Raw genomic sequence first — 55,607 nt, forward strand, 5'->3', positions numbered from 1 at the left:
TCGAATTTTATTTGTACCTTTTCAGCGCCTTGTTACGATTTTCGCTTGTTTTCTAATTGCAACACTAAGATAAGTGAAAAATCTGACACGGCAAAATCCTGAGCAACTTTTTGTTGCTCAGGAACTTATAAATAAAGTTAAATCAAAGTGTTGCGGAATTAAGGGAGATAATAAAATGGAAAAATACAACAATTGGAAACTTAAGTTTTATACAATATGGGCAGGGCAGGCAGTATCATTAATCACTAGTGCCATCCTGCAAATGGCGATTATTTTTTACCTTACAGAAAAAACAGGATCTGCGATGGTCTTGTCTATGGCTTCACTTGTAGGTTTTTTACCCTATGCGGTCTTTGGACCAGCCATTGGTGTATTAGTGGATCGTCATGATAGGAAGAAGATAATGATTGGTGCTGATTTAATTATCGCAGCAGCTGGGGCCGTGCTAGCTATTGTTGCATTGTATATGGAGTTACCTATCTGGATGGTTATGGTAGTATTGTTCATCCGTAGCATTGGAACAGCTTTTCATACCCCGGCTCTCAATGCGGTTACTCCACTTTTAGTACCAGAAGAACAGCTTACGAAATGTGCAGGCTATAGTCAGTCTTTGCAGTCTATAAGCTATATTGTTAGTCCGGCGGTTGCAGCACTCTTATACTCCGTTTGGGGACTAAATGCTATTATTGCCATCGATGTATTGGGTGCTGTGATTGCATCTATTACGGTAGCAATTGTACGTATTCCTAAGCTGGGTGATCAAGTGCAAAGTTTGAAACCAAATTTCATACGAGAAATGAAAGAAGGAATGGCTGTACTACGGCAAAATAAAGGATTATTTGCTTTATTACTCGTTGGAACATTATATATGTTTGTTTATATGCCCATAAATGCTTTATATCCTTTAATCACTATGGAATATTTTAATGGTACACCGATGCATATTTCTATTACGGAGATTGCTTATGCCTCTGGTATGTTGATAGGGGGTCTATTATTAGGGTTATTTGGGAATTACCAAAAGCGAATCTTATTAATAACGGCATCCATTTTTATGATGGGGATAAGCTTAACCATTTCAGGATTACTTCCCCAAAGTGGATTTTTCATATTTGTAGTCTGCTGTGCAATAATGGGGCTTTCGGTTCCGTTTTACAGCGGTGTGCAAACAGCTCTTTTTCAGGAGAAAATTAAGCCTGAATATTTAGGACGTGTATTTTCTTTAACTGGAAGTATCATGTCTCTTGCTATGCCAATTGGGATAATTCTTTCTGGATTCTTTGCTGATAGAATCGGTGTAAATCATTGGTTTTTACTATCAGGTATTTTAATTATTTGCATTGCAATAGTTTGCCCAATGATAACTGAGATTAGAAAATTAGATGCAAAATAAAGGAGTGTGTTCGTATGATATATAATATTATTCAATCAGTGACAGAAAAATTATCCTCTTTGCCTTTTATAGAAGGCATCGTATTAGGGGGATCCCGTGCAAGAGGTACCCATACAGAGGATTCTGATATAGATATCGGAATTTATTACAATCAAGAATCATTTGACCTGACAGCGATTAACCAAATTGCTACAGAGTTGGATGATGAGAATAGAAACAACCTTGTTGTACCTCCCGGAGCGTGGGGTGATTGGGTCAATGGAGGCGGATGGTTAGTTATTAACGGGTATCATGTTGATCTGATTTTACGTGATATAAAACGGGTGGAACAAATAATCAAGGATACGGAGCAAGGAATTGTTACTGCAAATTATCAGACCGGGCATCCCCATGGTTATATAAGTGCTATGTATCGTGGAGAATTGGCTATCAGCAAGATACAATATGCTAAAAATGAAAGCTTTTGCGAATTAAAAAATCAGGCGGAAATTTACCCTGGTGCTCTAAAGAAGAGCTTGATAAACTTTTTCTTATTTGAAGCAGAATTCTCTTTAATGTTTGTAAAAGCAAATGCGGGAGCAGAGGATAAATATTATATTGCAGGCCATGTTTTTCGTATTATTTCATGCTTAAATCAAGTACTATTTGCATGCAATAATGCTTATTGCATTAACGAAAAGAAAGCTATAAAACTGCTTGAAACTTTTGAATATAAACCTAAAAAATATGCCGAAAGGGTAAATCATATTTTTGAAGTACTTGGTCTTTCACTTTTTGAATGCTACGATATGACCGAGAAGCTATATAAAGAAGTGAAAAAAATTGCAACGGAGATAAATAACTTTTTAAACGAGGGGGAATTCAGATGAAAGAAAACAAATATGATGATAATATATTTTTTCAAAAATACAGTCAAATGAGTCGCTCACAGCAGGGACTAGCCGGTGCAGGAGAATGGGAAACATTGAGAAAGCTGCTGCCGGATTTTAAAGATAAGCGTGTGCTTGATTTAGGATGTGGCTATGGATGGCACTGTATTTATGCGATGGAACACGGAGCGTCTTCTGTTGTAGGTGTTGATATTTCTCATAAAATGCTCGAGGTAGCCAAAGAAAAAACACATTTTCCACAGGTTGAATATAAATGCTGTGCTATAGAAGATGTGGAATTCCCAGAGGAGAGTTTTGATGTAATATTAAGCTCACTTGCGTTTCACTATGTAGCAGATTATGAGATTTTAGTAAAAAAGATATATAGAATACTGAAGTCTGGTGGTAAGCTAGTTTTTACGGTTGAACATCCTGTTTTTACTGCCTATGGAACACAAGACTGGCATTATAACGAAAAAGGAGAAATACTGCATTTTCCAGTGGATAATTATTATTATGAGGGCAAACGGACAGCTGTGTTTTTGGGAGAAAAGGTTACAAAATATCATAGAACACTGACCACATATCTAAATACACTGCTTTCAAATGGTTTTATAATAAATCATATTGTGGAGCCGCAGCCGCCGGAAAACATGATGGATATTCCGGGGATGCAGGATGAAATGCGCCGTCCCATGATGCTGATTGTATCGGCGAACAAAAAAGTGGATAGATAGAACTAAAACACCTATAAGGTATAAATGGAGGTAATTTATGTTTAAAGAAAAAATTATTATAGAGATGAAAGAAGTATTCAAAGAAATTCCTTTTGGCATAGAGCATACTCTTAAAGTTTTGAAAAATGCAGAAGATATAATGAACGGAGAAAATATCGGAGAGGAAGAAAAAGAATTCATCAGTATTATTGCTATACTACATGATATTGGTGCGGTTGAAGCACAAAAAAAATACGGTTCTATTGATGGTGTCTATCAAGAAAAGGAAGGACCAGCAGTAGCGAAAGAAATATTAAAAAAGGTAGGCTATAACAAAAATATTGATAGAATATGCTTTATAATAGGCAACCATCATACTCCATCTAAAATTGATGGACTTGATTTTCAAATACAATGGGAAGCTGATTTGCTTGAAAATTTAACGGTTATGGATAAAGAAAAAGAACAGGAAAAGATAAAAAAGTGTATAGGTGAAAACTTTAAAACAAACACAGGAAAAAGGATAGCTTATAATCGCTTTATTTTAGATTAGTAGTAGATTATTACAGTTATGTATTTTACTCAAGTTTCGGATTTAGGTTTTATGCAGTCTGAGCGATCAGTTGCATGGCCTTGAACCTGCGGTTATCCCGTATAATTTGCTCCATCAATTCGTTCTCGTCAATGGTAAAAATCTCAGCCACGATTGCTATTACATCAATAATGATTGACCAGATCTTTTCCACGACGGTGAGCTCGTGTACGCCTTCATATATATCGGCGAACAATCCTCCAATGGTCTCTTCACCATGCTCTTCAGGCGCTCAAGCTTGGATACGAAATACTCTTCCTTGCGTTTTTCGGTCTGGCAGTCTCTGTCACGCTTGCGGTTGTAGCGCCTCTCGCGCTGCCGGGCCGTAAGACCTTGTTCCTTGCCATCGACCTTCCCTCTCTCGCCGTGAATCGAGAAGTCCACGACAAATTGAGAGCGGCCGTCGCTCCAGCACAGGGCCAGCAGCTTGTAGCCGAGAATGCACCGCTGAAACACGTGCGAGAATATCTTGCCAATACACTCCATCCTCAATCCGGTCTTCGGCAGGTCGGAATCATCCACAATAAGCACTGCCGGAAGATGGCTCTTTTGATAGTCTTTCCTTATGGTCACGGCCTTGATGAGATGACAGGCGATGTGCCAGATGATGTTGCTAGTCTATATTGTCCTTGGCCATAAACGAATAGAGTAGGTCCTTCTTACCCCCGAACAGTTTCGAGATTGACGATCCGGCATAATGAGAAAAACCCGGGACGGCCATAAACGGCAGAATCAATATGATCTGGAAAAGTTGAAGGTTGGTAAGCTGACAGTTCTCACGTTTTTTCCCTCCGAGATCTTTGTCTGAAATCCTCATCCCCTCAAGGAGGGTCATAAACTTGGAAAATGCGGGATTGATTCGTTTTCCCGTGAAAAAGTTGCGGATCTCCGATGGAATTTTTGTAATTTTGCTCATGGCTTTGAGTGATTGTAATTAGTTGTTTGGGCACCTCTAAATTACTAAATTTCCGTGACATACGGAAATCCTCAAAGCCTTTTTTATGCCCAAATCTATCCTCTCAACCTAAATCCGAAACTTGAGTAAATTATAATTATGAGATGCTACGTGCTTTTGTTCAATATACCCTAAACGTCGATTTAAATGCGCCTGTGATAAAGGATTTAGTTGAAAAGTATAAGGATATAGAACAATTTAATAGGAGCATAACAGATAAATACGTTGCAATATGTAAACGCTTTTAATATTTGAATTTAGCCGTTTATGTAGAATGAAGGTGTGCAAACAAACAGACCCTGAAAAGGGTCTCACCCCCGTTAACCGCAATGTCAAAGACTTGCGGATGGCCAGATGACTCCTATACATCCGACCCCAACGGGGTCGAACCATATAATCTGTAGAAAGGTTCGACCTCCGTTGGGGTCGTGGATTGGGAAGGCACTTCGACCCGCACATTGTATCATGTGCGGTTACTTGAAGTTCGACTCCCGTTGGGGTCGATGGCTCGTCGTTATTCTGAATCTTAGCAAATCCTCTCTTTTTTAATGAACTGTGTGCTTGATCACTGAAAATAATCCTTATTTTTGCCACGAGAGTTTTACGAAAGATAAATAGATAAAGTATTGGAAAAGAAACATAACTGTCAGCAGTGCCCACTGAGGCGGCGATACGACCGTTCACCCAAGTCATTGTTGGGTCGTTTTTGGCGATGGCACATCAATTTCTGTCCGGGATGGAAAGCCTATTTCCTGTCGCTGAGCGAAGAGGAACGGCATGTATTGAGAAAGCAATACGCTTTTCATAAGCCTCAAATCCGCAACTAAGTCCTTCATCGTCCTATTTACGTGTACACGTTCTCTCATTACTGAATTATTAGATAAATTGAGGCTGAAATACCCACTTCTGCCTACAATACCCCCTTACCCCACAATGCGACTTGAGACAATACGCAGTATCATACCCATAAGTTGTAGTCGTCATCCAAAATCAGTCTGGAATACATCTGCGTAAGCATTATTACAGGTATAGATATTCAGCACATACCACCTTGATGTTCTGATCCATTTGGCTGGTACAGAGACAAATCTGAAGACAAACGCTTTTATGCGACTTGTTTTATTGGGTCCGAACCTCTTTACGTCAAGTCTTTGGATAATGACCTTGTAGAAGTTACGGATAAGTGCTGTAAGAAGAAGGAACACTGTGTTCTCTGCCATGAAGGATTTGGGCAATCTGGACCATCCGAAACCATTGTTCATGTCATCGAAGATGCGCTCCTTTCCTCCGCGGAGGTTATAGAACTCGACAATCTCTCTTACGGAAGGCTCGTAGTCGTTGGTCAGGATGCAGCGGTATGTGTATTCTCCTTCCCAGAGGTCAAGCTCACCGTCCATCCGTTTCCGCCTTTGAATCACAAGCCGGTATGTCTTGCCTTTCCACTTCTCTACAAGAATGGAATTCAGCTCAAACTCAATGCCGTTGATTTCTCCCCTCTTCCAGCCTCTGAGAGCGAAGAGGTCATTGTAGAGCGAACTACAGCGGTTGGCACGGATATAGAAGGTCTTGCAGTGGGTGGCAACCTCTTCCACGATCTCTTCAGAGCACGAGCCGCAATCAGCTCTGAAACGATTGATAACAAGATTGTTCTGTTCAAACCTTTCGAAGAATCTCTTCAGCGTGTCCTTCTGATGGAAACGGACGTTTGTGTTGCCGTCGCTGTTCTCAATGCCGACAATCAAATCTCCAATAACCGCCACACCTGGTCGATAACCAAGGAACTTCTTGTATGTATGCTTTGCATCATATTTCTCTGTTTCTATGAACTGGTGGTCGAAATCAACATCATACATCTCACCCTCTTTCAGCTGACCAGCTGCACACATACAATTGAGCAGTAAGGTATTGAGGGTGTCAGCCGTATTGAAATCGTAGTTCTTACCCGTATCTGACGTGTATGAAATGTTCTCCTGCGTCAGTTCCTTTATCGCTCTGAGGATAGTGTCAGAGCTGCAGGTACGAAGTGTCGGATGAAGCGAGAGATGGGGCATCAAATGAGTTGTGACATCCTCAATACATGAGCCGCCACAGAAGTAGATGCTCATGAGAGAACGGATGATTTCGCTGTATTGATAACCATACAGCCTGCATCTTAGACCGAGGGTTGTGTCAATTACATATGACAATGTGGAGTCAAATTGCTCCATCATTGCAAATATTCCTCCAAAAGGAGTGAGTTTCTCAGATTTTATTGCTTTCTTTGCCATGTCTGTCGGGTTTGATACATATTTTGATTTGCAACACTAAGATAGGTGAAAAATCTGACATGACAAAATCCTGAGCAACTTTTTGTTGCTCAGGTACTTAAAAAGTTATATTTATAATAGTGTTGCGGAATTAAGGTATATAAAAGATGTGTTGGGACTTGCTGACAAAATCAAGAACTTGTCGAAGATATACACCTATGCCCGCAACTTCCTTTATCTCGGTCGTGGGTACAACTACCCCACCGCCCTTGAAGGTGCGTTGAAGCTGAAAGAAATATCCTATATCCATGCGGAGGGTTATCCTGCTGCGGAAATGAAGCATGGACCGATTGCACTTGTAGATAGCGAGATGCCCACGGTGGTCATTGCTCCAACGGACTCGCTGTATGACAAGATAATCAGTAATGTAAGGCAGGTGAAGGCGCGTGGCGGTACGGTTGTCGCCATCATTACCAAGGGCAATGACGCAATGAAGGACATCGCCGACCATTGCCTTGAAGTGCCCGACGTACCCGAATGCCTTACACCTCTCGTTGTTTCCGTCCCATTGCAGTTGCTGGCCTATTACATCGCCATCAACAAGGATAGGAATGTTGACCAGCCAAGAAACCTTGCTAAATCAGTTACCGTAGAATGAATAGAATATTATCACTTATTGTTACCATCCTCTTTGCGTTGTGCATTGAGGCTGGCATCTTTATGCTTATTGCCCACTGGTGGGGCATGACTGCGGCCATTACCGTGATAGCCATTGAATGTGTGTTAGCCTTATGGACAGTTTACGAAATGAGACATGCGAGTGATGAACCAGTTGATGAATAACATTGCAGGCTGTGGTTAGAACGAAAAAGGCTAAAAACAAAAGGACGGGTCGATGATTCGTCCTATTTTTGTGTCTTTTTGGTGGCGAAATGTAGCGATTTAGCAAAATAAACATAAATTCCAGTGATATTCAGCATGAAAATTCGCCCATTTAAGTGAAAATGTGTAATTTTGCAACGCAAAATTGTGCCTAAGCATTTGCATCAAAACAACAATAGTTCAATCGAGGCTGATATGAAAGTAGAGATTAACAAGAAACGTTTAGAATACCTGCTGGCATTATACAAGATGTCGGTGGATGACTTGTTGTCTCTTCTGAACAAAGGCAGGAAACGGATAACAGGAGCCGCAGACATCAGTGGAGATTCTATTGATTTGGGGGTGTTGAAGCGTATAGGTGAGATATTCGACAAAGAAGTCAGTTTCTTTCAAGACTATTCTAAGTTGTCAACCAATGCAAGCAGCAGTATCTTCTTCCGCAAGACCTCATTCGGAACAGAGCTGAACTTGGAGTCGATCCGTACTGTAAACCGATTCGAGAGTCTGAAAAACGCTTTGGATGCATACAACAAACTGTCGCAACTGGATGTGAAGTTTGACATAGAACACTACACCCTACAAGATGACCCTAAGACAGTAGCCGTACGTGCAAGAGATTTTTTTTATCCCGGGGAAACTGTCAATCATAGGCAGTTTCTTGTGAAGATGATAGAAAAAATCGCCGATCATGGCATTTTTGTCTTTGAATACATAGAGACATGGAACAAGAAAGAGAAAACCAACATTGACGGTTTTTACCTTAAGCCCAATGTGATAGTGCTTAAGCATCATAAGCATTACAAGCGAGAAATATTCACTCTGGCGCATGAATTGGGGCATTGTCTATTGGGGATTGAAGAAGTGGAGTCGGTGGACATGATGGACATCTCGGCACAGACTTCATACAGTGATGTCGAAAGATGGTGCAATGATTTTGCATATCAGTTCATTATGGGACAAGAAGCAGAAACACTTGCTAACATAGCATGTGTAGATTCCCGTAACGACTACTGCATTGACCTCTTCAAGGCTATCAGTGCACGGACGCACATTAGCCGTCTTGCCTTATATACAAGGATGTATATCGACAGGAAAATCAGCTATTCGAGCTACAGCAATGTCAAGAGTGAATTGGCAGAGGAATACAGAAGAAGAGAGGAACAGGAAAAGTTGAAAAACTCTGAGAAGAGAGGCGGGCGAACACCAAAGCCCATCATTTCTCCGCTATTCTTGAAAACCATGCAATATGCCTATTTCAATGGAGTGGTCAACGAGACCACTTTCTGTTCGAGACTCAATGTCAAACCAGCAAATTTTGAGAGGGAGTTATGGCGATAGTTGTTGATACATGCTCATTGGTGATGATTGCCAAGAATTATCTTCCCTTGGATAAGGACGGACAGTTGTACTCATTCCTGGAAGAGGCGTTCTCCCGCAAGGATTTGATGCTACTTGATGTGATTCTGGATGAATCAAAACGCACCTCCAAAGGAATTGCAGTTGAAAAGATGCCTTTCCTCAAAGACAAGAAATTGGTCATTCCGACAAAGGATCTATTTCCATGTGCCCCAGAGAGATCAGCAACATGATAGACAACAATTTCTGTGTAAGACTGAAGAAGCAGGAACTGACTGAAGAAGAATACATAGAGCAAAAGGAAGAATACCTTAAAACAGGTGATGCTAAGATTATCATTTATGCACTGAATGTACGACACTCGGACGCTATCCATCTGGAAGAGATGCAAGTAATGACGGAGGAAACAAGGCAGCAGAATGACGGTAAGTTGTTCAAGAAACTTCCTTTGTTGTGTGAGCAGATAGGGATTGGAACACTAACCGTTTCAGAATATCTGCATAGAAACGGGTTCTTTATTGACAAATAGCATAGATATTAGTATCATCTTATGACATCTTTCACGAAATCATATTATATTCGTGAATAAAACACTTGTTTTTCAAGAATAGAAATTGTTGAGGATTAGATATTTAAGACATTATTGCAATGCGGAAGGGGTGATGTGAACGACAAAAGACAAGGCGTTCTATTAGAGTGGATGCTTGATAAGATTGAGAAGAATGGACGGGTCGATGGCTCGTCCTTTTTTTGTGTCTTTGAGTGTGAGGTGCAGGTGGGGACCAGTACTGCGACCACTGTTGCCTGTCAGCGCGATGATGATGCCGGGACGGACGTGGGTGCCTTTGGTGACGAGAGTTTGGGAGAGGTGGCAATAGCTGACGGTGAAGTCGCCGTGACGGAGGGTGACATAGAGGCCTGAACGTTTGTCCTTGCCTACCTTGATGACCTCGCCGTGCATCATGGCGTATGTGGGTTCGTAATTTGCCTTCAAATCAAGCCCGTTGTGTAGGGCTTTTCTTTTTGTAAATGGGTCTCTGCGGTAGCCGAAAGGGCTGGTGACAGAGATATGACGGAGTGGACTGACAAGTGCCGTGTGGCGGTCGGTCTGCTCCGTTTGGGTTTGTAATGGGGCAAAGGCAAGAGAGTCTCGCCGCTGATGCGGCGAGCACGGAGGCAGTTGTTCGGATGTTGCGGACTGCGTCGTTTTTGGCACAGCCTTGCGGTGTACCTTAGTCTGTGTGACGGTATTGAACTGAGCGCATACTGTTGCTGATGAACAGAATATTGCTGCTATTGTGATGAGTAGAAATCGTTTCATGGTGCAAAAGTAACAAGCAATTCTTTGACTGGCATAAAGAACAAAGGGAAGACAAGAAGATTGTAACATAATATAGCAATCGAGTTTGATTTTTGAGCAGAAATCAAACTCAAATAATAATAATCGTCAAAAATAACACGCATTATCTTATGCAATTCTGCTTGTCTCTGAATAGGTATATAACTTTGCATGAGTTTAATTTCAAATTCAAAGTTAAAGTATGAAGCAAGTACGATTTGAAGAGAGCGAGGTGCCTTATCAGACACTGGCTCGTTTTGGTCTCACACAAGAGAAGATTGAAGACCTGCCCATGTGGGCGTTGGAAGATATTGGTCAGGGACGACGTTCACCGTTGCTGCCCATTCAGGTGAATAATGATGAGGGCGAGACATTGAAGAGCCGCACCCGATTTGCGTTGGTCCGTATGGAGGACGGCAAGGTGGATGTGGTCTTCTATCCGCAGTTGGAGAAATCACCATTGGAGGCTTTTACTCAGGAACAGCAGGAGGACTTGCTGGCTGGAAAGGCTATCCTTGCCGATGTTAAGGATGCTGATGGCAGGAGCAGCAAGGCTTTCGTGCAGATTGACACGGAGACCAATCAGGTGATGTCGGTACCTACGCCTGTCATCGGGCGCAACTTGGAGGTGCTGAAGGATGAACTGAAACTGAGTTCGGCAGAACTGACCGTGATGCAGAAGGGTGAGCCGCTCACGCTCATCATGGAGGACGAACAGGTGACGGTGGGTATTGACCTGAACGATAAGACCGGCATAAGGATTAATCAAGGCGACAGTCAGAAGTGGAAGGAGAACACCAAGCGAGAGTGGGACAAATACACCTTCGGGTGCTATGGCTGTTGGGTAATGGGCGATGACGGTAATCTTGACTATGTGCCTGAAGAGGAATACACGGAAGAACTTTGGAATGAGCAGAAGAAGAATGGAGAGCGCAACCGCGCCTCTTTTTCCATGCACAAATAATCTACACATAATATAATAAGTATATGGCATCAAATAAATATTATCCAGAGGATGTGCTCGTCGAGAAGATACAGAGCGGCGAGTACGGTTGGTTGGAGTATGTCAACCATCATTCTGCTGAATGGCAGGAAGAATATGAGAGCTATTGTCTGAACAACGGACTCTGCATTTGTGAAGAGAGTGCGGAGCAGTTTGTCCATCACAAAGATGAGGAACTGGAGAAGGCAATAGAGAACGGTGAAGCATGATAAATGAAGAGTGAAGAATGAAGAGTGAAGAATAAGTATGGCGATAAGAAAGAATACGAATCCCCAACAGATGGACCTGCAACCAGAGATGCGTGACTTGCTCATGCGCAATGGTATGCAGGCTCATGTGGTGAGTAATGGCAGCGGCTATCAGCTTGTGGTGCAAGGGCATGACAGTCCGCTGCTTACCTATAACATCACCGAGAAGCAGATGTTGGCTCTGACCGACTGGGGTACGAATCATGCCAACAAGTTAGCCTACAATACCTTTACGGGCATTGTGGGCAACGACTTCTATATGCCCAAGAACTTCGTTCATGCACGCAATGCCAACGGTCGTGTAGCTATGGGGCTGCACGGCTATCGTGTTGGTATCGGCGAGTATGGACGGATGGGGCGCATCGATATGCCACCACCCTTTTTAGGTTGGACACCACGCAGTCAGGAGGGATTCCATCTTCGCAGAGTTGGAGGACGATTGTTCTTCCCCGAAGCCCCGATTGTGCCTGAACGTTGGGACGGCAGAATGAAGCCTGGCGAATTGCAGAGCGGCGGTTATGGGTTCTATTATAAGGGACAGCAACAGAGTTATAGCCCTCAGCAACAGGATGTGCTGAAAGATTTGGAGGGAATCATAATGCCTTCCATCAGCCGCACGAGAAGCACGGAGCCAGCCAAGCCTTATAAGGAACTGATTACCTCGCCTGTCTATTTCACCAATGAGAAGTGGCAGGAGTGTCTGGCATCGCATGGCATCATCATTGATGAGAATGCGAAGACGCTGACCATTCAGTCGAACAGCGTCAATGCCGACATGGTGTATGACCTGACAGATGAGGAACTGAAGAAACTCACCTCCAACTCCATCAAGGAAGTGCCCGTCGTTCAACGCTTGGAACTGCTGAATGGCATCATCAAGGACGACTTTGCTGACAAAATCCTGATGGACACACTGAATAGCAAGGAGCGCATCGACCTGCATCTGCATCCCGAACTTGAACAGGAGTTGCAGCAGCGTCAGCAACAAGACGAGGAACGGTTGCTTCCGTTGGAAGAGGACGAGACTGTCAGACGTGACGTGTTGCAAGGCGATGCCATGGTGAGAGGTGAAGACCTTGCCTTGATTAATGAGAACAAGGGTTGGTATCGTGAGGGAGCGCATGGGCGTGAAGTGAAAGTCGGTGACATCATGGTGGAGAAAGTGCCTCCGATGGAGGGAGATAAGAAAGGCGAAGATAAGTATCGCATGACCGCCATTATCAATGGAGAAGCCATCACGCACGAAATCAAGCAGAAGGACTACGACAAGTTCTTGGCGGTGGATGACTACCATCGCATGAAACTCTTCTCCAAGGTTTTCAGTGAAGTGGATATGAAGACACGCCCCGAAACCAACGCCGGACTGGGCACGAAGATATTGGCGGCTCTGACGGCAGGAGCAGTCGTTACAGCAGAGGTGGCGCATGACATAAGCCACCATCATCACCATCCAGCCCCGGAGTTCTATGCAGAGCATCATGGCGGTCCACGTCCTTACTTCAAACCGGGAGTGGATTCGCCACAGGAGATTGCGGCAAGGTACTTTGAGGCAGAAGCAAATCATGTTGCCACGGAGATAAGGAGAGGATATTAACAATGTATAATTTACAATTTATAATTTATAATGAGTAGTGAACTGACATACGATGACTTTCTGGACAGGTTGAGCATACAGGAAGTACTGGTGGACGCAGGGTATCATCTGAACAAGAGAGATGGCTTGCGTTATCCGTCGTATGTGCGTACTGACAGTGAGGGCAGACGGGTGCGTGGTGATAAGTTCATTGTCACGCAGAATGGGAAATGTTGCTTCCAACCACCGCAGCAGAAGGTGTATAATGTCATTTCGTTCATCAAGGAGCATCCAGAAATGTTTTCAGAGAACAAGGTGGGAATGTCTCCTGACCGACTCGTCAACCTCGTCTGCAACCGACTGCTCAACCAACCCATAGAGGACAGACCATCGAAGATTACAGAACCAAGAAAGGACGGAAAGCCATTCAACCTGAATGACTACGACATCCACAAGTTCAATCCGCAGGACAGGGAAACGCAGAAAAGGTTTTATCCCTATTTTAAGTTCCGAGGCATCGACCTCTATACGCAGTATGCTTTTCATCGGCATTTCTGTCTGGCTACTAAGCATCGGACGGATGGACTTACCTTTGCCAACCTTGCCTTTCCGCTTGTACTGCCCAAGACACCCGACAAGACTGTGGGCTTTGAGGAACGAGGACGACCGAAGATGGACGGTAGCGGCGGTTACAAGGGCAAGGCAGAAGGAAGCAACAGCAGTGAAGGACTGTGGATTGCCAACCTCACGGGCGAGCCGTTGGATAAAGCAAGCGAAATTGTATGGTTTGAGAGTGCCTACGATGCCATGGCAGAGTATCAGATAAATCCTGTAAAGATGGTGTATGTATCTACGGGCGGCACACCCACCGAGGGACAGATGCGAGGACTTCTGTCCGTTACTCCCAACGCACGGCACTATTTGGGTTTTGACAAGGACGATGCAGGGCGGCAGTTTGTTGCAAACTTCAGGAAGGTGGCAGCAGAGATGGGCTTCCGTCACGAGCATGTGCAAGCCTATCATCCATTGGGTTGCTACAAGGACTGGAACGATGCGCTGCTCAACAAGAAATCAGCAGAACTGATTGCCAAGGGCGAACCAGATACCTTCGACTATGCCGAGTTTATCGCAGCCGGCAAGGCAGAGAAACAAAGGGAAAAAGAAGAAAAGAACACATATCATAGAAGCGTATGAGACAAGAAGATAATAGCATCATCACCTTGTGCCCCAGCATCGGACAGTTTTTCATCAACGAACTGCCTCTGTTGCTGTTGTGCGTGGCAATGCTCCTAATCGGAGGATTGCCCGGTTGTGCATATAGTACCCTGTTGCTTGTCTTCAGCCTCCTGTTCTCCCTCTGTTTACTCTACCGATTCATCTATCTGAGGAGTATCCGCTACCATATCGGGAGCGAGCAACTCATCTGTGAGCACGGAGTGTTTCAGCGGAGCGTGAACTACATGGAGTTGTACCGAGTGGTGGACTTTGCCGAGCATCAGACATTGATACAACAGTTATGCGGACTGAAAAGCGTGACCGTGTTGTCGATGGATAGAACGACACCGAAACTGGAAATGACCGGCATCAGCAACAGCTATGACGTGGTGAGTGTGATACGAACAAGAGTAGAAACGAACAAACGAAGAAAGGGCGTATATGAGATTACGAATAGATAAGATTTGGTTCATTGTCGTGGCATTGGTACTGAGCGTGCCGTCAGCCCATGCACAGATTGTGACTGCCAACCCTTTGGAATGGATGGCATTAGCAGAGGGCAACGAAGCCATCAACGGTGAGATAGAGAAGGAAATCAAAGGTCAGACCAAGACTGCCCTGTTGCAGAATACCATCGCCGCAGAGTTCACCAAGATACACGAATGGGAGAAGAAGTACAACAGTTATCTGAAAACCGCCAGTGGTTATGCCTCTTCCCTCAAAGCCTGTACCTATCTGTACGACGATGGAGTGAAGATATTCATCACCTTGTGTAAGATGCGCAAGGCCATCAACAATAATCCGCAAGGCATCGTTGCCACCCTCTCGATGAACAACCTGTATATGGAGACCGCCACGGAATTGGTGTCCGTCTTCACACTGCTGAAAGATGCAGTCGCCAAAGGAGGCAAAGAGAACATGCTGACTGGTGCGGAAAGGAGCAAGACGCTGTGGGCACTGAACGACAAGCTGAGTGCCTTCAGCAAGAAGCTGCATCGTCTTTATCTGTCTATACGATATTACACCATGACCGATGTGTGGAACGGCGTGACGGCAGGGATGATAGACCGAAGCAATGGAGAGATAGCCACCCAAGCCCTTAGCAGATGGCGCAGAGCAGGACGTATGACCATCAGTGATTAACGATAAAGGAATCAGTCATGAAGTATTTCATATCAATTGCCATTTTTATGTTTATATCATCTTTTGCAGGAGTGCGGGCGCAGAACGACCCGACTCTTGCGGGGATGATTCTGATGTACACCAACAAGGCGGAGAAAGAACTGAAGAATCAGGAGAAAGTGATGCTGCTACAATCCACCGGCCATATCTGGACCAAGGAGGAAGTGGAAGCCACTACCGACCTGCAGCGGGAGTTCAACAACTATCTGGACTCCTTCCGTTCCATCGTCAGCTATGCCGCACAGATATATGGTTTCTATCACGAGATAGGTCAGTTGGTGGACAATATGGGTGGATTGGTGGCGCAGTTGGATGCCCATCCTGCCAACGGACTTGCCGTAGCCCTGTCAGCCAAGCGCAACAAGATATACCGCGAGCTGATTATGAACAGCATCGAGATAGTTAATGACATACGCACGGTATGCCTGTCGGGCAACAAGATGACCGAGAAGGAGCGTGTGGAGATAGTCTTCGGCATCCGACCCAAACTGAAGAAGATGAACAAGCAGTTGAAGCGACTGACGAGGGCGGTGAAATACACCACCATGGGCGATGTTTGGATGGAGATAGACGAAGGGGCAAGACCCACCAAAGCGAACAAAGCCGAGATAGCAGCGGCTGCCAAGAGGCGGTGGAAGCAGGTGGGCAAGAACGTAAACTGATGGAGCAGCGAGAGCAGAGCCGAACTTGTTCGAGCTATGCCGAGTCGTGACAGAAGAAGACGAAGTCAAACCGTGATTAAAAAACGATAAGATATGGGATTTTGGAGTTCATTATTGAAATATGGTGGCAAGGCGGCACGAGGTACTGGCCATGTCATCGGAGTAACTGGAAAGACCTTAGGCAGTGCGGCACTCCACCCGCAACGCACCCTTATGGGAGCCGGCAAGGCTATGCAGACGGCCGCAGTGGGTAGTGCCGCAGGCTATGTGACATGGGAGAAGCTGACCACAGACAAGAGCGTGGCACGCATCGTAGGTGATGCTGTCATCGGCGAGAATGCCACGGAAGCGGTGGCACAAACCGCCAACGATGTGCAACGTCTGACGGGCAAGGCTGGTGAAGCCGTTGATGCGGTGAACACTGTAGCCGGAAAGATGGACACCCAGTTCAGCGGCATCAGTGATTTCTTTAGGAATATGTTCGGAGGCGTAGGATGCGACATGATAGGCAATCTCTTTGGCAATATCGGCAAGGGCAACGTGTCGGGTATGAGCATCGTCGGACTGGTGGCTGCCGCCTTCATGGTATTCGGACGCTTTGGTTGGATGAGCAAGATTGCGGGTGCCCTGCTTGGAGCGATGATCATCGGGAACAATTCTAAGGTGGCGCAAACTCTGCCTAACAGAGGCGGTACGTCTTCACATGGGCAGAACATGAAAGAAGCAGAGACCCAAAGCAGAGGGATGAAACGATAACCAATATACAGTGATATGAGATATACAGAAGAAATGATACTGCGCTCATCGAGCGGCTACTGTATGCCGTTTGAGGAGCCTATAAAGCAGGACGTGCAGATGTCCTTGGGTTACGGAGAGCAGAAAAATCCCGTGACGGGAGAAACATTCTTCCATCACGGCATAGACTTCTCAGTGAACCATTACCTGCTGTCGGCGGTGGCAACGGGAACCGTCTCTGCCATTGGGTCGGACGCGGAGCATGGCATCTACCAGACCATCCGCTACGGCAAATACGAAGTGACTTACAGGCATCTCTCCAATGTCTTCGCCAACTTCTCCCAAAGCGTCAAGGCCGGTCAGACCATCGCCATCAGTGGCGACCTGCTGCACATGGAGGTGAGGTTTGACGGAGAGGAAATCAATCCGTTGGAGTTCCTCACCATGCTCTACGGCAATATCAAGGCATTGGAGCACAATTCCCAAATGGGCATCAATGAACTGGACATGAACATCCCTTCACCCTACGACACCGACCGTCAGGAGATAGAGGCATTGATGCTCCGCTTCCTTCCCTCCTACTTCGAGGACCTTCAACAAGGAGCATACTCTCTGCCCGAACATACGGAGCAGTCGTTGAGAAACATCTTCTCGTTGGGAGCGAGCAAGCATTATTTCTACGAGACCATGCCGAGCATGGCTAATCCCTTGGGCATCGGCAACCGCTGTATGCCTTTGGCGACTAAGGTGCAGAACCTGCTCATTGCCGACTTTCTCAACTATCTTGCCATGCGACATCAGGTATATCTCTCCACGATGGACGAGGTGTTAAAAAAAAACTCCAAGAGCAAGCCCTGACGCATGACGGCATCATCGACCCTCTTGCCGACTTGGACGTGGATATCCAGAGCTTCGACATTCCGAGGATAGTGAGCGTCTATCCCGACCGGGCTGGCGTGAGATGGTGGACAAAGGCATGGTTCAATGGTAAGGAAGAGGGGGAACCCTCCGTGGAGATTGAGGAACGTATGGCCGTGCAGTTCATCCACTGCCAAGTGGACAAGGACGCATGGTTGGAGGAACACTATCCTAAGCAGATGGAGATATATCACAATGCCATCGAGCAGACAAAGGAACAGATATTACAGCAGTATAATATATAAACAAGGTATATGGCAGTTAAGAACAGTCAGCGATTCGCAGAGATAGAGCGTCTGATGGGCGACTACTTCGGGTGTCACCTTGCCCCCGTGATGGGCAGGGTGCAACGGGACTTGTCCAACAGACAGGCAGACGAGATGCGAGCCTACTCCAACAGTACGGCTGGCATCCTACGCTCATTGGCCACTGCCAATATGCCTGGTGATGACCCATACGCCACGCTGAAGATTACAGGCAAGTGGAACAGCAAGACCACCGAAGACTATCTGGCGATGTGCAAGGAGGCTATTGTCGGCAACAAGGATATGCAGCGTGACCTTGCCGTGATGGCTGAGGAATGGCGCAAGGCGGTGGTGACGGAGATAGGACGAGAGCGGTACGATGCACTCTCTAAACAACTCGGTTGTGATTTGGCATACGCCTATATCGATCACCGCATGGAGCAGCTGATGATAGAAAAAATGGTGAAAGACCGTATGCCAACATCTTCTGCCGACTATATCATCCGCAAGGCGGCACAAAGCAGTCTGTTCGGTCTGCCCTACGAACTGAACAAGTCACCCCTTGCCGCAGAGATAGAAGCCAAAGGAGAGGCAGCCTATAAGCCCTCTCGAACAGAGAAGGCAGCGGGATGGGCAGCCGGAGCGGGTGCCGATGTCGTGGCCATGGGAGGGATTGGCTCATGGGCAACCTTCGCCAAGTTTGTCGGTATCGATATGGTGATGAATGTCGGCATGGAGCACCTAAGCAAGAAAGGTAGCAGCCAAGAGGTCTGTGTCGAGGAGTGTATCAGCAAGGGAGTTTTCGGTACGGGCACCAACGTCTTCGCCTCATTCCGCAAACAGGCAAAAGTCATCAAGAACCACGAGAACAGCTATATCAAGGCTACCAACAGCCATTTCAAGAACAAGATTCCCACGAGCAATATCACTTTTATGGATTGGACGAAACAAACCGAGCAGACCTCTTTTCCTTGGAACAAAGGTACGTTCCTTGACCCTCAGAGAAACGAAGCAACCAAACGTACAGGCAAGTACAAGGATGTGCCCTTGATAGTTGCGCCTGGACAGGAAGACGAGTATCTGGAGGTTAAGGCGAGACTGGATGCAGAGGCTGAGAAGGAGAAGAAGGCAGAACCGAAAGAAACTCCTGATTCATCGACTGAAGAGGCAACACCATCTGTAGTCCAGCAGGAGGAAACAGCCTTACAAACAAACGAAAATGGATGGGACGGGCTGTTGCAGAGTTTTGGACTGAACGGCTTTTCAGACATCGGCAAGAACCTTGGTTATGTGTTGGCGATGCTGCCCGATGTACTGGTGGGACTGTTCACTGGCAAGACAAAATCGCTGAATATGGACAATAGCCTCCTTCCTTTGGCCTCTATCGTGGCTGGAATGTTCGTGAAGAATCCTATACTGAAGATGCTGTTGATGGGTATGGGAGGTGCCAATCTGCTCAACAAAGCGGGACATGAGGTGCTGGGCAGGAAACAGCAGGAAGGCATTGCACCTACAGTTAGTCCTGCTGCATCTCGCATTCAGTACCGCCAATATCCTGATGAACCACTCAATCCTCGTATCAGCAACCCGATGCTGCAAGGGCGGTGTCTCGTTGCCAACATTGACCATGTGCCTTGTACCATTCAACTGCCTGACAGTGTGATTGGGGCGCATCAGTCGGGGGCATTGCCGCTGAATACATTGGCTAACGCCATACTTGCCAAGAACGACCAGATGCGACAGATGGCAGCAATGCAGTACGAAGAGCAGGCACGGGAGAGCGTGGTGCGACCGAGGGGAATACAGTGAAGCCCGACAACAAAATTGTCGGGAACGGTGGCTTGGTAAGCCAATTATAGAATGTGATTGAGATAAACAAAAAGATAAAAGCATGAAAGAGAAATCAGAATTTGAGAAGCGGACGGCGGAGAAGCAGGTGTCGCTGCTCACTGAGGCACTGACGAGTGCGGTGGATGCCAAGGGACATTGGTTGAATGCAAGCGGCAAACTCTATCCGAAGCTCTATCCCAAGGGCTTTTCGGTCAGTCCGTTCAATGCCCTTGTCCTTGCCCTTGACTCCGATGCCAAGGGTTGCAAGAGCAATCTGTTTACGCAGTTCTCCGAAGCGAAGGCACGGGGTGAGAGCGTGAGGGAGCATGAGAAAGGTGTGCCGTTCCTGTATTACAATTGGAATAAGTACGTCAACCGCAACAATCCCGACGATGTCATCACCAAGGAGGCATACGCAGAACTGTCGGAACAGGACAAACAGCAGTACAAGGGAGTGAAAAACCGTGAGATCCGTGTGCTGTTCAATATCGACCAGACGCTACTGCCTATGGCTAACGAAACAGCCTACACTACGGCATTGAAGAAGGATGGCACGGTGGAGGATAGAGGTTATGGCGACAAGGAGGACAAGCAGCTGCATGGGTGCGTCAACGGATTCCTTCAGAAGATGAAGGACAACCTCGTGAATGTACGTCAGGACGGCACGGGTGTGGCGCACTACGACACCGAGAAGGATGTCATCTACCTGCCACGGCAGCGTGACTTCGAGCACTACAATGACTATGTACAGGAGATGATGCGTCAGTTGGTGTCTGCCACCGGTCATCAGCAGCGGTTGGCACGTGAGGGCATGGTCATGAAGAACGGCAAAGCCCCGTCGGAGGATGCCGTGAAGAAGGAACGACTCATCACTGAGATAGCTTCGGGCGTGAAGATGCTCGAACTGGGACTGCCTGCCCGTCTGTCAAAGGACAGCCTTAGCATGGTGGACTATTGGACGAGGGAACTGAAGGAAGACCCTTGTCTGATTGATGCCATCGAGAGTGAGGTGAACGGTGCGCTGAAGGTGTTGAAGAAAGCCGAACTGGGTGAAAAGGTGGAGTATGCCACCGACCAGCATCAGCGAGAGACGGCGCAGATACAGGTGCAGTTGCCCAACCACTACTTCGTAGCAGACGAAATCAAGCAGCATCCCAACGAGGAGCAGCGTACTGTGGTCATCGTGCGTGATGATGCCAGCAAGACCGCCGATGTGGTGCTGCCACAGGGTGCATCGTTGGAGGTGAACAACGAGATCAAGGGCATGAACAAGCAACGCTTCACCAATGCCTTGCAGAAAGAGGGTTATGACAACGTGCGTTTCTACAATCCCGACGGAGCCTTGGGCTTCCGTCCCGACGACAGTTATTTCGCCGACAAGAAAATCACGGTATCAAGACTGCGCAACTGGTCTATCGAAGACCTATCCTCGTTGGATGCTTCTGAGGCCGTAACCCACAGCCGTGACATCGGTTTCGACAATGTGCAGTTGGTAAAGGATGACAAGGAGCGGTGGGCATTGTACATCAAGCCCGAAGGTAAGGAGGGCTTTGCCGTCTATCCCGACAAAGGAGACCTCAATCATTTCTTCACCACCTTGAAGCAGTCGATGGACAACATCGAGCGTGTGCGTGAGGAACTGGCACAGAAGTATTATGCTATGGCAGAGGCGAAACCCGACCTGAAGGTGGACATCTTCGGAGGTAATGAGCAGGAGGTTGATTTGAACCGCATCCAGCGTGTGGCAGTATTCCGTGCCAAATCGGGCGAATGCCTGTGTGCAGCCACTATTGACGGCAAGAAGTTGCAGCCGAGAAGTGTCAGTCCGTCACAATGGCAACGATTGTGGGTGGCTCCTGACAGGGATTCCTACAAGCAGAACCTTGCCGCCTCGCTGTTTGCTGATGTATTGCAGAAAGACAACAATGTCGAGCAAAGTACACAAGAGAAGCAGGAAGAAGCGACGGAGGTGAAGCAAGCGGAGACGGCAATTGTCGATAAGCATGATGAACAGAAGGAAGTGGTACTTAAGGAAGATAAAAGCTCTGAACAAAGGGAAGAGAAGAAACAAGAGGAAAAGAAAGAAGAAAAGAAGGATGAAAAGGCTGTCAAGGCTGCTGTCTCTCCCCTTGTCCAACAATATCTTGACTTGAAGAAGAAGCATCCTGATGCCATTCTTTTGTTTCGCTGCGGTGACTTCTATGAGACCTACAAGGATGATGCGGTGAAGGCATCCAAAATATTGGGTATTACGCTGACAAAGAGCAATGGGCGCAAGGATGATGAAGGCAAGCCGTTGGCAATGGCAGGATTCCCATATCATGCCCTCGACACCTATCTGCCGAAGCTCATTCGTGCTGGTGAACGGGTGGCCATCTGTGACCAGTTGGAAATGCCGAAGCAGACAACATCATCGAAGCGTGGAATTACGGAGATGGTGTCACCTGGAAAAGAGACAGGAAAGCAGATGGCACAGGAAAGTCAAGAAACAGAACAACACACCAGTCTAAGGAGATAGGCTTATGGGAAAGAACGCAGCGTATGCCGCACAATATGCGGAGGAAGCCAAAGAACAGATGCGGATGTATGGGATTCCTGCCTCCGTCATCTTGGCGCAAGCCATACTGGAGAGCAGCAACGGACAGAGCCAACTGTCGCGCGAATGCAACAACCACTTTGGCATCAAGGCTACGGCATCGTGGTTGAAGAATGGCGGAGAGTATGGAGTCTATACGGATGATAGGCCCAACGAGAAATTCTGTAAGTACAAAAGCGTGGGTGACAGTTATGAGCATCACTCGCAGTTCCTGAAGCAGAACAAGCGTTATGCGCAGTGCTTCACGCTGTCGCCTGACGACTACAAGGGATGGACGAAGGGCATTGAGCGTGCCGGCTATGCCACGGGCGGCGGTTATGCTGCAAGTCTGCAGCGCATCATTGAAGCCAACGGACTGGACAAGTATGACAGTGAGGTGATGGCTGAGATGCGGGCAGAAGGTCGGTCGTTCGGGGTGGAGAATAATCCTCGTAGAGAAATGCCTGCTGCCCATGTACCGCAGTCTGCCGGGTATTCCTTTCCTGTGGAGCGAGAGGAGTTTCTCTTCATCACCTCGCCTTTCGGCAATCGCCAGGATCCGATGGATGCCACCAAGCAGCAGATGCACAAGGGCATTGACATCAAGACGAACCATGAGGCGGTGTTGGCCACGGAGAACGGCGGCAAGGTGGTGGCGGTGAACCATAATGCGAACACGGCAGGAGGGAAATCCGTCACCGTGGAATACAGCCGTGAGGATGGCAGCAAGGTGCAATGCTCCTACCTGCATCTGTCTGACATAGCAGTAAAGGTAGGTGACGTGGTTAATGCCAGTCAGAAGTTGGGGGTGTCGGGAAATACCGGCACCAGAACCACTGGCGAGCATCTGCATTTCGGAGTGAAGAGTGTATCGGCTGACGGCTCAAAAAGGGATATGGATCCAGCCGCTTATCTGGCAGAAATCGGACAGAAAGGCAACATCAAGCTACAGGCCCTGCATAACGGCAATGACCTGTTGGCAAAATACAAGAGCAATGCGCCACAGGAGCAGAAGGTTTCGTCGGAGGACTGGATGAAGAAAATCCTTTCCTCGGAGGACAGCGGCGTGGGCATTTCGGGAACGAATGACCCTATACTCGACATGGCGATGACCACCTTCATGTCGCTGATGATGTTGGCAGCGCAGATTGACAGCAATGATGAGGAACGACAAAAAGGACTTATCTCTGCCATGGCAGCCAACCGGCTCGTAGATTTGACCTCGCTTGTTCCAGGCATGAGGCAATGCACCATTACTGTGGGTGAGAACGGCAAGACTGTGCTTCATGCAGAGAGCGGTACGGTGAAGATTGACCGTGAACTGACCTCCTCGGAGATGAACCGCCTGTCGCTCATTTTGGGCAATGCCAATCTGTCGGAAGAAAGCAAACGGACGAAGATTGCGGGAATGGTGACAGGCATCGTGGCGACACAGCAGGCTTCGCAGAACTTCGAGCAAGGGATGGAGGCTGAGAGTCAACAACAAAATCTGCAAAGGAAATGAAAAGGATAGCAAGTCATCTGTGTACATTGCTGGTGGGTATGGTAGCTGTGGCAGGACACTTCATGCTTACCCAATGGCTTTTCGGTCAGACCGTGGCCATCATCTATCTCGGCTTCCAACTTATCATAGCAGCGTGGATAGTCTATGAACTGATACGTGCGCTAGTATATGATGATTGAAAAGAGATTATTGTCATTGCTAAGACATTTCACTTGGACGATGGATATGTATAATTCAAATAGTATCGAGCAATGATCAAATGTAATGTAACAGTGTGCGGAACGGTCAGCAAGGCTGCGACCTGCCGCACGAACAAGGAGGGCAAGGCATTCGTGAGCTTTGCCATGAACGTAGTCATTCCAGCGAAGAGCGGGATTAACAAGACCATCGAGGTGTCGGTCATCAAAGATGGGACACTGACGGAGGTGGGCAGCTGCAACATCGGCGAACGCATTGAGGTAGCCGGTGTATTGGTACCAAGAAAATGGGGCGATGTCCTTTATTTCAACCTGTCGGCAAGCAGCATCAGCCACCAGCCTGACGAGGCAGAGGACTGCATCAAGGGCGTGATGGAGTTCCGCGGCAAGGTGGGCAAGAGCATTGAGGACAAGACGGACAAGAATGGTGTGCCGTACTGCCAGTTCTCCGCTTTCAGCGCAGAGAAAGTACAGGACGGATTTGAATACATCTGGGTAAGTTTCTTCCTATTCGATGGCAAATGCGAGGCATGGCTGCAACCAGGCGTGAAAGCGAACATCAAAGGGGCATTGTCTGTCAGTGTCTTCAATGACAAACTGGACTTCTCCTGCCGAGTGTCTGAAATGAGCGAATATGTTCCGCAGCCCTATAATGGTTAATTGACTATGGGAAAGCCTTATGCTAAGGAAGGTCCGAGTGCCGAAGACAAGGCACTCGACCTGTTTGCCGATATGATGATTGAGCGTATTCAGTCGCTGTCGGGCAAAGACGGATGGAAAAAGCCCTGGTTTACTGAAGGTGCGTTGCAATGGCCGAAAAACCTGAACGGACGAGAATATAATGGCATGAACGCTATGATGTTGCTCCTGCATTGCGAGAAGGAGGGTTACAAGATTCCTCGCTTCTGTACCTTCGACCGCATACAGCAGTTTAACAAAACTGGCAAGAAAGACGAGGAACAGAAGCCCCGTGTGTCAGTACTGAAAGGTGAGCATTCTTTCCCCGTGATGCTCACCACGTTTACGGTGGTCAATAAGGAAACAAAGGAACACATCAAGTGGGAGGACTACAAACTGCTCTCTCAGGAAGAGCGCGAAAAGTACAATGTATATCCAAAGCTTCAGACTTACCATGTCTTCAATGTGGCGCAGACCAACCTGAAGGAGGTCAGACCAGAGTTTTGGGAGAAACTGGAACAGGAATACTCGATGCCCAAGGTAGAGAAGGACGAGCAGTTTGCCTTTGAACCCGTGGATAGGATGATAGCGGACAACCGTTGGATATGTCCCATCAAACCGATGTTCGGTGATTCCGCCTATTTCTCCATCAGCAAGAATGAGATTGTGATGCCTGAGAAAAGGCAGTTCAAGGATGGGGAGTCTTTCTACTCGAACCTTTTCCACGAGATGGGACACTCCACGGGTGCGGAGGGACAGTTAGACCGCATCAAGCCCGCTACCTTCGGCTCGGCAGAGTATGCACGCGAGGAACTGGTGGCAGAACTGACGGCTGCGCTGACCGCTCAGCGGTATGGCATGACAAAGCATCTGAAAGGAGATTCGGCTGCCTATTTGAAGTCTTGGCTGGATTCGCTGAAGGAGTCGCCGCAGTTCATCAAGACCACGCTACTCGATGTGAAAAAAGCTACCTCAATGCTCACGCAGCATATCGACAAGATTGCTATGGAGATAGACCAGGAGAAAAAGGCTGAGCAGGAAAACGGGCAAGGGAAAAGTTATCTATCCATAGATGACGGCGACCATGCAGTCTTGGCATATAATGGTTCTGCTGTATATATCCAGCATCATGAGAAGGAGGACTCTGTAAAGATTGCTGTGCCGACGAGTAACGGTCTGGAAGTGAAACTCTCTGTTCCTTACGACCACGGCAAAGACCTTGACACCAATTATCAGGAGGCTTTTGCCCAGTACAAAAGCCTGACAGAGCCTTCACAATCGAAAGAAAACGTCTATTATGCCTCCATCGCCTATCTCCAATCAACGGATGACACATCGGAACTGGATAAGCTAAAGGAGAAAGGTGACTATCAAGGACTGCTGACGCTTGCCAAGGAATACTATGACGGGAACGGCATGGACGAGGAGCAGACCTACAGGAAGCCGTGCCAGAACAGAGGCGATGACCTGCTAATAGAGGACAAGGACTTTGCAGTGGTCTATAACGGGAGTGTCGGCGGTACGTATGAGGTGTTCCTGAAGCATACGGAGCAAGAAGTGCGTGACCATATCACTCGCTATGGCATAGGACGTGCCAGTGAGGACGTGAAGGCTGTGGCGAGGGAGATGACCGCCGAAGAGTTTTCGGAATTGGCGCAGCGAAAAATGCCGATATTCCAAATGCCGAATGGTGGTTTGCTGAACCTGCAATATAACAAGGATAAGGATAGCCTGGATGTGGGGACTGTGACCAATGCAGGACTCTCTGTGAAGCATACCTTCCCTTTCAGCCACAACCATTCTATGGACGCAAACATCAGCTCTGCGTATGAGCAACTGCTTGACATGGAGGAGTACCAGAAGGAAGAGGTACAAGAGGAGCACGTTGCCAAGTCCGCTTTCCGAAGATGAGAGTAGTATCGTAGTATATACTAATCGTAGGCTTTACTACTCATAGTAGGTACTAACAATAGTCAGCCGCAAGGAGTAATGTCCCTGCGGCTGATTTAATTTGGGGTCATTCCATATTATGAAGGAATGCTTGTAAATCCTCGTCTGGAATGCTCTTCAGTTTCACCGGCTTGAAGCCGTCCAACTGCTCCACTTGAAATATCTCGTCCACTCCATATTTGGAGCCATCCACCTTTACGCTCTCCATTTCATTGACGGAGGTATAGCCATACTCCGTTTCATGCAGACCGCATACGATGGTGAACAACGTGGTGTCGTTACCTTCCGGCTGTCCTTCAAGTACGAACCAACGGACGTGTCCGATGAAGAATATTGCCACACAAACGGCATCCTTGCCTTTGCCGTCCTGTGAATACAGAGGATAGGATTTCAGTATCTCCTCCAATACGGGTGTAATCAATCTGCTTGCCATAGTCAATCGTTGTTAAGTGTTCTGTAATACATTCTGTTCTCTACAAGGTGTTCGATGGCCTCTGCTGCCAATCGGCACACCCACTCGTCACGCTGGTCATAACGACCTTTTTGATAGTCGTTGGCAAGGCGTTCCAAGAAGGCAAACACCACCTTGCCCTTTTCGTTGATAAGATAGCGATGGTCATCTGCAAGGGCATTGCCTACCTTGGCGGCTGACCCCATCTGACCGTTTACGAACCGTGAGAAGCACTCGACAAATGCCTGCTCGTTTTCTGATAATCTGTGTAATTCCATACGCAAAGAAATTATTTGTTCAACTTGTTTTTCTTCCCTCCTTTTGAAGCCTTTCGGCTCCTCTTGTCGGGAACTGATTTTTCGTGCATCAAAAGACTGCGGAATGAGGGCGATAAGGCAAGAAAACAGACGGAGGAGTTAATGAAATACCCAAATCTTTGATTTGCGGAAAGCTGTCGTTCAGTCCTCTGCCTGTTAGCATGGCGGTACTTGACCATTCGCCCGGGCAGTAACTTTGCAAAGAAAAATGGGCATCGGCAAGTGGAATAGACACTACAAAACAGGAAAATCATTGATTTTTAGTGCATTTTTCTTTATTTCTTTCTTTGATTTAGGATAAAATATATAACTTTGCCTCCGAAAAAGTGTCACAAGTGACAGTTTTTCGTAAAATATGATAGTAAACAGATATAGATACATAGAACAGTTGAGCCGTTCAAAGAACAACGGGCTCATAAAGATAATCACAGGATTGCGACGTTCAGGCAAGTCGTTCCTTCTGAAGAAACTCTTTCATCAGCATCTATTGGATGAGGGCGTGAGAGAAGACCATATTCTCGTCATCGACATGGAGAGTAGGAAGAACAGAGAGTTCAAGAACCCGGACTACCTGTTGGACTGGGTGGAAAAGATGATGATTGACTATGAGACTTATTATATCATCATCGACGAGGTGCAGGAGGTGGAAGACTTTGTAGAGGTGCTCTCTTCCTTGTCAGTTACCGAAGGGGCGGATGTGTATGTCACAGGCTCCAACTCGCGTTTCCTGTCCTCTGACCTGGTGACGGAATTCCGAGGCAGAGGTGACGAGATACATGTGTGGCCACTATCCTTCAAGGAGTTCATGACGGTGTATGATGGTTCGAAAGAAGACGGTTGGGCTGAATACAGACTGTACGGAGGTTTGCCGCAACTACTTACACAGGTTGGGGATGAGAAGAAGGCTGATTTCCTGCGTCGCCTTTATCGCACGGTATATCTACGTGACATCTACGAGCGGAACAACATAGAACTGAGACCTGAATTTGAAGAATTGTCGAAGACCGTAGCATCCAGTATAGGAGCACCTGTCAATGCACTGAATATAGCCAATACGTTCAAGTCCGTAAGCAATGTGCAGAGCATAACCGACAAGACAGTGTCGGCTTATCTGGAATATATGCAGGATGCTTTCCTTATCGAAAAATCCGAAAGGTTCGACATCAAAGGACGGAAATACATAGGTTCGTTGTCCAAGTATTATTATCAGGACGTAGGTCTGAGGAATGCTATTCTGTCGTTCCGTCAGAGCGAGCCGACACATATCATGGAGAACGTCATCTACAATGAGATGCGTATGCGAGGATGGCTCGTGGATGTGGGTAACGTCTATCATCGAGTGAGGAATACGGAAGGAAAGCAGCAGAGGGTGACATTGGAAGTGGATTTTGTCTGCAACAAAGGGAGCGAGCGGATCTACATCCAGTCGGCGTGGCGTATGCCCGATGCAGAAAAGATGGAACAGGAGAAACGGTCGTTGCGTCTTGTAGATGACTCTTTCCGCAAACTGCTGATCGTGGGAGAACATACCAAGCAGTGGAGCGACGAAAACGGCATACAGATAATGAGTATATATGACTTCCTGCTTGACTGGTCAAGTACTGAGAAACACGGATAAAAAAAAGATATGCGCATAGAATATGCGTTAATACATATATGATTAAGGGAGGGCCTATCCATCACGGACAAGCCCTCCCTTTCTAAAATTTATCAATGAAAAAAAAGTTTTAGTGCTCTTGTTCGGAGCTGTATGTCTGGCTATAGATACAGCAGGATTCTGGTATGGCGGTTCGCCTCATTGGGCGAGTAATCGTCAATGCCGCCATCGAAAATCTGAGAGATGGTGCCATTTTCCATACCACGTTTCATCAGTTCCTCTGCAATGAATCTGGCACGGGAACGGCTGAGGTTATCATTGATGGCTTCACTGCCTGTGGCACTGTCGGCAGCGCCGATGACCTTAACTTTCAAGCCATATTTCTTGGCGATGCGTGCTACTTCGTCGAGATTGACGAGCTGTGACCTGTTGAGCAACCTGTCAGTGCCAAGTTCAAAGAAGAAATAGATGGGCGCACCTATGCAAGCCTTTCCTGAGTGGATGAGCGATAGGTAATCGTCTTCCGGCTCACCTTCAGCATTGCCATATTCTTCTGTACAAGAGGCGGACTCCATGACCTTTGTCTTTTGACCATTACCATACTTGTCTCTCATTCTTGCACGCAGCGAGTTGAGACCGCTGTAGTCGTTTCGAGGATAGCCATTTGTGACGGAAGAAGCGGCATCGTCAGAAAAGAGGTGGCCGTACTTGTCCAGAAGTCCCTCGATGGCAAGAATCTTGCGCAGCTGCTCCAGAGTCTGACAATCTCGATCGTGCTGGGCGTGATAGCGGCTGTTGCTGTCAGAAAGGGATGAGGCGTATGCCGAAAGCCATTCGTTCTGTGCGATGTACGGGCGAGCGTCTATCACTCGCTTCCAGCCAGTCTTGCCGATGCGGACAGAGAGGCCGAGGGATGCGGACAGCAGATGGTCGCCAAGGCGGTGTGCCTTGCCATAGCCGTCAAAATCCTGCATGGTGGTCATGTTGCCTATCTCTGCCGTAACAGCAATGCGTGGGGAGAGATGATACTGCCCCTGTATGCCGTAGGAAATGGCAAAGGGCTTGTGGGCATTCACCTTGTTGTGCAGCATACCCACGCCCACGTATGGAATGACACTCCATCTGGCAAGAGTGTGTACATCGTCCTTGTAGAGGTTGCCGAGGACATTCCACATGAAATCAGCACGCAGGTACTGGTAGTCCTGCGAGGAGTTGTTGCAGTCGTTGAACTGCATACCGCCATAGTTCAGACGACCGCCGACGGAAGGTGTGAACCATTTGCCGATCGACACGGAGAATGCCGGTTTCATGCGACCGAATAGGTCGTTGCATCCGAGCGGTTTGCCGAGGAAGACCGTAGTTCCTCCTGCCGCTTGGACAAACCAGTTGTCCGTCCATGGCGAAGCTACCAATGCCCCTTTCATGTAGGAAGGTTTAAGCGGACGAAGCATACCGTCTGCCGAAAGTCTGCATACAACGGTGGTGGTGTCCGCCGTGCGGTGATAGTCTTTGGCTTGCGCACCCAATGAAAGGGCGAAGCCAAGGGATAGAATAAGTATTTTTCTCATGTTGTTCAATTTAATCTGGTGAATACTATAACAGGTGATACGTGACAGTGCCGCTTATCGTTTCTTCCTTTTGCCGGAAGAGGGGCGCATCATGCGTGCAGCTTTCATCATGCAACGGCGTGCCCAAGCGCGTTCATCCTCGTCATCGTCACGTCCCCATTTGAGGTCGGACGAACTGCCGCCACCGCCATGACCTTCGGCAAAGGTGGTGGCATCATCGACGTAGCCGAGGAATAGAAGCGTGGCACAGTACATCACCTCCGTTCCATTCTCCGCAAAGGCCTGAAGCAGGGAACCGTCAAACACGTCCTTGCCCTCATTGGAAAGCCGTGCCACACGTTCGGAGAACTCGCTGACCATGTTTTCGAGAAGGGCATTTCTGAGAACGGTGTCCGCACCTTGTCGGATAGTATCGGAATATCTGTGTGCCTCCTGCCGCAACTCCTCCGTGCGCTCCTTCATGGCGGTCATCTCCTCACGCAGGGCATCGAGCTTGCGGTCAGCCTCTGAGAGCTTCTCCTGCTTGTCGTCCAGTTTCGACTGGATAGCGGACAGTTCCTGCTCCAGCTCTTGGACTTGCTGACGGAGAGCATCAGGATTGTCGTGACCTGCAAGAATCTGCCGATGCAATTCAGCAAGTGCCGCCTCCTTCTCAGCCTTCTCCTGCAAGAGGTTGTTGACCATTGAGGTGAGTCCTTTTACTCTCCGCTCTGCCAGACGGATGTCCGATTGGAGCGAGGCGAGTGTCCGCTGATGGGTGGCGACGGACTGCTCAATGGTGGTGCACTGTTCTGACAGCTGGCGGCGGTATTCTTCGGTGGTGCGGTGGCGTGCTCCCGTCTCTGAGACGGAAGTTCCGCGCTCCATGCCCCAACGCTTGTTGACATCGGCAAATTCGCTGTGCAGGGCTTTCATCCTGGCAGAAAACTCGTACTTGTCCTTTCCGGCGAATATCTGTTTGTATGCAAACTTGCCGTCCTTGATTGGCAAGAGGGTGCAGTGAACGTGCGGATTGGTTTCGTCCAAGTGTAAGATGAAAGCGACGATGTTCTCCTCACCGTATTTGTCCGCAACAAAGCGGTAAACATCCTTTGCCCATTCCTCAATGTCCTTGCATCGGGTTAGATGCGAATTGTCCGCTCCGTGAGTGAGATTCACCTTCTGGTCACCGAATGCCAATTCTGTCATACGTTCTCGTGAGCCTCCGAAGATGAAATTGACCACTGTGCGGAAGCGTGGCTCTGCCAGTCCCTCGTTGGGGTCTTTGATTCCACGGCTCCGCAGGATGTCTGCCATGCGCTCCGGGATGCTTCGGCTCTTGTCTATAGGACAAACCTTGCCGCCCCGAACCTCGAAGTTGAGCCGCTCACGGCTGCGGTCGTAGTTGCCTGTTGATTCAGCGGATCCCCAACCCTTTTCCGTCCAACGGCGTTGGTGCTCGTTGCTCTGTGCTGTGGTGATTCCCTTAGATGGTCGGAAATCCATAACCTGTTTTGGTGTTGCCATAACCTATTTCCTTTTATGTGTGTACAACTCTCCTGTCTCCAGCTTGCTGCTTGTAAGGACAGCCTCCCGATGGTCGGAGACCAAGAGGGGTATTAGGCTACCCAAATTCCCTCATTTCCGACCAACGGGCAAGCCCGATTATTTTACAGCAATGGCAGACGTGTAAACACTGTGCCAGTAGAAAAGAAGAAGCGTTGTACGGTGATTATTAGAGGTTAATACAGCCTTTTGATGGACAGGAGCCCTCTTGGTTGGCTACAATGGCAAGGAACGGTCGGCAGAGTGACTGAAACTGTGACTTGATGGCTGCGCTTTCCTGATGCAAGGCTGGTGAGCTGCCATCCAATGCCAATTCTGATATTGCCTTTGCCGCCTCGATGAATGAGAGCCAGTCTCCTCCCAGGTCTTTGTAAAAGAAGGGAAGAAGGGAGGTAACGAGGGCGTTATCTGTTTCCTGCGAAAGCACCTGATGGAAGGTGGCTTCGCAGACAGCTGTGAGTGCAGTCATACAAAAGGCGTGTCCTACAGATTCGGGAATGTTTCTTCCGCATGGCACCTTGCCAATTGAATTGCCATTGTCGGCTTTCTGCAAGATAATGGCTACTTCCTCTGTTGCATCTTCGTAGAGTTGTTCACATTCCGAGGCGCAAGCCGATGCGGACATCTTGCCGCTTCGCCATTCGTCCAATGCGGTACACATCTTCTGGCGGAACACATCCAAGGCTGCGTCAATCGGAGAAACGGCAGGTGTCTCAGCCAACATCGGGATGGTGATGATTTGGCTCTTCGTGAGACGGGTGACGGAAATCTGGTTCATCTTCTCCAACTGCTCGATGAAGGTGCGGACAGTGGCGCGGTGCCAATGCCAGCATCCTGCCAGTTCGGTAATGGTGATTACAAACTGCCCGTTGGACAGGCTGAACTCCTGCTTGCACAGATCCTTGGGGATGTACTGTACAGAAGCCTTGTCTACAAGGTCAAGGTAGGCTTCGAGCTTCGACAGCCTTATCCCGGACCTCTCTTTCAAGAACTCCAACAGGGACATCCGTTCAGACATCTTGCCGGAACTCGTTCTATGTTTCTGTTTCTTCATTTCAATAATCTGTTTGGTGAATACTGTTGTTTGTCGCCAGCTCCATTATACAAAAGGAACGGCATGATACAGGTGATACTTAATAGTAGTATATGATGAGCATTTCTGTGTCTTCGAGGAGCATCTTGCGGTCAGCCTTGTTCTTCCACAGCGATATGACTATGCGCGAGGGATAGAACAGTGATGCCAGAAGGACAAAGGAGATGGTGACAGCAAGCGTGAACAGATGAGGAGTGAAGACAAACACCACTGCCGCCAACGCGGCGATGCAGAAGGGTGTCCGCTCCTCGTGCAGACGCTGCAGCCACCTCTCCACATCCATAAAGACAAAGAATATGGCAAACGCTATGGTGGAAGCCACTACGCCTATGTCGTTATAGTGTACACAGAGGTAGAGGAAGTGGAACACGTACAGCAGGATGAGCAGCATCAACCGGTAGAGCTTCCTTGCTGTCACAAGCGCGGTCATGCGCAGATAGAACCGTGTCATAAACTGTCTGCGGCTTCTGTGCAGAATCATCGTCACAAAGAAGAACGCTGACATCAGGATGAGAAACAGTATCTTACTTGTCATAATATGTATAGCATGTGAATAATGGAAGTGGACTCAGGTCGGGCTGGACGACACCGTGTGTGGCAGTGGATATGATACGCTCCACATCCTCCAGTGTCAGTTCTCCCTTGATTATTCTCTGACGGAAAGCTCCGTCGGTTGTCCGAAGGCTCTTGATAGCCTGTTCCAAGTCGTACTCGGCTATCTGCCACACTTGCCCTCTCGTGTAGGGGAAATGATGGTGGATGGCCTTGACCACAAGCACACGGCTGAGGATGTCGGTCATTCTGCCGTTCCTGACTATCGTGTGGTTGCGGACAGTGGCGATGCTCTCAATCTCCAGCCATGTGCGGTGACGGTCGAGAAGATGGATAATCTTCATGTAAAGCGTTTCCTTCATCAGATGGTCGGGAGCTTGTGGCATGACTTTGGCCTTTGTTGTGGACAACAGAATGGAGCGTTGTTGCGGTAGAACAGGACTGTCATCTGGCAAATGTAACTTTCAAATGAAGTCGAGCAGGACTTCCTCCTTGGGCTTCATGTATTTGAAGAACCCGTTCTTGCAATGCAGACTGAGGTCGAGGCATACATCTGCCGACATGTGCTCCAGCGAGTCATAGATGGTCACTTTTATCTGGCTGACCATGCCACGCTCATCTGTGGAGCCGTTGACCTTGAACATCCGTCCGAAAGAAGGGTTGGAATAGGCACAGCAGCTGTGTCCGAACTCCGTATGACGGCTTGGAATGTGGTGATAGAGGATTATCATTTCCATCTCGTCTTCGAGCATATCCATCACCTCCTCTATCGTGAAAGGGGTGTTCAACTGGAAAGTAAGAAGCACGTAATCGTCATACTTGACAGGCTTCTCCATCTTGCGCTTGTCCAGCAGTTCTGGCAACTGCAAAGGCACGACGGCAAGGAAATCATCGCAAAACTGTTCTAACATAATCGTATTCTCTGTTTGGGGTGTTTATAATCTTGTGACATAAATCTTCATCATGAGCATGGGCATATCCGACAGGCGTTGCTTGTCGAGGTGCAGTTTCTTGGCCAGACCGTCCATCTCCTTGGGGAGCGCATCGGCTATTTTGTAGAGGTCTGCCTTGTCCTTGTCGGAGAGCACGCTCACGGAAAGGTCATCCATCGTCATGAACGGCTGCATCATCATCAGGAGGTAGGCGTGCATGGTGTGCTCGTCCTTTACCCTGCCACTATTCAGATCCTCGATAGCCGCTTGTGCGTTGCGCAGCAGACGGTGGTTGGTGCGCATGGAGAGGTATATCATTGCATCCTTGTGGGACAAATCCTTGCGGTCGGCGGCACGGAGTATCTCCCGACAGCAGTGTTCGGTGTTTCGTCTGATGTCACCGATGTCATCGTCAGCAAAATCCGGCAGGTATTGCAGGAAGGATTTGAAATACAAATGCTCTTCCTTGATGAAAGCGAGCAGGTCTTCCTTGCCGTGAATGCCTTGCTTGGCGGATTTTTGCAGGAACAGCAGGTAACGCTTCAGTACCGCCTGTTTACCACCTTTATTATATATAGGCAGGCTATCCAAGGAAGCGAAGAATGGCTGTGCTTCCTTCACGGCTTGCTGTAGTTCCTCATCACCAACATGGGAAGAGGTCTGTTCTCTGAGATAGAGCAGGTCGTGAAAGGTGCGTTGCTTAGACATCGCCATACGGCACAGCTCGATGTGGATGGAGTCGTTCAACTCATGATATACCGTGAACGGGTATGAGTGGGCTTTCCTGACAGTGTCACGTGAGATGCACGATGTCACGGAATCGTCCAACACGCGCCATTCGTTGACAATCTTAACTAATGTCTGAATTGAGACCTTGCCGTTCTGTCGAAGAGTGGTCAGAAAGCCATGATACTCTCTGATGGCTTCATCGCTCGAATGGAACGACTTCGTGCCGTTTCCGTCTGAACATGCTGTCAGCATGACTACGGCAAACGCAGTGGCAATACAAATGGCAAGTCTGATACAGCCATGCGAGTTTGATTTTGCATTATGCAATATTTGCTTCATGCAATGGAGGTTGGTTTGTCCTCCGAAAAGTTGGGTTTCATATTTCATTGTTGTCATTATTTTGAGTCTGATTTTGAAATTGACGGTGCAAAGTTAATGCGTTTCAGCGATATATTTGCAAGAATGACAGTAAGTTTAATCTTATTTGTGTATCATACTTGCGAGTATGATTTTCAATGAAATCAAGTGAAAAGAAAATGGCAAATTATCGTGTTTAAGTATGATTTTTCGTTCAAGTATGATTGTTTCTCGGAAAAATAGTGTACCTTTGCACTTGATTTCATTTAATAGCGTACAACAGTATGGCAAAAGTAGGTTACATCTTTATCGCCACCAATGGCGAAGAGTATGCAGAAGACAAGGCTTGGATGCAGCAATACGGCTGTGTTCAGGTGATAGAGGAACTGTCCGAACACGAGAGGCTGCGCCCGATGTGGAAGCAGCTCATATCGAGTCTGGAGCGCGGCGACGAGCTGGTGGTGTCGAGGTTCAGTAACGCACTGCGTGGCACCCGTGAACTGGCTACATTCATAGAATACTGCCGTGTGAAGGTGGTTCGCATCATCTCCATCCAAGACCGCATCGATACGTTTGACGAACTTTTCCCCGACACCAAGCCCTCACAGGTCATCCGTATGTTCGGGTCACTCTCTGAGGAGTGTGCCGTGCTGCGCAAGGCATCGGCACACATCATCCATCTGCAACAGAATATCCGGCCGCCCAAGAAGTCGGAAAGGGCACTGTCGAAACTGGAGCGTGAGAAGAATATCGTGAACATGTACAACGAGGGGCACAGCATAGATGACATCTTTGCCATCAGCGGCTTCACAAGCCGAAGTTCCGTGTTCCGCATACTCAACAAGCATGGTGTGACGCTGAACCGTGGACCTCATAGTGGACCGCTGAAGAAAAGGAATAAAGAATAAACAAAAAACAGATACAATGAATAAGACATTCAACATCTACTGTGATGAAAGCACCCACATGGTGCATGACGGTCATCCCTACATGCTTTTGGGATGTACAAGTATAGCATACACACAAATCCGCATGGCAAAAGATGCCATAAAAGATATTAAGAAGAAGCACGGCTATAGTGATGAGCTGAAATGGACAAATGTCCACGAGGCCACGTATAAAGTCTATGCAGAGCTTATAGACTGGTTCTTTATGAATGACATGGAATTTAGGGCTGTGGTTGTTGACAAGAGTCAGATTGACGAGAAACGAGAAGACTATACGTTTAATGATTTCTACTTTCGCATGTACTACCAATTGCTGCATCACAAGATGGACATGGATTATACATATAACATATATATGGATATCAAGGACACATGCAGTAGCGATAAGCTGGAGAGGCTCAGAAAAATAATGGAATACAACTCTTCCATTGGCAGGTTTCAGTTTATACGTTCACACGAAAGTGTCTTCATCCAATTGGCAGATGTTCTAATGGGAGCCATCAACTACAACCTTAGATATGAAAAGGGAGAAGTTGAAGGAAGGGTGAGAGCCAAAATGAAGCTGATTGAAAAGATAAAAAAACACAGTAATATCAGTCTCAACACCACAACTCCCAAATTTAGAAAGAAGTTTAATTTGTTTTTTATCGCACTGAAATAGCCAATGAGCAGTTTGAATATTATCAAGAAATACCCTGAGCTGCTGGAACTGGCATATCTCAGTGAACGAGAAAGAGAGCATGATCTTCATGCAATATTCAAGCGTGATATAGAAGATAACTGTCAATTCTCATTCAGAGGGTGGCGCATCTATCCTATAAAGACAGATGGCGAGATTGACATGGCAAGATTGTTCAAGCATCTTACCTGTGAAGAAATCATGGTTGAGAACGAAGACGGTACGACTTATCCAAAGCGAGTATTCGAGATGGCTCGTTCACAAAGGCTTCATTGGATAAATCACCATGTGAGAGAATTGACACCAGACAATCTGGATGTATTTACCATAGAAGAGAGGGACGGCAAAAAGCGTAAGGTCAAGAAAACATACATCTATGATAAAGTGGAAAAGTATGTTATTGTCTTGGAACAACAACGTAGCAACGGATTCTATCTGTTGACAGCATACCATCTTAACAAAGAGTATGGACTAAAGGCTTTGGAAAAGAAGATGAAAAAGAGATTGCAGACACCACTATAAAACGCAAGACCCGAATTGCATCAAAGGCAACCGGGTCTCGAAACTCCTTCTATCTATAGATGAGCGCTGCAAAGGTACGAATATTCTTTGAAATAACGAAGGTTTTTCAAAGAATTCTTCTCGATTTTAACATTTGCAGGGCAGTATTGTAAGATAACAGGAAAGAAAATAGCATAATTTTACAGAAAATCGTAATGGAAACATTCAAAGACGTTATATCAAGTGACCAACTTGTCTTGGTCGATTTCTTCGCCACCTGGTGCCAGCCATGCAAGATGATGCACCCCATCCTTGAGCAGGTGAAGGAAGTGTTGGGTGACAGAATCCGCATCATCAAGGTAGATGTGGACAAGTATGGGGTGACTGCAAGTCAGTATGTCATACAGTCTGTGCCCACATTGATGCTGTTCAGACGCGGCGAAGTGTTGTGGAGGACGAGCGGTGTGATGCAGAAATCAGAGTTGCTGGCAACGATTGACCCGTTTTTAAGATAAAAGAGCAGAAATGTCAAAATCTAAATTAAAGTCTGTCCTCATGTCCATGGACAAGAGTGAAATAATAAAAATGGTATTGGAACTTTATTCTGCACGGAAAGAGGCAAAGGAATATCTTGACTTCTATGCAGAGCCGAATGAGGGCCAGAAGCTGGAAGAGTATAAGCACATCATACGGGAAGAGTTCTATCCGAGCAGAAACAGAGAGCCAAAGACACGCTTCTCAGTGTGCCGCAAGGCATTGTCCGACTTCAAGAAACTGAAGCCTTCGGAAGATTCAGTCGCAGAATTGATGGTGTTCTATATGGAGAATGCCTGTCAGTTCACTTATGACTATGGAGACATGTGGGAGCAATTCTATGATTCTGTTGAGAGTAATTTCGACAAGACATTGCGCCACATCGTGCTTTATGACCTTTGGGACAAGTATGATTCCCGAATCAAGCAATGCCTTCGTTGGGCAAGCCCTTGTGGATGGGGATTTCCTGACGCACTGAATGATATGTATGAGGAAATGAAGGCGCAAAATGAGGAACTCCGAAAGAAATACAGGAATTTCAAGATGCCCATCAACGCTGATTATTAAACGAATATACTCAAATGGGGAAACCAAAGAAAAAACATAAGAAAGCGAAACAACTGCCCTTAAGCAAAGAAGAGCAGATTTTTCAAGCGGCAAGAGACCTTGCAGCTGAAATTGGCATATCCTATTCTGAGGCATTAGGGTTTACTTTGGGCATAAAGGACGTAACGTATGGTTGGGAAGAAGACTATACGGAAGAAGAGTTTCAGGCACTGATTGACCACGCTGTGGGAGACACTGATTATGAGCACACCCTCTATTGAATCATCTACACGAGAGGAACGTTTGGATTACGTTCTGAATGAATGGAGATGTCTGCACAACTGTGAGCTGTGCGGTAAGTGCCATATTCTGAAAGGCAGAAGCGAAGAAATACTCTATGCAGACTATATAGACGGCAAGCGGTCATATATGGATATAACATTAGAAATCAGAAGCAACAGATAATGATGTCACAGAAATACATATATCCATCGTTGTTCCAAGAGGAAGAGCCGCAAGAAAGCGTTCCTGGTGATAAGAAAGAGTATGACCTGACGAATCTCTTTGAGAGATTGGCAAAGTCTGATTTTCGCAGCCGGTTCCATCTGTCCAAGCAAGACAGGGAGTATGTAATGGAAAAGGGATTGCCGACGATACGAAAACACGCAGAGGACTTTGTGGCAAAAAGACTTGCTCCGGCTGTCATACCGAACGACGGCAAGCAGACTCCCATGCGTGGGCATCCTGTTTTCCTGGCTCAACATGCCACTGGCTGTTGTTGCCGGGGATGCTTCTTCAAGTGGCATCACATCTCAGCAGGCAGGGCACTGACCAAGGAAGAACAGGAATATGCTGTTGCCGTATTGATGGCATGGATTGAAAAACAGATGAATAAAGGATGAAGATAGAAGAAGCCATAGTATATGTGATGGTAAAGCGAAATGGCGGCATGACAACCGACCAGATTGCCGATGCCATCAATCGTCATAGGCTGCACCTGAGAAAGGACGGTCAGCCTGTGACAAGCAAGCAGGTGTATGCAACAATCTGCCGTTTCCCTGAAATGTTCACAAAAGAAGCTGGCAGAATCATGTTAATGATATGACGTAACGATATGACAATAGATACAACCAACATGTGCTCACACCTTCAGAAGAAGTTGTTTGAACCAGAAGGTGTGTATTATCCGATATGGCAAGCCATGCAGGATGATGAGACCTTGACAGCAGTGGTACGAAGCAGACAGCTGCACATCTACAGAAACGGGAAGAAAATTCTCGTTCTGGCAGGTAAGGCACAACCGAAGATTATAAGGGAAGACAAAATACAAGAGTTAATAACAAGATTATAAACAAAACATCAAATCATCAAAACAATGGACGCAAAAGAAAAAGTATTGGCAACAATGAAAGAGGCTGGTCAGCCTCTCAACGCAGGTAAAATCGCAGAACTCAGCGGTCTCGACCGCAAAGAGGTAGATGCAGCCATGAAGCAGCTGAAAGCAGAGGGTGCAATCGTCTCTCCTGTGCGTTGCAAATGGGCACCTGCAGAGTAAGGTTTATACTGCTGTCTTGAAATATAGGCAGCAGTATCTTTATTTTTATCAAAATGTTAAGGTGAGGAATCTGAATATCCTTGCCTACGGACACAATTATCCGCTGCATCTTTTTGGGGTAAGGTGCAGACGTATGGCTGTCAGCGTATCTTGGTTTAAAGACGCTTAGCGGTCACGGCGGAAGTCGTTTCGTCTCTCTCCGCCGAACAAAGCTCTGAGCACATTGCCCAAAGCTCCGAACACGAAGTAGCAAACGATGATTGCAACAATATCGTCCATAAGCATTTTCTGTTTTATGGGTTATACACTATTATGAAGATTCACTATGTCCAATCCCTGCCTCTTGGCTTCTCTGACGGTGTAGAACGTGCCGCCCTTGGGATTGCCATCGAAGTAGGCTATGAGACGTGAACTGCGGTTGACCATATAGTCGTTGCGCCTCAGAAGGCAGCCATTGTAGTATTGCTCGCTCAATACGACCACGTCATCCACGATGCGCAGGATGGCATCATACTTGGCTTGCTCTTCCTTGCTCCACCGGTCAGACTGACCACGGAACGGCACAACGGCTATCACCTGCAAGTCCTTCAACTCGCATTGCAACGAAAGGGCGGCTTCTGCCGCCAGCAGGTCAAATCCCATTGCCATGCCACAATAGAAATACCGGTAGCCGTCGGCATACGCCTTGGCTATCTCCGATTTGAGACATTGCTTCAACTCCCTCCGCTTGGCGAAAGGTACGCTGCGGTGTCCGCTGAAGCATACGGACACTGCCTTGTCGTACTTTGTCATACTTTACCTTACTTTATAATGTGTGCGTGCGAGGAACATACCGCCAATAACACATGCCCCGAGCCTTTCGAGTTGGTTGGCATACTTGGCATAGCTGAGACCCTTGGTTATCACATCGTCAAAGACCAACACCATTTTGTTGTCGAAGAACGGCTCATCAAACTCAACGACATTCGCCTTGCGGACTTCATCCTCGTTCTTGCGGTTATCGTGGATGGTCTTACGCTCTCCGCATACCCTCACGTGCTCGTAGCCGTTTTCCGCTCCTGTCAATTCACACACCCTGTGGCAGAAAGCCTTGTAGCGGAGTTCGTTGCTCTCGCTTGTGGATGCTGGAACGGGGGCGAAGACGATGTTCACGCAACCCTTGCCGTAGAGTGTCAGCATATTCTCTGCGGTGCGCTGCGCCACTTCCTCGTAGGCTCTTCCGTCCTTGAAGTCAAACACTAATTGTCTGTCGGCAATCTCCTTCTCACCCACATTGCGGATGCGTGCGGGATAGTATTTGCAGAACCAAGTCTGAGGCTTGTCTAACTGCTTTTGGATTTGATAGTCATTCTTGTGTGCCATTGCTCTTATGTTTTTTCTTCCCTTATTTCGGAGGCTTTTCCTGCCTGCCCAAGGGATATTTTTTGCTTTCCAAGAGTGATGGCGATCAAAAAGCCAAATCGGGAGCGAAAAATACGCTCTGCACGCAGAGGAAGATTTTTCGGTCAAATGCAATGGACGATTTGGTGTTTGAACAATCGCCAGCATTACCTTTGCAAAACAATATCCGCAGCGGCAAGGCAGGCGAAAAGAAATCTGTTATGTAAAAGAGGAAACGGGCGGGATGGCGTGGGGCGAAGCTGTATATGGGGAAGGACGATAGTTGATATGAGGGAAAAAGAGAAAATCTTGTAATAGGGAACGACATTGCCTTTTATCAGCATGGAGACAGTCCTACAAGCAGAGAAAACTATTGCCCTAAAAATGAGTTGGATAGTATTTTCTAAAAGTAGTATCGACTACGAATAGTATAATAGTCGAATAGTTTTTACTACCATACTACGGATAGTAAAGTCTGTTTATAGAAGAGATAGCGGTATCATCGTCTGTTCGGCGATGATACCGCGCGGCACTCATGTGTCATGCCGCTTTAGGTATTCTGTCATTGCCTCATTGACAATATCACGCAAGGACATCCCTTTCTTGATGGCGAGGTACTTCATCCTCGTGTGGATGCTCTTGTTGATAAGGAAATTGCAATGCACCGGCACTTCGGTAGTCTCAGAAACAGACACAGGTGGTGCTGGTGTAGTTTCTGTGACTATCTGCTCCTTACTCGGCTTCTTTGTGGAAGAAAGGAGTCCGTTGAGACCGCCTTTCATTCCCTCTTTCAACATACTGCTCTTGCTCATGGCTATGCTATTTTAAGTTTAACACTTCTTTTGCCAAAGACATATAATCACTGGCACCATTGGATTTGGGATTATACTCAAAGATAGTCTTGCCGTTGATGGGTGCTTCTGCCAAAGCCACATTATCACGGATGACGGTCTTGAAAACCTTCTCGTGAAAACTGTCATTGACGATTTCCCTCACGCTTCGGTTCAACGTCTTGCGGCGATCGAACTGGGTGATGACGATGCCGCCCACTTTAAGGTTGGAGTTGAGCCGCTCCTGAACGATGCGGATGATGTCCATCAACTTTGCCATACCTCTCATGGCAAGGTATTGCGCTTGAACAGGGATGATGATGTAGTCGGCTGCGGTGAGGGCATTCAAGGTCAGCAAGCCCAATGACGGTGGACAGTCGATGATGATGTAGTCGAAATGCTCTTTGGCGATGGCTTTGGTGATAAGTCCCTTCAAGATAAGCTCCCGTCCCGGCTCGCTGATAAGCTCTAACTCAGCCGCAGACAGGTCAAGGCATGAGGGTGAGACGGTGATGCCGTTGTGCAACTTGACCAACGGCAAGGTGTACTGTCCACACATTGCGCCATAGACTGTCTGTTCTTCCTCGATGGACAATCCCAAGGCTTCCGTGAGGTTGGCTTGTCCATCCATGTCAATAGCCAAGACGTTCTTCTTACTCAGTTGCAGAGCTGCCGCAAGGCTTACTGCGGTCGTACTTTTCCCTACACCACCCTTGTGATTTAATACTGCAATTATCTGTGTCATAACATGATACTACTATTAGTGAATACTACTTTACTATTCTACTACTGATAGTACATACTAACCATAGTAAAAGCGGATTTACTACGATTAGTACGTACTACTCTCAGTTGATACTACCCTCAGAAGGGAAGGTCTTCGCTCTTGTCCTGCGGTGCATCGGCTGGCGGTACGGGAGCCTCGCCCTCTGCCTTGGCTGCCTTGCGTGCCTTTGTTGCAGGTGTGTCGGTTGCATCCTTCTTCCCTGCATTGACAAAGGCGATGGAGTCAGCTATGATGCTATGCTGTATGTGGTTCTCTCCGTTGCGGTCTGTCCAAATGGAAGAAGTCAGTGTGCCTTCCACAAGCACCATACGACCCTTGGTGAGGTATTCAGCCAAACGGATATGGTTCTCCTTGCTGCTCTTCACCCTTACCCAAGTGGTGATTTGCTTGCCCTTACTGTAGTCGTCCACTGCGATGTCAACAGCCATGAATGTTCCGTGTGTACCTGTGATGACGCGGCAATCCTTTGCTCCGATGCGTCCGATAGTGTGAGTGTAAATCATAATGTGAAAATGTTATAGTGGCAAGTTGGTTAGACTTGCCGTTACCTTGTTATTTAAATGACTTTTCTTGTTGATTGAACATAAGCTATTGCTTCATTCATAATTTCTGCTCGTGACCTACTCTTGTTATCTTGCATCCACTCATCAATTTCAGATTTGAGGAACATGATACGTTTCCCCTTCTTATGGAATGGTATTTGTTTATTGCTTGTCCAACAATAGATTGTGTGTTCAACTGGATGGGTAGGGAGATACTCACTCAATTCGGAAACACTAAGCCATTCCAATCCCTTATCGGGCTGAATTTGAGTCATTAGTGTGGAAAACTTTTCTTCTAAAATCTCCAGCTTGTTTATTACTAATGACAATGCTGATGGCAAGTCATTAAAACTCAATATTTGCTTTTCCATATCAATATATGTGTGGCAAGTTGGTTAGGCTTGCCGTTACCTTGTTATTAATATCCTTTCTTCGTCTGCCTTGTATTGGCGACAAAAGACTTGTTGCTGCCTGTGAGACTGATAGAGCCGCAATTAACAAACTCTCCGTCGGAATAGACTCTGTACTTCTGTCCGCTTACCTCATGCTTCTGTTTGATGCGCTCTCGCATCCACTTCTTGGCTGCGGTCAATGAGCAAAAGGTCTCGCTCTCCTTGGTCGTCTCGTCATATACGATGCACTGGGTCATACATGCTCCTACTTCATCCATGCACCTATACTCGACGTGACATAGTCCAACTGACCGCCAAATATGTCGCTTGGCTCTATGTCGTATTGTCCATCCCTCACTTCCTTGTCCTCTCCAAGAAGCGACAAGTTTCCGTCGGCATCCAAACGTGCTGCGTCTATGACGATGTCACGAGGCTCGTCAAAGAGATAACCTGCCACGATGGGCTGCTCTCCCTCGAAATGCACCTCAAAGCCTCCGTCCACCTCCGTGCCGTACTTGCGAAGAGCCGCTTTCAGCTCGTCCTGCTCCCGGTGCTGCAATGCCTGGAGTTGTCCGTGGATAGTGAGGTCTTGCAGTTCTGCCTCTCGTTTGGTGTGGGTTGCCTCGCCGGTCTTGCAGTCGATGTCATACTTGTGGTAAACCACTGGGATATGGTCTGCCGATGTGACAAGCCATGTGATGTTGTTCACTGAGAAGCCCTGTCTGGTGAGGAACTCCTCGATGTCTGAGCCGAGAAGGTGGTCGGCTACGTCAAGATACTCGATGCGTGCGTCAGCATCATGCAGGATGATAATCTTCATTGCCTTTCTATTTTTAGTGATACAAATAAGTTTGTCGCCCATGTCGCTGGACTTGTTTAACTACGTTGAAGAAACTTACGCTCAGCATAGTGAATAAATTCCCTCTGCGTTCGCTTAACCGTTTCTTTCTCTTCCCTCCTTTCGAGACCTTTCAGCCTGTGGAGGGATATTTTCTGCTCCCACAAGCCGCAAGAAAAGACATAAAGACAAATTATGTGTGAAGAATACTCTTTTCCGAGGAAAAGGAAGATTGTTCACAGTCACAAGACCTCAAGCAGAATTTGACGATTGTCTCAGACGCGGCTAACTTTGCAGGAAATATGCCTACCACTGCGCTGATTGGAAGAAGATTATTGATATTGGCTGCAAGAGGAATGATGTGTTATATATAAAGAGGTAAGAAGAAAGATTGAAACAGTAAGGGTGGGCAGTGAAGTGTTTGCAGGTCTGCTGTACCGACATAAAGCGAGTGTGTTGGCTGACCGGGATGCAAGTCATCAAAGCTTCAGCCTTGATAGCTTGTAGCACGGACAGACAATTCTCTCGCGTCGGTACTTCGGCATACTGTCAGCTTTGGCTAATAGCAACGTGTTGCCATCAGCCAAGGATGTCTGTATGACGACAGACCATGTAACGCTTCGCAAAGGCGTGGGGCAAAGCAGTATAATTTAGAAGTAGATAGTAACGTATATCAGGCAAGAAGAGACAGTTGCGCAACGGACAAATCGGGCACTCCTGTCAGCATGACAAATGTGCCTTGTCCTTGCCGCAGGACACTGAGGCAGATTGGACGTAGCAGACATGTCTGCCACATTCAATATGCCTGAGTGGACAAGAACTGCCTCTTGTATAGCAGAAGAGAAATTGTAAAACAGTTGATTAGTGGTAAAGGTGGTATGGGTGGGCAGAATGGCATTACACGGACATTGCCGAAGCCCGATAATGGGACAGCCAGACAGCAATAAAGGCAGTTATCAGAAGTGTCAGTTTCTGATAGTGACATTGTTGGCTGCCTGTCACATGGGATTCGTGCGGTGTCCGTACAGTAATGCCGTTCTGAAGGTGTGGGGCGAAGCGATACAACGCACTTGGACGAAACCACCGCTTATAACAGAAAATATTTTGCAGTCAAAGAGAAGAAGAATAGTAAAGCAGGTGTGGGTGGGTAGTGAAGCTGTCGCAAGATTGACGGTCTGAATATCAAGGCGAGTGGATAGCCAGTAAAGGACACAATTATCAGAAGCCTCGGCTTCGGCATCTTGTGGCATAGATGGCAGTCCTCTCGCGTTCAGACCTTGGCATACTGTCTTTCTTGGCTAATAGCGACTTTGTCGCCATCAGCCGGGAATATCTGTATGCCAACCATCTTGGTGACGTTTCGCAAATGGTGAGGGACGAAGTGGTTAGAATAAAGGAAGACGGCGTTGCCGTTATGGTTAATAAATGCACATGGTTGTTATTAGAGAAGATTATCACACGCTATAACAGCAGATTGATGTCCCTGAGCAAAACAAAAGCGACCCGAAGGTCGCCTTGTTATGGAGAGGAAAGGCTATTTCTTGCCTTTCTTGGTTGCTGGCTTGGCCGGCTCTTCCGCAGGAGTCTCCTCCTTGTCGGGACACTCGTAGAACTTGGTTGCAACCATGATGATTCTGGAGTGCTTCACGCCATCCTTGTCTGTCCACTCCTCTGGCTTGAAGAAACCCTCGACGGTGAGCAACGTGCCCTTGGTGAGCTTGTCGAATGATTCGGTGTGCTCGTTCTTGCGCCATGCCTCCATATTCATGAAAGCCGATACGCGGTTGGTTTCCTCGCCGTTCTTCTCCTGACGGCCTACTGCCAATGAGAAGCGTGCTACGCTGGCGTTTGCGAACTGACGGATTTCTGCATCCTTACCTACGAAACCTGAAACTGTGAAGTTGTTCTCGATCTTTTTCATTTTGAATTGAATTTAAAAGTGAAACTTAATTTTTACATGCATTCAAAAGCAGGGATGTGGCACCATGTGGGAAGCACCATGAAAATCGTTCGCAATACTCTTTTTGTCGTTGGCGGTAAGGGAGAAAAAGGAAGATTACGCACTATTTTATTGGTCACAGCGATAGCGGCCACACAAGAAGGAGGAAGTCCTTCGCAGCATCACGCTACCTTTGCATGGTAAAAATAAGTGGCTTTCAAATAGCTCAATTCAGAAAAAGACGGGGCCAAACAATGGAACAAAGGTTGTAAGCAAGGAGGCAATCCGTATGCAACAGACAGGGGCACTGCTATGGCTGTATGCCTGGAGAAACGAAGCGGGAAATCCGACCTTACAGCTGTATCATCAGAAGAGTGAGGAGCATGAACACTGATGCACGATGAACGACAAGCCTAAGGGTCAGCTTAGCAATAGAGGCATCAAGCCAAAAGAGGACAGACATCAGAGGATTGGCGATAGCACTGTCATCATGCTAAGACCAAGTTCTGTGTCCGACAAGGAAGAGTCGCAAAAGACAGACGAGTAAAACCAAAAGGCGAAATGACCATTCCTATAACAAGGTACAGAGACGCTTAAAACGGCGAAGGGACTTTGGCGACGTATCGCTATACAGGTGTCGAAGCATCGCTTCTATAACAGGACTGGAGCAAGTGAGCAAACCGCACAACTTGCTCCCAAGGTATTTCAGTTACAACAGCCATAACCTCATTGGAGGATTGTCCTAAAAGAGTTTTTGCAGTCAAAGGAAGAAAGAGTCTGCAAGCCACATAGCCAACAGACTCTCTCCTGATTATTCACAGATGACAACATCATCCTTGTACTCCGTCACTTCCTTGCCGTTGATGAGCTGGACAATGACCTCACAACCCAAGTCCTCGACAATCGTTCCCTCTGTCTGACCTCTTCGGGGATAAAGCAAGGTGCAGAAACACCCTACAACGCCGTCCAACTGCTCCATGTCTATCGTTGCCATATCCGTTCCTCCTTGTTAGCCGAATGTGATTGGATTGATGCAGAAATTCGTGTCCTCTGCCTCATACTCGTATTCATTGATGAAGTCAATCATCTTCTGTTCGCTTCTTCCGTCCTGTGAGACACCAGTCTTCTCACACCACAACTTGATAGCATCACCAAAGGTGGAGTAAGCACCCTCACAATCCTCAAAGAGTTCTCCGTATGCAGTGACGTAGCACTCTTCGGGGAAGAAGTCGTTCTCATCGTGCGTATAGAAGATGTCGCAACCTGGCTCAACCTCTCGCCAACTGATTGAAAGTTCATCGCCAAGTGCCTTGTTCACCTCCTCAAAGAACAAGTCGCATGAAGACCAAGCACTTTCGGTGTCAAAGGACAAGAGGGCATAATCGTCTTCCACGTTCTCCTCATACTCTGCCCAATAGATGTGTCCTCTCACCGAGATGCCTTTCTTCTCGTAGTCAATGCCATAGTGTTCTGCCAAGAGATACAGATACACATTATTACTGTTCACCTCCAACTCTTGGAGTGTGTTCCAAAGGTCTGCCACGGCTTTGCGTGAGCCTGTCACCTTGTACTGAGTGTCGCAAATGTTAGCCATAAGATAAAATTTTTATTTTCTTCCCTTATGTAGAACCAACTACCATCGGGATTGATTAAAGAATTATGTTGCCCCAAAAGGTGTTATGGCTCATCAATGCAAGGTTTTGCCGTCAAATACTACCTCTGCCACAATCAGAGCGTGGAGATTTCACGGACAAACCACAGGCACCGACCTTGCAGGATGAACGCCATGACAGGTACCTTTGCAACACAATTCTTATCAAAGCCCGATGGGGTGGTACATGGCAGACTGCATGGTACAGCAGTGTGAAGTGACGTTATAGGTGGAGATAAGGCTATAAGAGGTTTTTGCAGTCAAAGGAGAAAAGAGTCCACAAAGTGCAGTATCTACAGGACAAAAACACTTTAGTTTACCTTGGTTAGCTCTTATATATATGCTAACCTAAAGTAAACTGTATATATGTCCGTCTAAAACCCGAAAACCGTACGGGTCAGCTTACGTCAGAAACAGAAGTATAGAACCATAGAAGTGGTTCAAGAAGTCTTTCTTCCTTTGACTGCAAAATATTATCTTTGCACGAATCATAATTGCCCTGTAGGATTTAATATAATTTAACACTCTTTGTTGAATGCAAGGAAGAACAGCTTCAATATGCTGAATATCAGTAGTATAACATTGTGTTAACCCTTAATCTGTAGAAAAGGATGTTATCATACAAAGTAATGTCCATTTGTACTTTTTCTATATGGTTTTATACTTACATTTGCATATCATTTGTATCTTGATAACAGTAACTAACTGATTATCAATATACTTTATATTTGAGGAAGTCAAATGATTCCGATAAGTAAACAAATAATAAACAATAAGCAAAAGCGTGCAGCTCAACGAGTTGCACGCTTTTTGCGTTTATAGGGTTCATGGTTTCTATGTGTTTTCTATAGGCTTTTTTATCTCTTATTTGCGACATATTTGCGACAAGACAAAAAAGTAGATAATGTGGAACTAAATTCTACTTATCTATACTAATACATACTTAAAAGTAGATAATATGCCAACAATCGGATTTGAGATCAAAAGAAAGTGCAAAGTCTGCGGCAAGGTTTTCGTCGCAAAGACACTTGACAGCTATTATTGTTCCCCAAAATGTGGTAAAGTGGCTTGGAAGCGCAAAAAGGATGTAAAAGATAGAAATGCAAAATTAGAAGCCATTGCCCAACAAGTACCAGACATCAGAGAATATATTTCTGTAAAGGAGGCAGTAGCAATGTTTGGGGTAGAACGTAGTACTCTCTATCGCTTAATCAAATTGGGACGTATTCCAGTCATCAATTTGGGTACAAGGCTCACGCGTATCAAACGCTCCGAAATGGAACAACTTTTCCTAAAGAGACCGGAAAGTATTGCCGAAAAAGAAAAACCTGTTCCTAAAACATATAGCTTAGAGCCAGAGGACTGTTATACCATTACAGAGATTTGTGAGAAGTACCATATTAATGATAGTTCAGTATGGGCGCATGTTAGAAAATACTCTATTCCCTCACGACAAATAGGAAACTATGTATATGTACCCAAACAAGAAATAGACAATCTATATAAATCTGAAGTAGAATGAAGAAAGCATTACCAAACACCAAAGTGACCGTTAAACTCAGAAAATCAAATTATAAAGATGAGTGGTATCTTATTATAGAGTCATACCCGGTTTACAAGCGAGGCTCTAAACGGGCAAGCCGTGTGGTTGAATCAATTAACCGAACCATATCCACACCAATTTGGGACAAGTCTTCCATTGCACGAATCTTGCCGGATGGAACATTCAATTACAAACCTAAGCGTGATTTGAATGGAATCATCCAATGCCGTTCAACGATAGATCAAGAGGCTTGTATCTATGCCGACAATGTGCGTAAGTTACGGCAGCATGAATACGATAGCGCAATTCTATATACAGATAAAGAGAACGAAATCGCTGCACAAAACGAGCGGAGCGAACAAGACTTTATCAAGTACTTCAATAGCATTATCAGTAAAAGGCATCCCAACAGTTCCGATTCAATTATAGTCAACTGGAGACGTGTGGGCGAACTGTTGAAGATTTATTCTAAAGGACAACCAATCCCATTCAAGGAAATCTCCGTTAAACTACTCGAAGATATTAAGATGTTTCTGTTACGTGCCCCCATGGGAGGAAATAAAAAAGGAACGATCTCACAGAATACTGCATCTACCTATTTCTCTATACTCAAGGCCGGATTAAAACAAGCGTTCGTTGATGAATATCTTACCGTTGATATAGGTGCAAAAGTAAAGGGGATAACAAACATTGAGAAGCCTCGTGTTGCACTTAGTATGAATGAAGTGCAAATGTTGGTTGATACTCCTTGTAAGGACGATGTTTTAAAACGTGCGTTCTTATTCTCTATTCTCACAGGATTACGACATAGTGACATCCAGACTTTGAAATGGAAACAGATTCAGCAAACAAGTAAGGGTACATGGCAAGCAGTTATAGTTCAGCAGAAAACAAAAAGACCAGATTATAAGCCAGTCATACAACAAGCTCTCCAACTCTGTGGAGAACGCCCAAACAATGAAGAATCTCTCGTTTTTGAGGGATTGACAGATGCCTCCTGGATTTCACGTCCTCTGAAAGTTTGGATAGAAGCATCCGGTATAAAGAAGCATATCACCTTCCATTGCGGCCGCCATAGTTTCGCTTCGCTATTGCTGGAAAATGGTGTTGACATATATACAATAAAAGATTTAATGGGTCATACAAATGTCAGAACCACGCAGATTTATACGCACATCGTGAACGAACAGAAAGAAAAAGCAGCTAATACATTACACATCGAAAATTTGACTTTGTAGGTCATGGTGGAAACTTCCACCCTTGAGCATCAACGACTTATAACAAAGAATCATAAACGCATCATAAACACATCATAATTTACCTCTCATTAAGCACCTGCTTTTTGAGGGGTATTTTGCATCATAGATACTCTCAATGGAGAGCATTTTACTATAAAAAGAGTTTGCTCCCTCTTTTATTATCCTTTTGTGTTAATGAAAATTAAATCTATCGGTGGTGAATGAGTGGGTAATTGGTGGCTTTCAAGCACCTATTTAGCACCCATAAACATACATATACTTTTGCGGCATTAACTCTAAAATACGAAAGATATGGCTTATAAAGTAAATTCGTTGGAGGAGATGCCAAATGCATTGTCCTACCTGATTGAGTCCTTAGAGGCTCTACAATCTAAAGTAAATGCCCTGCAGAATAAGCAGGCAAGTAATTCACCCAAGTGGATGGATATAGACGAGCTCTGTGCTTACCTACCATCGCATCCTGCCAAGCAAACGGTTTATGGATGGGTTTCAGCCAAACAAATCCCCGTACATAAAATAAATAAGGCTCTGGCTTTTCTACAATCAGAAATTGATGACTGGTTGAAGAACAAATCGCATAAGACACAGGATGAACTGATGGAGGAAGCCAGACGATTTGTTGAATCCAAAAAGATTATCAGATGATGGGAACGGCTGATTATTGTTTTTCATTCTTTCGCAAGCCCATCCAGAACATCGAACCGATAAGAGCTGTAGGTATTGTGGATGTGTACCGCTATATCACTGGGCATTATGCACAACCACAAACCGAAGCCTTGCGTCTGATGGCTACTTCTCCTGAAGCCAAAAGGTACAAAGCCACCCATTTTGACTATTGTACTTTTTCTGGACTATTCCGTAAACGGAATGAGAGGGAACTGATAATGCACTCCGGATTGATGTGTCTGGATTTTGATCATGTGGAAAATATTATGGAACTAAAGCAAAAGTTACTCAACCATGAGTATTTTGATACGGAACTGTTATTTGTCAGTCCATCCGGTAATGGATTAAAATGGATAATACCCGTTGACTTGAAAGGCTGGGAACATTCCCGGTACTTTAAGGCTGTTACCAACTGTATCAAAGCAACAGGCTTGCCGTTGGTAGATATGTCCGGAAGTGACGTTGCTCGTTCATGTTTTTTGCCACATGATCCACAAGCATATATTAACCCTAAATACAAAGATGATGTCAAAGAAAATATTTTTCGCCCAAGATTGGGAGAATGTCCCTTCTGAAATACAGCAAACAGATATGCCAAGTATTACTCCACTATATAATAAGGTGGAGGAAGATGTGGAAAATATTGTCCGGGAAATAGAGCAGCGTGCCATTGATATAACACCCAATTATAAAGATTGGGTAGAATTGGGCTTTGCGCTTGTGGACGGATTGGGAGAAAATGGACGAGAGTATTATCACCGCATTAGCAGGTTTTACCCTAACTATCAAAGGGAAGAAACCGACAAACAATATACACATTGTCTGCAATCCAAAGGACAAGGTATTACCATTCGTTCTTTCTTCCATCTTGCAAACCAAGCCGGAATTTCGCTGGCTCCATTCAACAAAGAACATTTATCCATTTTGCCAAATATCCAAAATGGAAAAACGGGTAAATGGATAAAGTCAGAGGAAGAACTTCCGGCATTTCCTGAGTGTGTATTCGATCATCTTCCCTCTTTTCTAAATGAGGTTGTCAACAATTCTATATCGCTGGATGACCGTGATACAATATTGATTGGGGCGATTGTGTGTTTGTCTGTCTGCTTTCACAATATTTGTGGAGTGTACGATGAACGCATCGTTTATCCGAACCTTTATCTGTTTGTAGTAGCAGATGCCGGTATGGGGAAAGGTGCGTTGACTTTATGCCGGGAACTTGTAGCCCCTATCAATCGTAATTTGCATGAACTTTCCAAACAATTGGAGCAGGAGTACAAGGAAGCAATGAACGCTTACATCAAAGGCAAGAAAGATGGTGGAATGACCATGCCAACTGAACCGCCTATGCGAATGCTTGTCATTCCTGCCAACAGTAGCGCAAGTTCTTTCCTGAAGATACTGGGAGATAATGACGGAATCGGACTACTATTTGAATCGGAAGGTGACACATTAAGCCAAACTTTGAAGTCGGACTATGGTAATTATTCAGATGTATTACGAAAGGCATTTCACCATGAGTTAGTCAGTTTAAGCCGCCGCAAGGACAGGGAATATTGCGAAGTCAGCAATCCAAGAGTGTCAGTCGCTTTGGCTGGAACTCCCGAACAGGTAAGAAAATTGATACCAGATGCGGAAAACGGTCTGATGAGCCGTTTCTGTTTTTATATCATTCGTTTCAAGAGAGGTATAAGAAACGTGTTTGCCACAAATGATATTTCCCAATCCAAAAATGCCATGTTCAAACTGTTGGGAGATAAATTCTGCCATCTGCATGAAGAATTTGTCAGACAAGGCAATTATTCCTTTTCTCTTCCCTCTGATTTGCAGGAACACTTTATAGAATATCTCAGTCGGGTGAATGAGGAATGTTGTGACGAAGTAGATAACAAGATGCAGGGTGTAGTCCGACGGATGGGGCTGATTGCCTATCGTATAATGATGGTGTTGACCGCTGTCCGGCATTTGGAGAATATGCCTCACGAATCATCTTCCTCTGACGAGACTATACAATTGATTTGCCATAAATATGACTATGCCATAGCCATGAGTATCTGCGAGACCTTGCTTTGCCATGCAGTGTTCATCTATCGAAATTTGTCAGGAAATCAGCCCAAACGTCTACAATCCCTTTCACAAGAAACGGGCATTTACGCACGAAGGAATACCCTTTATAATATGTTGCCAGAAACATTCACCAAAAAAGATTATGACGCAACTGTTTCAGCTTTAGGTGAAAATGGAAGTACGGCAAACAAATGGATAGAAGCCTTTATCAAAGATGGCAAACTAAGCCGAATAGAACAAGGTAAATATAGGAAGATTTTTTGAGTGGCAAGTTTGTGTTTTAGTGTCACTAAAACCTATGCGGCAAGCGGATAGAACTGCCCACTCTCAAAAAATCAATTTATGCACATCAAAGTTTATATGAGTATGAAGGAAAAGAAACTTGGTGGTCGCCCAAAGTTGGCGAGTTACCAGAAACGCACAAAATGTTTCCGGGTAATGTTTACCGAGAATGACTACATCTATATACAATCCAAAGCCCAACAGGCTGGATTGTCTGTCAATGAATTTTGCCACCAGGCCGCAATGGGCTGTGAAGTCGGTCAGCGCATCAGTCCGGAAATGGTGTCGGCAATCCGTGACCTTTCCGGTATAGCCAATAATGTCAACCAGATCGCCCATCAGATGCACATCTATGGTTTGGAAGCAGTGAAACAACAATGCTTTTCTATTATATCAGAAGTCAGCAGAATTATCACCCAAGTAAAAAATAACAGTCATGATAGCGAAGATTAAAACAAGAGCCGATTTTGGAGGAATAGTAAATTATGCCAATGACCAAAAGAACAAGAAAAAGAGTGCTATACTTTTGGCACATGAAGGTGTTTGTGCTATCAACAATAAAACCATAGCAGATTCTTTTCAGGTACAAACCTCTATGCGCCCGAAAGTAAAAAGTCCGGTGAAACACGTATCACTTGCTTTCTCTCCGCAAGATACCATCCATT

General features: G+C 46.4%; 68 protein-coding genes and 2 pseudogenes (1 of these 70 running past the window's edge). 46 read left to right on the forward strand and 24 right to left on the reverse strand.

The features are described from left to right. Nucleotides 1-175 precede the first annotated feature (175 nt). The 4 genes and pseudogenes from mef(A) to B5F71_RS02175 all read left to right on the forward strand — a co-directional run bounded on the left by mef(A) (nt 176) and on the right by B5F71_RS02175 (nt 3,531). Nucleotides 176-1,393 (forward strand): macrolide efflux MFS transporter Mef(A), encoded by a 1,218-nt coding sequence (gene mef(A) / locus B5F71_RS02160; protein ID WP_087207475.1) that lies wholly within the window; start codon nt 176-178, stop codon nt 1,391-1,393. Between the two features lie 14 nt (nt 1,394-1,407). Continuing rightward, a pseudogene (locus B5F71_RS02165) lies at nt 1,408-2,278 on the forward strand (nucleotidyltransferase domain-containing protein). After that, entirely contained in the window at nt 2,259-2,999 is a 741-nt protein-coding gene (locus tag B5F71_RS02170) for a class I SAM-dependent methyltransferase (protein WP_008766909.1), read from the forward strand. The pseudogene B5F71_RS02165 and the gene B5F71_RS02170 overlap by 20 nt, the downstream one beginning before the upstream one ends. Nucleotides 3,000-3,036: 37 nt before the next feature. After that, nucleotides 3,037-3,531, forward strand: a complete 495-nt coding sequence (locus B5F71_RS02175; RefSeq protein ID WP_007897426.1) for an HD domain-containing protein — start codon at nt 3,037-3,039, stop codon at nt 3,529-3,531. 159 nt (nt 3,532-3,690) lie between these two features. On the opposite strand, the gene B5F71_RS20590 is transcribed toward B5F71_RS02175, so the two are convergent. Continuing rightward, on the reverse strand, nt 3,691-4,143 hold the full coding sequence (locus B5F71_RS20590; protein WP_007664626.1) for a hypothetical protein: 453 nt from the start codon (nt 4,141-4,143) through the stop codon (nt 3,691-3,693). Nucleotides 4,144-4,183: 40 nt separating this feature from the next. Then, nucleotides 4,184-4,486: a hypothetical protein gene (locus B5F71_RS02190; RefSeq protein WP_007664625.1), complete on the reverse strand. Its 303-nt coding sequence runs from the start codon at nt 4,484-4,486 to the stop codon at nt 4,184-4,186. Nucleotides 4,487-5,151: 665 nt separating this feature from the next. Between B5F71_RS02190 and B5F71_RS02200 the strand changes: the two genes are divergently transcribed. Next, nucleotides 5,152-5,352, forward strand: a complete 201-nt coding sequence (locus tag B5F71_RS02200; protein ID WP_007837439.1) for a hypothetical protein — start codon at nt 5,152-5,154, stop codon at nt 5,350-5,352. A gap of 153 nt (nt 5,353-5,505) precedes the next feature. On the opposite strand, the gene B5F71_RS02205 is transcribed toward B5F71_RS02200, so the two are convergent. Further along, on the reverse strand, nt 5,506-6,792 hold the full coding sequence (locus B5F71_RS02205) for an IS1380-like element ISBaov1 family transposase (RefSeq protein WP_007664617.1): 1,287 nt from the start codon (nt 6,790-6,792) through the stop codon (nt 5,506-5,508). A gap of 139 nt (nt 6,793-6,931) precedes the next feature. Between B5F71_RS02205 and B5F71_RS02210 the strand changes: the two are divergent. From B5F71_RS02210 to B5F71_RS20920, 5 genes and pseudogenes are all read left to right on the forward strand, one after another. After that, nucleotides 6,932-7,429: pseudogene (locus tag B5F71_RS02210) on the forward strand (SIS domain-containing protein); the annotation flags it as partial. Then, a complete protein-coding gene (locus B5F71_RS02215) occupies nt 7,426-7,614 on the forward strand; it encodes a hypothetical protein (RefSeq protein ID WP_005816226.1) in 189 nt (62 codons plus the stop codon). The pseudogene B5F71_RS02210 and the gene B5F71_RS02215, both read left to right, overlap by 4 nt. A 234-nt stretch (nt 7,615-7,848) precedes the next feature. Continuing rightward, nucleotides 7,849-8,991 carry an ImmA/IrrE family metallo-endopeptidase gene (locus B5F71_RS02220; protein WP_007897423.1) on the forward strand — a complete coding sequence of 381 codons (1,143 nt, stop codon included), beginning with the start codon at nt 7,849-7,851 and terminating at the stop codon, nt 8,989-8,991. Then, nucleotides 8,982-9,242: a hypothetical protein gene (locus tag B5F71_RS20915; protein WP_241148534.1), complete on the forward strand. Its 261-nt coding sequence runs from the start codon at nt 8,982-8,984 to the stop codon at nt 9,240-9,242. Before B5F71_RS02220 ends, B5F71_RS20915 begins: the two co-directional genes overlap by 10 nt. Then, the gene (locus B5F71_RS20920; protein WP_241148535.1) at nt 9,215-9,538 is read left to right on the forward strand and encodes a hypothetical protein; all 324 of its coding nucleotides are present in this window, start codon (nt 9,215-9,217) and stop codon (nt 9,536-9,538) included. The genes B5F71_RS20915 and B5F71_RS20920 overlap by 28 nt, the downstream gene beginning before the upstream one ends. 162 nt (nt 9,539-9,700) lie before the next feature. Here the strand turns inward: B5F71_RS20920 and B5F71_RS02230 are convergent, their stop codons facing one another. After that, the gene (locus B5F71_RS02230) at nt 9,701-10,330 is read right to left on the reverse strand and encodes a M23 family metallopeptidase (RefSeq protein ID WP_007837448.1); all 630 of its coding nucleotides are present in this window, start codon (nt 10,328-10,330) and stop codon (nt 9,701-9,703) included. Nucleotides 10,331-10,550: 220 nt separating this feature from the next. On the opposite strand from B5F71_RS02230, the gene B5F71_RS02240 reads away from it, so the two are divergent. The 16 genes from B5F71_RS02240 to B5F71_RS02315 all read left to right on the forward strand — a co-directional run bounded on the left by B5F71_RS02240 (nt 10,551) and on the right by B5F71_RS02315 (nt 26,824). Continuing rightward, nucleotides 10,551-11,312, forward strand: coding sequence for a DUF4099 domain-containing protein (locus B5F71_RS02240; RefSeq protein WP_005816235.1), 762 nt, complete (start codon nt 10,551-10,553; stop codon nt 11,310-11,312). A 23-nt stretch (nt 11,313-11,335) separates the two neighbouring features. Continuing rightward, nucleotides 11,336-11,560: a hypothetical protein gene (locus B5F71_RS02245; RefSeq protein ID WP_005816237.1), complete on the forward strand. Its 225-nt coding sequence runs from the start codon at nt 11,336-11,338 to the stop codon at nt 11,558-11,560. Nucleotides 11,561-11,597: 37 nt separating this feature from the next. After that, complete coding sequence (locus tag B5F71_RS02250; protein WP_005816239.1) at nt 11,598-13,193, forward strand: hypothetical protein; 1,596 nt, start codon at nt 11,598-11,600, stop codon at nt 13,191-13,193. Between the two features lie 30 nt (nt 13,194-13,223). Continuing rightward, on the forward strand, nt 13,224-14,366 hold the full coding sequence (locus B5F71_RS02255; protein WP_005816242.1) for a toprim domain-containing protein: 1,143 nt from the start codon (nt 13,224-13,226) through the stop codon (nt 14,364-14,366). Next, nucleotides 14,363-14,848, forward strand: coding sequence for a PH domain-containing protein (locus B5F71_RS02260; protein WP_005816244.1), 486 nt, complete (start codon nt 14,363-14,365; stop codon nt 14,846-14,848). Before B5F71_RS02255 ends, B5F71_RS02260 begins: the two co-directional genes overlap by 4 nt. Then, entirely contained in the window at nt 14,829-15,530 is a 702-nt protein-coding gene (locus tag B5F71_RS02265) for a hypothetical protein (RefSeq protein ID WP_005816246.1), read from the forward strand. Before B5F71_RS02260 ends, B5F71_RS02265 begins: the two co-directional genes overlap by 20 nt. Nucleotides 15,531-15,547: 17 nt before the next feature. Beyond that, nucleotides 15,548-16,231, forward strand: a complete 684-nt coding sequence (locus B5F71_RS02270) for a hypothetical protein (protein WP_005816248.1) — start codon at nt 15,548-15,550, stop codon at nt 16,229-16,231. A 93-nt stretch (nt 16,232-16,324) separates the two neighbouring features. After that, the gene (locus tag B5F71_RS02275; protein ID WP_005816251.1) at nt 16,325-16,987 is read left to right on the forward strand and encodes a hypothetical protein; all 663 of its coding nucleotides are present in this window, start codon (nt 16,325-16,327) and stop codon (nt 16,985-16,987) included. A 15-nt stretch (nt 16,988-17,002) separates the two neighbouring features. Beyond that, complete coding sequence (locus tag B5F71_RS02280) at nt 17,003-17,824, forward strand: M23 family metallopeptidase (protein WP_005816253.1); 822 nt, start codon at nt 17,003-17,005, stop codon at nt 17,822-17,824. Between the two features lie 32 nt (nt 17,825-17,856). Then, on the forward strand, nt 17,857-18,129 hold the full coding sequence (locus B5F71_RS02285; protein ID WP_007897422.1) for a hypothetical protein: 273 nt from the start codon (nt 17,857-17,859) through the stop codon (nt 18,127-18,129). A gap of 9 nt (nt 18,130-18,138) precedes the next feature. Then, the gene (locus tag B5F71_RS02290) at nt 18,139-19,938 is read left to right on the forward strand and encodes a hypothetical protein (protein ID WP_005816255.1); all 1,800 of its coding nucleotides are present in this window, start codon (nt 18,139-18,141) and stop codon (nt 19,936-19,938) included. Nucleotides 19,939-20,020: 82 nt separating this feature from the next. Next, nucleotides 20,021-22,477: a zincin-like metallopeptidase domain-containing protein gene (locus B5F71_RS02295; protein ID WP_005816257.1), complete on the forward strand. Its 2,457-nt coding sequence runs from the start codon at nt 20,021-20,023 to the stop codon at nt 22,475-22,477. A 4-nt stretch (nt 22,478-22,481) separates the two neighbouring features. Continuing rightward, entirely contained in the window at nt 22,482-24,038 is a 1,557-nt protein-coding gene (locus B5F71_RS02300; RefSeq protein WP_005816260.1) for a glucosaminidase domain-containing protein, read from the forward strand. Beyond that, nucleotides 24,035-24,217, forward strand: coding sequence for a hypothetical protein (locus tag B5F71_RS02305; RefSeq protein ID WP_005816263.1), 183 nt, complete (start codon nt 24,035-24,037; stop codon nt 24,215-24,217). The genes B5F71_RS02300 and B5F71_RS02305 overlap by 4 nt, the downstream gene beginning before the upstream one ends. A 72-nt stretch (nt 24,218-24,289) precedes the next feature. After that, a complete protein-coding gene (locus tag B5F71_RS02310; protein ID WP_005816265.1) occupies nt 24,290-24,895 on the forward strand; it encodes a hypothetical protein in 606 nt (201 codons plus the stop codon). A 6-nt stretch (nt 24,896-24,901) separates the two neighbouring features. Then, entirely contained in the window at nt 24,902-26,824 is a 1,923-nt protein-coding gene (locus tag B5F71_RS02315) for a zincin-like metallopeptidase domain-containing protein (protein ID WP_005816267.1), read from the forward strand. Between the two features lie 106 nt (nt 26,825-26,930). Here B5F71_RS02315 and B5F71_RS02320 read toward each other — a convergent pair whose 3' ends face one another. Then, nucleotides 26,931-27,296: a DUF2958 domain-containing protein gene (locus B5F71_RS02320; protein ID WP_005816269.1), complete on the reverse strand. Its 366-nt coding sequence runs from the start codon at nt 27,294-27,296 to the stop codon at nt 26,931-26,933. 2 nt (nt 27,297-27,298) lie between these two features. Beyond that, nucleotides 27,299-27,592, reverse strand: a complete 294-nt coding sequence (locus tag B5F71_RS02325) for a hypothetical protein (RefSeq protein WP_005816271.1) — start codon at nt 27,590-27,592, stop codon at nt 27,299-27,301. A gap of 394 nt (nt 27,593-27,986) precedes the next feature. Here B5F71_RS02325 and B5F71_RS02330 point away from each other — a divergent pair, with 394 nt between their 5' ends. Beyond that, complete coding sequence (locus B5F71_RS02330; protein WP_005816273.1) at nt 27,987-29,249, forward strand: ATP-binding protein; 1,263 nt, start codon at nt 27,987-27,989, stop codon at nt 29,247-29,249. A gap of 140 nt (nt 29,250-29,389) precedes the next feature. Here B5F71_RS02330 and B5F71_RS02335 read toward each other — a convergent pair whose 3' ends face one another. The 7 genes from B5F71_RS02335 to B5F71_RS02365 form a co-directional block, all read right to left on the reverse strand. After that, on the reverse strand, nt 29,390-30,796 hold the full coding sequence (locus B5F71_RS02335) for an OmpA family protein (protein ID WP_005816276.1): 1,407 nt from the start codon (nt 30,794-30,796) through the stop codon (nt 29,390-29,392). Between the two features lie 54 nt (nt 30,797-30,850). Next, entirely contained in the window at nt 30,851-32,302 is a 1,452-nt protein-coding gene (mobV, locus tag B5F71_RS02340) for a MobV family relaxase (protein ID WP_005816278.1), read from the reverse strand. A gap of 208 nt (nt 32,303-32,510) precedes the next feature. Beyond that, nucleotides 32,511-33,395, reverse strand: a complete 885-nt coding sequence (locus B5F71_RS02345; protein WP_005816280.1) for a hypothetical protein — start codon at nt 33,393-33,395, stop codon at nt 32,511-32,513. Between the two features lie 79 nt (nt 33,396-33,474). After that, nucleotides 33,475-33,969 (reverse strand): hypothetical protein, encoded by a 495-nt coding sequence (locus B5F71_RS02350; protein WP_005816282.1) that lies wholly within the window; start codon nt 33,967-33,969, stop codon nt 33,475-33,477. After that, nucleotides 33,959-34,372: a hypothetical protein gene (locus B5F71_RS02355; RefSeq protein WP_005816283.1), complete on the reverse strand. Its 414-nt coding sequence runs from the start codon at nt 34,370-34,372 to the stop codon at nt 33,959-33,961. The genes B5F71_RS02350 and B5F71_RS02355 overlap by 11 nt, the downstream gene beginning before the upstream one ends. Before the next feature lie 78 nt (nt 34,373-34,450). Next, nucleotides 34,451-34,897, reverse strand: a complete 447-nt coding sequence (locus B5F71_RS02360; protein ID WP_004319947.1) for a hypothetical protein — start codon at nt 34,895-34,897, stop codon at nt 34,451-34,453. Between the two features lie 24 nt (nt 34,898-34,921). Next, on the reverse strand, nt 34,922-36,043 hold the full coding sequence (locus B5F71_RS02365; protein ID WP_007837468.1) for a hypothetical protein: 1,122 nt from the start codon (nt 36,041-36,043) through the stop codon (nt 34,922-34,924). A gap of 245 nt (nt 36,044-36,288) precedes the next feature. Here B5F71_RS02365 and B5F71_RS02370 point away from each other — a divergent pair, with 245 nt between their 5' ends. The 10 genes from B5F71_RS02370 to B5F71_RS02415 all read left to right on the forward strand — a co-directional run bounded on the left by B5F71_RS02370 (nt 36,289) and on the right by B5F71_RS02415 (nt 40,766). Further along, nucleotides 36,289-36,912, forward strand: a complete 624-nt coding sequence (locus tag B5F71_RS02370) for a recombinase family protein (RefSeq protein WP_005816288.1) — start codon at nt 36,289-36,291, stop codon at nt 36,910-36,912. 16 nt (nt 36,913-36,928) lie between these two features. Continuing rightward, a complete protein-coding gene (locus B5F71_RS02375) occupies nt 36,929-37,612 on the forward strand; it encodes a DUF3800 domain-containing protein (RefSeq protein ID WP_005816290.1) in 684 nt (227 codons plus the stop codon). Between the two features lie 3 nt (nt 37,613-37,615). Further along, nucleotides 37,616-38,152 (forward strand): hypothetical protein, encoded by a 537-nt coding sequence (locus B5F71_RS02380; protein ID WP_005816292.1) that lies wholly within the window; start codon nt 37,616-37,618, stop codon nt 38,150-38,152. Between the two features lie 194 nt (nt 38,153-38,346). Next, nucleotides 38,347-38,646, forward strand: a complete 300-nt coding sequence (gene trxA, locus B5F71_RS02385; protein ID WP_087207456.1) for a thioredoxin — start codon at nt 38,347-38,349, stop codon at nt 38,644-38,646. 10 nt (nt 38,647-38,656) lie between these two features. After that, nucleotides 38,657-39,232 carry a DUF6155 family protein gene (locus B5F71_RS02390; protein ID WP_007837469.1) on the forward strand — a complete coding sequence of 192 codons (576 nt, stop codon included), beginning with the start codon at nt 38,657-38,659 and terminating at the stop codon, nt 39,230-39,232. Nucleotides 39,233-39,246: 14 nt separating this feature from the next. Next, nucleotides 39,247-39,492: a hypothetical protein gene (locus B5F71_RS02395; RefSeq protein WP_005816298.1), complete on the forward strand. Its 246-nt coding sequence runs from the start codon at nt 39,247-39,249 to the stop codon at nt 39,490-39,492. A gap of 183 nt (nt 39,493-39,675) precedes the next feature. Continuing rightward, the gene (locus B5F71_RS02400; protein WP_005816300.1) at nt 39,676-40,113 is read left to right on the forward strand and encodes a DUF4186 domain-containing protein; all 438 of its coding nucleotides are present in this window, start codon (nt 39,676-39,678) and stop codon (nt 40,111-40,113) included. Beyond that, nucleotides 40,110-40,316 carry a hypothetical protein gene (locus tag B5F71_RS02405; RefSeq protein ID WP_005816302.1) on the forward strand — a complete coding sequence of 69 codons (207 nt, stop codon included), beginning with the start codon at nt 40,110-40,112 and terminating at the stop codon, nt 40,314-40,316. Before B5F71_RS02400 ends, B5F71_RS02405 begins: the two co-directional genes overlap by 4 nt. A gap of 9 nt (nt 40,317-40,325) precedes the next feature. Then, the gene (locus tag B5F71_RS02410) at nt 40,326-40,562 is read left to right on the forward strand and encodes a hypothetical protein (RefSeq protein WP_005816304.1); all 237 of its coding nucleotides are present in this window, start codon (nt 40,326-40,328) and stop codon (nt 40,560-40,562) included. A gap of 24 nt (nt 40,563-40,586) precedes the next feature. Further along, nucleotides 40,587-40,766 carry a transcriptional regulator gene (locus B5F71_RS02415; protein ID WP_005816310.1) on the forward strand — a complete coding sequence of 60 codons (180 nt, stop codon included), beginning with the start codon at nt 40,587-40,589 and terminating at the stop codon, nt 40,764-40,766. Nucleotides 40,767-41,066: 300 nt separating this feature from the next. On the opposite strand, the gene B5F71_RS02420 is transcribed toward B5F71_RS02415, so the two are convergent. The 8 genes from B5F71_RS02420 to B5F71_RS02460 form a co-directional block, all read right to left on the reverse strand. Next, entirely contained in the window at nt 41,067-41,558 is a 492-nt protein-coding gene (locus B5F71_RS02420; RefSeq protein ID WP_005816313.1) for an SLOG family protein, read from the reverse strand. A 3-nt stretch (nt 41,559-41,561) separates the two neighbouring features. Next, nucleotides 41,562-42,128, reverse strand: a complete 567-nt coding sequence (locus B5F71_RS02425; RefSeq protein ID WP_005816315.1) for a hypothetical protein — start codon at nt 42,126-42,128, stop codon at nt 41,562-41,564. Between the two features lie 551 nt (nt 42,129-42,679). Further along, complete coding sequence (locus B5F71_RS02435; RefSeq protein WP_005816317.1) at nt 42,680-42,958, reverse strand: plasmid partition protein ParG; 279 nt, start codon at nt 42,956-42,958, stop codon at nt 42,680-42,682. A gap of 7 nt (nt 42,959-42,965) precedes the next feature. Next, nucleotides 42,966-43,721 (reverse strand): ParA family protein, encoded by a 756-nt coding sequence (locus tag B5F71_RS02440; protein WP_005816319.1) that lies wholly within the window; start codon nt 43,719-43,721, stop codon nt 42,966-42,968. A 119-nt stretch (nt 43,722-43,840) separates the two neighbouring features. After that, nucleotides 43,841-44,266 carry a single-stranded DNA-binding protein gene (locus B5F71_RS02445; RefSeq protein WP_005816321.1) on the reverse strand — a complete coding sequence of 142 codons (426 nt, stop codon included), beginning with the start codon at nt 44,264-44,266 and terminating at the stop codon, nt 43,841-43,843. Between the two features lie 53 nt (nt 44,267-44,319). Continuing rightward, nucleotides 44,320-44,676 carry a helix-turn-helix domain-containing protein gene (locus tag B5F71_RS02450; protein WP_007837478.1) on the reverse strand — a complete coding sequence of 119 codons (357 nt, stop codon included), beginning with the start codon at nt 44,674-44,676 and terminating at the stop codon, nt 44,320-44,322. A 47-nt stretch (nt 44,677-44,723) separates the two neighbouring features. Beyond that, nucleotides 44,724-44,975, reverse strand: a complete 252-nt coding sequence (locus B5F71_RS02455) for a hypothetical protein (protein WP_007837480.1) — start codon at nt 44,973-44,975, stop codon at nt 44,724-44,726. Continuing rightward, nucleotides 44,963-45,517 (reverse strand): hypothetical protein, encoded by a 555-nt coding sequence (locus B5F71_RS02460; protein ID WP_005816324.1) that lies wholly within the window; start codon nt 45,515-45,517, stop codon nt 44,963-44,965. The genes B5F71_RS02455 and B5F71_RS02460 overlap by 13 nt, the downstream gene beginning before the upstream one ends. Before the next feature lie 882 nt (nt 45,518-46,399). Between B5F71_RS02460 and B5F71_RS02465 the strand changes: the two genes are divergently transcribed. After that, complete coding sequence (locus B5F71_RS02465; protein ID WP_224204806.1) at nt 46,400-46,714, forward strand: hypothetical protein; 315 nt, start codon at nt 46,400-46,402, stop codon at nt 46,712-46,714. 355 nt (nt 46,715-47,069) lie between these two features. On the opposite strand, the gene B5F71_RS02470 is transcribed toward B5F71_RS02465, so the two are convergent. Beyond that, nucleotides 47,070-47,456: a single-stranded DNA-binding protein gene (locus tag B5F71_RS02470; protein ID WP_004319910.1), complete on the reverse strand. Its 387-nt coding sequence runs from the start codon at nt 47,454-47,456 to the stop codon at nt 47,070-47,072. A gap of 418 nt (nt 47,457-47,874) precedes the next feature. On the opposite strand from B5F71_RS02470, the gene B5F71_RS20640 reads away from it, so the two are divergent. Beyond that, nucleotides 47,875-48,021 (forward strand): hypothetical protein, encoded by a 147-nt coding sequence (locus B5F71_RS20640; protein WP_007837486.1) that lies wholly within the window; start codon nt 47,875-47,877, stop codon nt 48,019-48,021. 264 nt (nt 48,022-48,285) lie between these two features. Here the strand turns inward: B5F71_RS20640 and B5F71_RS02485 are convergent, their stop codons facing one another. Both B5F71_RS02485 and B5F71_RS02490 read right to left on the reverse strand, forming a co-directional pair. Then, nucleotides 48,286-48,468 (reverse strand): hypothetical protein, encoded by a 183-nt coding sequence (locus tag B5F71_RS02485; protein WP_004319908.1) that lies wholly within the window; start codon nt 48,466-48,468, stop codon nt 48,286-48,288. A 15-nt stretch (nt 48,469-48,483) separates the two neighbouring features. Next, entirely contained in the window at nt 48,484-49,068 is a 585-nt protein-coding gene (locus B5F71_RS02490; protein WP_005816332.1) for a hypothetical protein, read from the reverse strand. A gap of 1,015 nt (nt 49,069-50,083) precedes the next feature. Here B5F71_RS02490 and B5F71_RS02500 point away from each other — a divergent pair. The 7 genes from B5F71_RS02500 to B5F71_RS02530 all read left to right on the forward strand — a co-directional run. Then, nucleotides 50,084-50,647 (forward strand): helix-turn-helix domain-containing protein, encoded by a 564-nt coding sequence (locus B5F71_RS02500; RefSeq protein ID WP_071150142.1) that lies wholly within the window; start codon nt 50,084-50,086, stop codon nt 50,645-50,647. Next, nucleotides 50,644-51,906, forward strand: a complete 1,263-nt coding sequence (locus B5F71_RS02505) for a site-specific integrase (protein WP_087207458.1) — start codon at nt 50,644-50,646, stop codon at nt 51,904-51,906. Before B5F71_RS02500 ends, B5F71_RS02505 begins: the two co-directional genes overlap by 4 nt. A gap of 312 nt (nt 51,907-52,218) precedes the next feature. Beyond that, a complete protein-coding gene (locus B5F71_RS02510; RefSeq protein WP_087207460.1) occupies nt 52,219-52,572 on the forward strand; it encodes a helix-turn-helix domain-containing protein in 354 nt (117 codons plus the stop codon). Beyond that, a complete protein-coding gene (locus B5F71_RS02515) occupies nt 52,569-53,168 on the forward strand; it encodes a BT4734/BF3469 family protein (protein ID WP_087207462.1) in 600 nt (199 codons plus the stop codon). The genes B5F71_RS02510 and B5F71_RS02515 overlap by 4 nt, the downstream gene beginning before the upstream one ends. After that, nucleotides 53,119-54,924 (forward strand): DUF3987 domain-containing protein, encoded by a 1,806-nt coding sequence (locus B5F71_RS02520; RefSeq protein ID WP_087207464.1) that lies wholly within the window; start codon nt 53,119-53,121, stop codon nt 54,922-54,924. The genes B5F71_RS02515 and B5F71_RS02520 overlap by 50 nt, the downstream gene beginning before the upstream one ends. Before the next feature lie 102 nt (nt 54,925-55,026). Further along, nucleotides 55,027-55,395, forward strand: a complete 369-nt coding sequence (locus B5F71_RS02525; RefSeq protein WP_087207477.1) for a MobC family plasmid mobilization relaxosome protein — start codon at nt 55,027-55,029, stop codon at nt 55,393-55,395. Continuing rightward, on the forward strand, nt 55,379-55,607 hold the start of the coding sequence (locus B5F71_RS02530; RefSeq protein WP_087207466.1) for a relaxase/mobilization nuclease domain-containing protein. The gene runs 671 nt beyond the window's last position; only the first 229 of its 900 coding nucleotides appear in the window; the start codon lies at nt 55,379-55,381; its stop codon lies off the right edge, out of view. The genes B5F71_RS02525 and B5F71_RS02530 overlap by 17 nt, the downstream gene beginning before the upstream one ends.

The organism is Bacteroides sp. An269 (assembly GCF_002159755.1).
In the GTDB taxonomy this organism is placed as follows: domain Bacteria; phylum Bacteroidota; class Bacteroidia; order Bacteroidales; family Bacteroidaceae; genus Phocaeicola; species Phocaeicola intestinalis.

Coding starts and splice junctions, on each gene's coding strand:
- B5F71_RS02425 (WP_005816315.1), bottom strand. CDS start 42,128: ATGGCACACAAGAATGACTATCAAATCCAAAAGCAGTTAGACAAGCCT.
- B5F71_RS02455 (WP_007837480.1), bottom strand. CDS start 44,975: ATGGATGAAGTAGGAGCATGTATGACCCAGTGCATCGTATATGACGAG.
- B5F71_RS02215 (WP_005816226.1), top strand. CDS start 7,426: ATGAATAGAATATTATCACTTATTGTTACCATCCTCTTTGCGTTGTGC.
- B5F71_RS02205 (WP_007664617.1), bottom strand. CDS start 6,792: ATGGCAAAGAAAGCAATAAAATCTGAGAAACTCACTCCTTTTGGAGGA.
- B5F71_RS02295 (WP_005816257.1), top strand. CDS start 20,021: ATGAAAGAGAAATCAGAATTTGAGAAGCGGACGGCGGAGAAGCAGGTG.
- B5F71_RS02500 (WP_071150142.1), top strand. CDS start 50,084: ATGCCAACAATCGGATTTGAGATCAAAAGAAAGTGCAAAGTCTGCGGC.
- B5F71_RS02190 (WP_007664625.1), bottom strand. CDS start 4,486: ATGAGCAAAATTACAAAAATTCCATCGGAGATCCGCAACTTTTTCACG.
- B5F71_RS02360 (WP_004319947.1), bottom strand. CDS start 34,897: ATGTTAGAACAGTTTTGCGATGATTTCCTTGCCGTCGTGCCTTTGCAG.
- B5F71_RS02400 (WP_005816300.1), top strand. CDS start 39,676: ATGATGTCACAGAAATACATATATCCATCGTTGTTCCAAGAGGAAGAG.
- B5F71_RS02390 (WP_007837469.1), top strand. CDS start 38,657: ATGTCAAAATCTAAATTAAAGTCTGTCCTCATGTCCATGGACAAGAGT.
- B5F71_RS02420 (WP_005816313.1), bottom strand. CDS start 41,558: ATGACAAAGTACGACAAGGCAGTGTCCGTATGCTTCAGCGGACACCGC.
- B5F71_RS02240 (WP_005816235.1), top strand. CDS start 10,551: ATGAAGCAAGTACGATTTGAAGAGAGCGAGGTGCCTTATCAGACACTG.
- trxA (WP_087207456.1), top strand. CDS start 38,347: ATGGAAACATTCAAAGACGTTATATCAAGTGACCAACTTGTCTTGGTC.
- B5F71_RS02270 (WP_005816248.1), top strand. CDS start 15,548: ATGAAGTATTTCATATCAATTGCCATTTTTATGTTTATATCATCTTTT.
- B5F71_RS02260 (WP_005816244.1), top strand. CDS start 14,363: ATGAGACAAGAAGATAATAGCATCATCACCTTGTGCCCCAGCATCGGA.
- B5F71_RS02345 (WP_005816280.1), bottom strand. CDS start 33,395: ATGAAGAAACAGAAACATAGAACGAGTTCCGGCAAGATGTCTGAACGG.
- B5F71_RS02370 (WP_005816288.1), top strand. CDS start 36,289: ATGGCAAAAGTAGGTTACATCTTTATCGCCACCAATGGCGAAGAGTAT.
- B5F71_RS20915 (WP_241148534.1), top strand. CDS start 8,982: ATGGCGATAGTTGTTGATACATGCTCATTGGTGATGATTGCCAAGAAT.
- B5F71_RS02485 (WP_004319908.1), bottom strand. CDS start 48,468: ATGGCAACGATAGACATGGAGCAGTTGGACGGCGTTGTAGGGTGTTTC.
- B5F71_RS20640 (WP_007837486.1), top strand. CDS start 47,875: ATGAACGACAAGCCTAAGGGTCAGCTTAGCAATAGAGGCATCAAGCCA.
- B5F71_RS02450 (WP_007837478.1), bottom strand. CDS start 44,676: ATGGAAAAGCAAATATTGAGTTTTAATGACTTGCCATCAGCATTGTCA.
- B5F71_RS02315 (WP_005816267.1), top strand. CDS start 24,902: ATGGGAAAGCCTTATGCTAAGGAAGGTCCGAGTGCCGAAGACAAGGCA.
- B5F71_RS02460 (WP_005816324.1), bottom strand. CDS start 45,517: ATGAAGATTATCATCCTGCATGATGCTGACGCACGCATCGAGTATCTT.
- B5F71_RS02310 (WP_005816265.1), top strand. CDS start 24,290: ATGATCAAATGTAATGTAACAGTGTGCGGAACGGTCAGCAAGGCTGCG.
- B5F71_RS02410 (WP_005816304.1), top strand. CDS start 40,326: ATGACAATAGATACAACCAACATGTGCTCACACCTTCAGAAGAAGTTG.
- B5F71_RS02405 (WP_005816302.1), top strand. CDS start 40,110: ATGAAGATAGAAGAAGCCATAGTATATGTGATGGTAAAGCGAAATGGC.
- B5F71_RS02280 (WP_005816253.1), top strand. CDS start 17,003: ATGAGATATACAGAAGAAATGATACTGCGCTCATCGAGCGGCTACTGT.
- mobV (WP_005816278.1), bottom strand. CDS start 32,302: ATGGCAACACCAAAACAGGTTATGGATTTCCGACCATCTAAGGGAATC.
- B5F71_RS02435 (WP_005816317.1), bottom strand. CDS start 42,958: ATGAGCAAGAGCAGTATGTTGAAAGAGGGAATGAAAGGCGGTCTCAAC.
- B5F71_RS02265 (WP_005816246.1), top strand. CDS start 14,829: ATGAGATTACGAATAGATAAGATTTGGTTCATTGTCGTGGCATTGGTA.
- B5F71_RS02230 (WP_007837448.1), bottom strand. CDS start 10,330: ATGAAACGATTTCTACTCATCACAATAGCAGCAATATTCTGTTCATCA.
- B5F71_RS02380 (WP_005816292.1), top strand. CDS start 37,616: ATGAGCAGTTTGAATATTATCAAGAAATACCCTGAGCTGCTGGAACTG.
- B5F71_RS02275 (WP_005816251.1), top strand. CDS start 16,325: ATGGGATTTTGGAGTTCATTATTGAAATATGGTGGCAAGGCGGCACGA.
- B5F71_RS02375 (WP_005816290.1), top strand. CDS start 36,929: ATGAATAAGACATTCAACATCTACTGTGATGAAAGCACCCACATGGTG.
- B5F71_RS02490 (WP_005816332.1), bottom strand. CDS start 49,068: ATGGCTAACATTTGCGACACTCAGTACAAGGTGACAGGCTCACGCAAA.
- B5F71_RS02175 (WP_007897426.1), top strand. CDS start 3,037: ATGTTTAAAGAAAAAATTATTATAGAGATGAAAGAAGTATTCAAAGAA.
- B5F71_RS02440 (WP_005816319.1), bottom strand. CDS start 43,721: ATGACACAGATAATTGCAGTATTAAATCACAAGGGTGGTGTAGGGAAA.
- B5F71_RS20920 (WP_241148535.1), top strand. CDS start 9,215: ATGTGCCCCAGAGAGATCAGCAACATGATAGACAACAATTTCTGTGTA.
- B5F71_RS02330 (WP_005816273.1), top strand. CDS start 27,987: ATGATAGTAAACAGATATAGATACATAGAACAGTTGAGCCGTTCAAAG.
- B5F71_RS02305 (WP_005816263.1), top strand. CDS start 24,035: ATGAAAAGGATAGCAAGTCATCTGTGTACATTGCTGGTGGGTATGGTA.
- B5F71_RS02415 (WP_005816310.1), top strand. CDS start 40,587: ATGGACGCAAAAGAAAAAGTATTGGCAACAATGAAAGAGGCTGGTCAG.
- B5F71_RS02510 (WP_087207460.1), top strand. CDS start 52,219: ATGGCTTATAAAGTAAATTCGTTGGAGGAGATGCCAAATGCATTGTCC.
- B5F71_RS02300 (WP_005816260.1), top strand. CDS start 22,482: ATGGGAAAGAACGCAGCGTATGCCGCACAATATGCGGAGGAAGCCAAA.
- B5F71_RS02470 (WP_004319910.1), bottom strand. CDS start 47,456: ATGAAAAAGATCGAGAACAACTTCACAGTTTCAGGTTTCGTAGGTAAG.
- B5F71_RS02350 (WP_005816282.1), bottom strand. CDS start 33,969: ATGACAAGTAAGATACTGTTTCTCATCCTGATGTCAGCGTTCTTCTTT.
- B5F71_RS02320 (WP_005816269.1), bottom strand. CDS start 27,296: ATGGCAAGCAGATTGATTACACCCGTATTGGAGGAGATACTGAAATCC.
- B5F71_RS02170 (WP_008766909.1), top strand. CDS start 2,259: ATGAAAGAAAACAAATATGATGATAATATATTTTTTCAAAAATACAGT.
- B5F71_RS02445 (WP_005816321.1), bottom strand. CDS start 44,266: ATGATTTACACTCACACTATCGGACGCATCGGAGCAAAGGATTGCCGC.
- B5F71_RS02250 (WP_005816239.1), top strand. CDS start 11,598: ATGGCGATAAGAAAGAATACGAATCCCCAACAGATGGACCTGCAACCA.
- B5F71_RS02335 (WP_005816276.1), bottom strand. CDS start 30,796: ATGAGAAAAATACTTATTCTATCCCTTGGCTTCGCCCTTTCATTGGGT.
- B5F71_RS02515 (WP_087207462.1), top strand. CDS start 52,569: ATGATGGGAACGGCTGATTATTGTTTTTCATTCTTTCGCAAGCCCATC.
- B5F71_RS02355 (WP_005816283.1), bottom strand. CDS start 34,372: ATGCCACAAGCTCCCGACCATCTGATGAAGGAAACGCTTTACATGAAG.
- B5F71_RS02245 (WP_005816237.1), top strand. CDS start 11,336: ATGGCATCAAATAAATATTATCCAGAGGATGTGCTCGTCGAGAAGATA.
- B5F71_RS02520 (WP_087207464.1), top strand. CDS start 53,119: ATGTCAAAGAAAATATTTTTCGCCCAAGATTGGGAGAATGTCCCTTCT.
- B5F71_RS02525 (WP_087207477.1), top strand. CDS start 55,027: ATGAAGGAAAAGAAACTTGGTGGTCGCCCAAAGTTGGCGAGTTACCAG.
- B5F71_RS02505 (WP_087207458.1), top strand. CDS start 50,644: ATGAAGAAAGCATTACCAAACACCAAAGTGACCGTTAAACTCAGAAAA.
- B5F71_RS02290 (WP_005816255.1), top strand. CDS start 18,139: ATGGCAGTTAAGAACAGTCAGCGATTCGCAGAGATAGAGCGTCTGATG.
- B5F71_RS02325 (WP_005816271.1), bottom strand. CDS start 27,592: ATGGAATTACACAGATTATCAGAAAACGAGCAGGCATTTGTCGAGTGC.
- B5F71_RS02255 (WP_005816242.1), top strand. CDS start 13,224: ATGAGTAGTGAACTGACATACGATGACTTTCTGGACAGGTTGAGCATA.
- B5F71_RS02395 (WP_005816298.1), top strand. CDS start 39,247: ATGGGGAAACCAAAGAAAAAACATAAGAAAGCGAAACAACTGCCCTTA.
- B5F71_RS02365 (WP_007837468.1), bottom strand. CDS start 36,043: ATGACAACAATGAAATATGAAACCCAACTTTTCGGAGGACAAACCAAC.
- B5F71_RS02220 (WP_007897423.1), top strand. CDS start 7,849: ATGAAAGTAGAGATTAACAAGAAACGTTTAGAATACCTGCTGGCATTA.